This is a genomic window from Chloracidobacterium sp. (genome assembly GCA_016711345.1).
Lineage (GTDB): Bacteria > Acidobacteriota > Blastocatellia > Pyrinomonadales > Pyrinomonadaceae > OLB17.
The window spans coordinates 3696030-3753700 of record JADJTD010000001.1 but is presented as its reverse complement, the minus strand read 5'-3'; the positions used below and the strand labels follow the sequence as shown (position 1 = coordinate 3753700).

The window sequence follows — 57671 nt, the reverse complement described above, 5'->3', positions numbered from 1 at the left end:
AACTTACAGACTTTGTGACCTCAAAAGTCCAATTCTTCGAGACCTTTCGGCCTGACTGTTTCGCCGTTTTTCTCTTCCCATTCTTCCTTGTAAACCTGCTTCTCCGCAATCGCAAATCCGCGCCTTTCGATATGATGGGCTTTTCCGACTTAGCAGCACAGTTTGCTTGAATATAATACGGTTCGGGTGTAAAATCTTGGGCTAATAAACGTTCTCAGGCCGATCTTCTTTGCTGTTTTTTAGAATGACTGACAGGTTCTCTCACGGGGCGTGAATTGTGTAGTTCAAAAGAGGAAAATATGAAGCATCGCCTGTGGGCATTGGCGTTTGTGACGGTTAATTTGTTCGCGGTCGCTTCGGCAAACGCAGCAACGTTTAACGCCGTTGCGGATGGCGGTTGGTCAACCGTCGCGACTTGGAACTGCACGGATTCGTGCGGTGGCGAAGACGGGATCCCGGATGCCGACGATACCGTTACGATCCCAACTTCTCGTGTCGTTACGATATCGGGCGCCGAATCGATCCACATCCTCAACGTAGATGCTGGCGGCTCCTTAACACTCAATGGGGGCGGCACGCTAACAACTGACGGAACCGCGGGAAGCGCGATCTTCGGTGCGGGGAACATCGGCGGCGCCGGTATCGTGCGGACCCAGGGAACCACGAGTGTTACTTTCGTTGCGACATTCACTTCGCCGTGGCAAATCATAAGTGGCACGACGATCGGCCAGGGCTCGCTCGGTGGGTCAATGACCGTCGCGGCAGGGGCAACGCTTGACACAACGGATCAGGCGTTCACCATTACGGGCGATCTTATCAATAACGGAACTATCACAAAGGTCTCAAACAACTTCAGATCCGACGGATCGACTTTGACAAACAACGGAACGATCACCGGCGGCAATTTCGTCTTCGGCCGGAGTGGGAACCAGTTTCTATCCGGCACGGGCGCGATCGCGGCGATCGGATCGATCACAAACAGTACAACTGTCTCGCTTACTTCTAATCATCAACTGCTGGCTCTCGCCGTTAATTCCGGCGGAACTCTGCTCACCGAGGCATTCATCCTGTCGTTGAACGGAGCCGGGACGCCCTTGAGCGGAGCGGGCTCGATGGTAAATGTGAGCGTCAATTACAACGGAACCACTGCCCAGACTGTTCAGACAACCGACGTCACATACAATCATCTAGGTATCGATAACGCAGCTGGAGTAACTCTGTCCGCTGACGAATCTGTTAATTCGCGGCTCACCCTGACGAACGGCACGTTCAATAACGCCGGCTTCCTGACAATGAACAACGACGCGACCATCGTACGAGCGAACGGTTCGCTGGCGACCGCACCGACATTTGCAGGAGTTATCAACATTATTTATTTCGGTAGCAATCCCATCACGACCGGACTTGAGATCCCGCCGTCGAATACCATAATCAATCTAACGAACAACAATACGAGCACTGTCACATTAAGCGACAGCCTAACGATCAACGGTAATGCGACGCTCATCGCTGGTTCGACATTGGCGGGAGCGGGCGGCACTGCGCTGAATTTCAACGGTTCGCTATTTACAAACAGTGGAACTGAATCCGTTCCGACGACCACATTCAGCGGCGGCTCACAAACGATCTCCGGAAACGGCGCATGGACCGGAGGTGTGTTCCAGCTAACCGGCGCGTCGAATACTTCTCTTGCAAGCAACGTAACGTTCAGCAACAGCTCGCTCACCGTAAGCGGCGGAACTTCACTTGTAACGGGCGGCAATCTGCTGACGTTCAACGGCACAACATTTACGAACAGCGGGACTGTCAGTGGTGCAATTCGGACCACCGGCACGAACGTCTCGCTTAACGCAGGTGCTTCCGGCTTCAATGCGTCACTCAATGTAAATTCAGGAACGACAACCGCGCAAGGTTCGACAAGTGGATCGGTGACGGTTGACGTAAGCGCGACGGGTTTACAGATTAGCCCGGGTCAATTTACCATCGGGGGCAACCTAACGGCGAATGCACCGATCGGCGGTTCCGGAACATTAAGATTTAATGGATCAACGTTTACAAATAACGCTGCCGTTTCGACCGCGTCGGTTCAATTTGGCGGTACAACACAGTCATTGTCGGGAAGTGGTGGTCTTTCGGGGAATAGCGCGACAGTTCTTAGCGGTTCGATCACCACCTTGGGCGCGAACAAACAAATGTCTACGGTTTCGATAAATGCGGGAGGGACATTCAATATCTCGAACCGCACCCTCTTGCTTTCAGGCGCCGGAACCCCGCTGACCGTAAACGGCACCTTTAGTGTGACCGGGAGCACTGTCGAATATAACGGCACCGCGGCGCAGGTGCTGGCGGCATTTACGCCATATTATAATCTCAGCTTAAATAACACGACAGGTGTAACCGAGTTTGCCGGGCTCACCGTCAGCCAACTGCTTCGGGTCAGGGCCGGAACGTTCACCAGCAGCAACTCATTTAAAAACGTACAGATCGACAGCGGCGCGACGCTCGCCGGGGTGAACGCAACGACAATTAACATCAGCGGCAACTGGATAACCAACGGCACATTCACAGCCAACGGCAACACGGTCAATTTCAATGGAGTGTCGGCGCAAATTATCGGCGGCTCGGCATTGCCGGCAAGGTTTAATAATTTGACCATCAACAACGCGACGGGCGTTAGTCTCAGCGGCAACTTAGCCGTCAACGGAGCGCTCACTTTAACCGCCGGAACGCTCGCTATCGGATCAAACCAATTGACCTTGAACGGCGCGGTGTCAGCAACCGGCGGAACTTTGTCGAGCGCGGTAAACAGCATTGTTTGGTATAGTGGATCAAGCAGTCAGGCGGTTTTGGCCGCAAACTACGGAAATTTGTATTTCTTGAATTCCCCCAAAATTTTGCCTGTCGGAACGGTTGGCGTTGCCGGAGAATTTATTTTCGCAACCGCGACGGGACACACGATTACCGGAAGCACGATCAATTTTAACTCCGCGGGCGGGCAGAATATTCCTGCTTTCAATTACTACAACCTGACGAGCAGCGGCACCGGCGACAGAGGGCTCGCTGTCTTCGGAACGATCGGCGTCGCCGGAACGTTTACGCCCGGAACGAATACTTACCTCGGTGGGACGGACAGCACGGTTTCCTTTAACGGCGCGGGCGCGCAAACGATTCCCGCGTTTACATTTTATAATCTTTCCACTGCGACGAGCGGAACAAAAACGCTTGGCGGCGCGGTATCCGCAAACGGCGGCCTAACTATCGGAAGCGGAACGACGCTAGATGTTTCGGCGAGCAATTTCGCGCTCAACGTCCGAGGTAACTGGACAAACAACGGCACATTTACGCCGCAAAGCGGAACCGTAACCTTCAACGGCTCGGCAGCGCAAACTGCCGCGGGGACAACGGCGACAAACTTTAATAATCTGACGATCGCGAACGCTGGGTCGGGCGTGAGCCTCGCCGTCAACGCCGCCGTCAACGGTCTTTTAACACTTACCAATGACCTCAATACTGGAGCGAATACATTGACGATGCCCGCGTCGGGAACCTCCGCAGGATCGGGCGATGTCATAGGAAACGTAACACGAACGGGCTTTTCGGGCGGCGGAGCGGCGCTGAGTTTTGGAAATCCTTTCAACAGGATCGCGTTCGGTGCCGGCGGAACTCTGCCGACGAGTGTGAACGTCAATCTGGCCAAGCTTCAACCGGCCGGCTTGGCAAATGCGGTAAGGAGATCATACTCGATCACACAAAATGGCGGCACCGGTTTTTCATCCGCGGTTCGACTGCACTACCTCGACGGGGAACTCAATGGTAATACCGAATCGACGCTAAAGCTTTTCAGGTTCGGTGCGGTGTGGAGCGATCTGGGCGCGGCCGCTCGCGATTCAAGCGACAATTGGGTCGAGCAAACGGGCATAACACAGTTCTCACCGTGGGCGATCAGCTCTATCGCTCTACCTGGTATTTCCGGAACGATCACGTACGGCAACGCGATCGGCACACCGGCACCGCGGTTTGTTTCGAATGTTACGATCACTGGAGCCGGTTCGCCAACAGTTATATCAACAACCGCTGCTCCCGGAGCGAACGCCGGTCAGTATGCATTGTCAGGTTTTGGTGCAGGTTCGTACACGATCACTCCGACAAAGACGGGCGGTGCGAACGGTATCACTTCGTTCGACGCGGCGAGGATTGCTCAGCATGTTGCGGGGATCAATGTTTTGACGGGAACTCAGTTTACTGTGGCGGATGTTAGCGGGAACGGAACGTTGTCCTCGTTTGACGCGGGACAAGTCGCTAGATATGTCGCGGGTGTTTCCGGCTCTGGCTTGACGGCAAGTTGGATATTTAGCCCTCCAAACAGAATCTATTCGGATGTTACAACCAGCATCACTGGACAGGATTATTCGGCGCTGCTGATGGGCGAGGTTTCGGGGAACTGGACGAATACGGGTGCGAGACCTTTTGACGGTGGATACGAACCACCCCGTCAGCCGAAGCGACTGCCACCCCTCCTTAATCAAGGCGGGGAGCATTTAATCGTTGAATTGCCAACGGTTGTCGTTTCTGTCGATAAGGAAATCGTTGTGCCTGTGAATGTTGATGGCATTGCGGACAAAGGTGTGATCTCGAATGAATTTGATCTCAGATATGACCCGTCGGTAGTCCAGCCTCAGATCGATCCGGTCAGTGTAACGGGAACTGCGAGTCGCGGGCTTTCATTTGTTACAAATGCGCAGGAGCCTGGGCTTTTGAGAGTTGTTATGTATGGAGCATTTCCAATCGACGGGCCGCAGGCCGTGGACGGTGTGCTTTTGAACCTGAGATTCGTGGCGGTTGGTCAATCAGGTTCTGTTTCGCCGATCTCGTTCGAGCGGATAATGTTCAACGAAGGAGACGCTCTAGTATCGGTGGCTAATGGTCTGGTTCAGATTGTGGGTAATTAAAAAAGGAGAAGAATTAAAGGCGAAAAAGCACGGTTCAGCCAAAGCGAAATCTCTACCGCATGGTGTCTCTCTGGAACGTCAATAGTCTTCGCAATGTCACAGTCTGGACAACGGAATTGTATGAACATTTTACTCTCCTCGAAAACTCAAAAGTGTAACAATTACCCTCAATAGAATCATCAACTTACAGACATTTTGACCTCAAAAGTCCAATTCCTCAAGTCCTTTCGGCCTCACCGTTTCACTGTTTTGCTCTTCCCATTCTTCCTTGTAAACCTGCTTCTCTGCAATGGCGAATCCTCGCTTGTCGATCGGCATATCTGATATCGCTCGGTCGGTCAATTGCGGCGTCGATATATCGCGAGCTGTTGCACCAAAATATCCTACTTGCGAACAAGGCTTCTTAGCGACGACTCACGATTGGCCACAATTTGCTTGAATTAAATGTGGTTCAGGTATAACATCATTGGCTAATAAGCGTTCTCAGACCGATCTTCTTTGCTGTTCAAGATGACCGACAGGTTTTCTGACGAGCGTGAATTGTTCAGTTGGAGATACACAAAAACAGGAGAGCGATCTGTATGCGGATTTCTAATGCCTCGTCTCAACCGGCAGTTTCCCGACGCCTTCGTTTCCGGTCATTCCTCGTAAGCGTCGCAGTATTGCTTTTGGCTGTCTTCACGCTTTTTCAGACGGGCGAGCGAATTGTAAAGGCCGACACGAACAAACTGAGTGCTCCTCCGACACTGGTTTCATGCGATTGGTTAGGAACGCATTGGAATGCAATGGAAGGTCCTTTAACGTCAATTTGGATTAGACGTGGAACGTCAAATATCTTTGACGGTGTTGCGACATGGGGCCAGCCCGGTACGACGGTTAATACGGTTTACCGCCAAGGCAATACCATCACCGTATTTAGAAGGGAATCCTCCGATGGTAACGACTGCGATTATACTGGCACGTTATCGCCGGATGGGTTGACCGTCAGCGGTACATATCAATGCACTTTATATCAGGCCTATCCAAGTTGGAGCGCAACCATATCAGGGTGCGTGACACAATCGTGTGCTGCTCCGCCAGCGGGGATGGCAGCTTGGTGGCGGGCGGAGGGAAATGCGCACGATTCAGTTGGAACTAATAACGGAACTTTGCTAAATGGTGCAAACTTCGCATCAGGAATGGTGGGGCAGGGCTTCAACCTTAATGGTAATACGCAGTTCGTCGAAGCTCCCCATTCCAATACTCTCAGCCCGACCGAGGCTCTGTCTATTGAGGGTTGGATCAAAGTGAACGCCTTGCCTTCAGGAAACCCATGGACTGTTATTAACAAGGACAATCCCGACGCTGGCCCCTACGAGATAATTCTTTTTCCTGACGGTAGGGTTCTCTTTGGTATATACATCGGATACGCACCGGGAGGAGGCTGGCACCAACTCTATTCGCCGCCGGCTAGCATTATTCCCGGAACTTTTGTCCATGTGGCAGGCACTTTCGACGCTGTTGCTGGTCAGTTTTGTGTTTATGTGAATGGAACACCGACCTGTAACGCTATTCAGGGATCAATGCCGGTGCGTTTCAATACGCTAAAAATTGGCCGCAACTCCTTTTATGGCACCTACTTTAATGGACTGATAGATGAACTGAGTATATACAATCGGGCGCTTTCAGCGGTTGAGATTCAGTCGATTCACAACGCTGGCAGCGCAGGTAAGTGTGCAACCGGTTGTGGCGGTCCGGTGTCTCACGGCAACGCATATGACGACACAGCCTTAGTTGAAGCGTATCCCGGGCCCTTAGAAACCGCGACACCTAGAACACCTGTTATTTTAATCCACGGCATTCATGGAAATCGTCATGGCGAAATAGATGAGGTTGATCCTCCAAATCTCCTATATCCACATTATTTCAAGAACCTGATTCTGTCTCTAAACGACAGCGGCGACGCCTATAACAATCATTTCAAAACTTATAAATTCCACTACGTGAGTGATCGCCATACTACTCAGGAAATCGCACAAGCCTTGCGGGACAGGATAGATGAGATGTGTGAATTTGGTAACAAAGAGATCATAATCGTCGCTCACAGTATGGGGGGGATAGTCGCGCGCCATTATATGCTTGAGCCGGCGAGACGTGGCACTTATTCTAACCAACTTTCCGGAGAAAGGATTCTGAAATTAATTACTTTGGCTACCCCCCACCACGGTACGTACGGTGCTAACGGCTGGGCGCGGCAAGAAAAATTTCCGACGCCGGATCGGGAAAACGCTAATAATTGGTTCACGTTAGGGGACTCGAAATATTGGGGAGGAAGTGGGTGTGCAGCCTGCGCTCTGCAGCGAAATACTCAGTTACCGAATCGCGGATCTTTACTATGGGATAATTTTGATGATCACTTCACCGAAGACATTTTGAATGATCTTCCGTGGGAACGGCACTACGACTTGCCCACTTCAACCGTTTACGATGATCGAATAATCGCTTATTGGGGAGAGATTTCACAAAACAGCGAATATTGGCCGCCTGGTCTTGATGACCTAAACCGGAGCGATGCTTGGGATGATGCTCGATTGGCAGCTGCTGCATATTTAATTGATTCCGCAAAAAATGGCGATTTTTCTGTTTTCAATATTCCGCCGCCAATGAATGATGGATTCGTTCCGGTCGAAAGCGCCAAGTTTGCTAATGCCAATCTAATGGATAGTATTCACTGCCCAGGATACAACCATCGTAATTTAAGAGACGGCGATGGCAAAGATATAAACAATAACGATCGAATTGGATACTGCTACGACGGAAACACTGTCGAGGGAACACTTTTTCAATCGGTTAGAAATAGAATATTAAAGGTGTTTGCTTTAGGTCCCCCTTTGTTGTCTGGTTCGGCGAGCGCTGGATTTGGTTATCAAAGTTATGATAACGCGAGGCCGCTTGGCAGTTTGCCGATCGGTACAATAGATATTCCACTCTCAAATCTAGGGGATCAGCCCTTGCAGATCACTTCACTTAGCCTTGTGGGCAATGATCCCGATCAGTTCGTTATCATCAATCCACCTAGTCTTCCGCTTACTGTAGGAGCGTTATCCAGCGTTTATATGACTGTTGGATTTAATCCGACAAGTCCCGGCCAGAAGACAGCGCAATTGCGGGCGGAGAATAGTTCGTCGAATTCGGTAGTGATCGTCAATATAAGTGCTACGGGGGTGCCTGAGGAATGCGATCTGGACTTTTCGCCGGCGAGCCAGTTTATGCCGACGAACGGGGGGAGCGGCGAGGTGATGGTCGGGAATATTAGTTGTCCGTGGACGGTTTCGGTGGTGGATGAATGGATTCACCCGACGGCGTTGGCGGACCGCGTTTCGTTTACGGTTGACGCGAATGCGGCGGCGGATGTTCGTTACGGGACGATGATAGTTTCGGTTTACGGGCGGTCTTACTTGTATTCGATAAGCCAGGACGCGGCAAATGCTACTTGCTGGCTGCAGATGTCATCAGACCAATCCGTTGTGCAAAGGGAAGCAGGAAACGGCAGTTTTTATATCACTGCGCCGGGTTCGTGCGGGTGGAGTTTTCAGTCTGATTCGGCTTGGTTGGTTCCAAGTGTGACAACTTTGAATGGTTCCGGTACGGTTGGTTTTACCGCCGAGGCTAATTCTGGTGCTGACCGGAGTGGTATTATCACGATTCAGGGATCGGCCATGTCTGCTCAATTTACCGTTCATCAGAGAGGAGCTTCGATAACGGGAACTGTTACATACGGCAACGCGGCGGCTCCACCAAAATACATCTCAAATGTTACCGTCACAGCAACCGGTGAGTCGAACATTACTACGGTTACCGGAGCACCAGGCGAAAGTGCCGGCCAATATCAGCTAGCAGGATTTGGAGCAGGCTCCTATACAGTCGCTTTGTCAAAGACCACTGGCCAGAATGGTATCTCGTCGCTCGATGCAGCACGGATCGCACAGCATGTTTCGGGAGCGGTATTTTTGACCACAGATAATCAGAAAGCTTCGGCTGATGTTAGCAATAATGGTGTCATTTCGTCATTCGATGCGGCTCAGATAGCTACATTTGTTGCTTCCGGATCGTCAGCCGGAACTGCGGGGCAATGGAAATTCTTTTTGCCGCCGGGACCGACATTCCCGGTTGGAGCTTCTCCAACGAGCCGAACATACCCTTCAATTGCGAGTAATATCATAGGCGACGACTATATCGGATTGCTCATCGGTGATGTCACTGGTAATTGGACACCGAGTGCTGCGAGACCGGCGGCCGTTAGGCAGTTGACGGTGGGCAGTGGCCCAGAAAAAGGTATTGCTGTTGAATTGCCAAATGTAGTTTCGGCTAGTGATAAAGAGATCGTCGTGCCTGTGAATGTTGATGGCATTGCTGATAAAGGCGTGATTTCGTATGAATTTGATCTTCGCTACGATCCTTCAGTGCTACAACCATCTGCTGACGTGGTTGATGTTTCGGGAACATTGAGTCCAGGGCTTTCGGTTGTGACGAATGCTGCGGAGCCGGGACTGCTAAGAGTCGTTGTATACGGTGCAATGCCAATAGATGAGAATGGTGTGTTATTGAATTTGAGATTTACCGCGATAGGAGCACCGGGTTCGGGTTCCCCGATTACGTTTGAGCGGATCATGTTCAACGAGGGCGACACGCAAGTGTCAGTGGCTGATGGTCTGGTCGAGATTGTGGGGAATTAAAAAGGAGAAGAATTAGAGGCGAAACGACACGGTTCAGCCAAAGGCCGATATCTACCGCATGGTGTCTTTTTGGAACGTCGATAGTCTTCGCTATATCACATCCTTGACAGCGGAATTGTATGAACATTTTACTCTCCTCAAAAACTCAAAAGTGTAATTATTACACTCAATAAAATCAACAACTTACAGACTTTTGGACCTCAAAAGTCCAGTTCTTCGAGACCTTTCGGCCTCACCGTTTCGCTGTTTTTCTCTTCCCATTCTTCCAAACGGTCAGTGCATGGAATTCCAGATTGTGACGAAACTTCCCGAGCGGGGCGCTAAGATTTGCTTGAATAAAATACGGTTCGGGTGTAACATCATTGGCTAATAAGCGTTCTCAGGCCGATCTTCTTCGCTGTTCAAGATGACCGACAGGTTCTCTCACGAGCGTGTATTGTGTATTTCCGACAGACACAAAAGGAGACCGGTCTATGCCTAAAACATCGTCGTCACGCATTTTCGTTATCACTTCAGTCCTTATCGTTCTAACAGCCATTGCTGTCAATGCCAACTGGTGGAGTGCATCGGGCTTTGGCCTATTCACGGCGAACAATGCGGCGCATGAGACTGCCGCGACTGAGGAGATCGCGGACGATCAAGTTCCGGACGGGCTGTCGTCGTCGGACTGGGAGGGCATACGAGCGGCTTATGAGGCGGGCCGCAGCAGAAGCATTGGATCCGTTGGCCAGGAAGCCTATCTCAAGCCGGAGGCCGTCGGCATCACGCAGGCAAGTGACCAGTTTGGCAACAAGGTTGCCATCTCGGGCGACACGGTGGTTGTCGGGGCGCCCAGTGAGGACAGCAGTACGACGGGCGTGAACAGCACACCCGACGAGGGCTCCAGCAATTCCGGTGCGGCCTTCGTTTTCACTCGCACCGCAGGTGTCTGGACGCAGCAGGCGTACCTCAAGCCCACCGCCATTGGCACGACACAGACTAATGACGGTTTCGGCTATTCGGTAGCCGTCTCGGGCGACACATTGGTCGTCGGAGCACGTTTCGAGGACAGCAGTACGACGGGCGTGAACAGCACACCCGACGAGAGCTCCAGCAATTCCGGTGCGGCCTATATCTTTACGAGAAGCGCAGGCGTGTGGACGCAGCAGGCCTATCTCAAGCCCGCCGCCGTCGGCACTACCCAGGCGGGTGACGAGTTCGGCTGGTCGGTGGCGGTTTCGGGCGACACGGTGGTCGTCGGGGCTTGGCAGGAGGACAGCAGCACGACAGGCGTGAACAGCTCGCCGGACGAGAGTTCCCTCTCCTCCGGTGCGTCCTACATCTTCACCCGCAGTGCCGGCGTGTGGACGCAGGAGGCGTATCTCAAGCCCGCAGCTGTCGGCACCACCCAGGCGAATGACATTTTCGGCGATTCGGTGGCTGTCTCTGGCGACACGGTGATCGTCGGCGCTACTTTTGAGAACAGCAGCACGACGGGTGTCAACAGCACGCCAAACGAGAGCTCGGGCAATGCCGGTGCAGCATACGTCTTCACCCGCAGTGCTGGCGTGTGGACGCAGGAGGCCTATCTCAAACCCGCCGCCGTCGGCACCACGCAGTCGGGTGACGATTTCGGTACCTCGGTGGCCGTCTCAGGCGACACGGTGGTCGTCGGGGCTCCCTTTGAAGACAGCAGCACGATGGGCGTGAACAGCTCGCCCAACGAGAGTTCCTTGAGCTCCGGTTCGGCCTACGTCTTCACCCGCAACGCAGGCGTGTGGACTCAGGAGGCGGATCTCAAGCCCGCCGCCGTCGGCACTACGCAGGCGGGTGACAACTTTGGCACCTCGGTGGCCGCCTCGGACAACACGTTAGTCGTCGGAGCTTGGCTTGAAGACAGCAGCACAACAAGCGTGAACAGCGCTCCAAATGAGAGTTCCACTAATTCCGGTTCCGCTTACGTTTTTACCCGCAGCGTCGGCGTGTGGACGCAGGAGGCGTATCTCAAGCCCGCCGCCGTCGGCACGACGCAGGCGGGTGACGAGTTCGGCACCTCGGTGGCCGTCTCGGGCGACACTGTGGTCGCCGGGGCTTTTTTTGAGGACAGCAGCACGACGGGCGTGAACAGCTCGCCCAACGAGGGAGCCTCCGGTTCCGGTGCGGCCTACGTCATCGCCGGTGTTGGTTTGCCGACGCTTGGCGATTATGCGGACACCTCAGTGAGTCTAAGCGGCGACACGACGATCACACCTTCGGCGACACCGGCCAATGTGACAAGTATCACTGTTTCGGCCAACACCAACTTTAAGGGCACGTTTGCTGCCGACCCGACGACAGGTATTGTAACGGTGACCGACGCACATCCTGCCGGCACTTACACCGTGACGGTGAGGGCATTTGGTCCTGGAGGGACGACGACCAAGACCTTTACGCTGACGGTCATTAGTACCCCTTGCGGGGCAGGTTTTACTGACGGTTTCACTAACGCCGCCAATGCAAACGCGGGCTCTCAGCCTAGCTCAGTCGCGATCGGAGATTTCAATGGGGACGGCGAGCAGGATCTGGCTATTACCAACGCTGTCTCAAGCACGGTCTCGATTCGTCTTGGAAATGGGTTGGGGGGCTTTAGCGGCTCAACCAATGTCAGTGTAGGCTCAGACGCCCGTTCAATCGCAATCGGAGATTTCAATGGGGACGGCAAGCAGGATTTGGTCGTTGCCTACTTTGATGCAAGTTCGGTCTCGATCCGCCTGGGAGATGGGCTGGGAGGCTTTAGCGGCTCGACCAATGTCAACGTAGGCCCTGACGCCCGTTCAGTCGCAATCGGAGATTTCAATGGTGACGGCAGGCAGGATCTGGCTGCAGCCAACTATGACTCGAACACAGTTTCGATCCGCTTGGGAGATGGTTTGGGCGGCTTTAGCGGCTCAACTAATATCAACGTAGGCTCCAATCCCTTTTCAGTTGCGATCGGTGATTTCAATGCCGACGGCAACCAGGATCTGGCTGTTGTCAACCACCTTTCAGCCACAGTTTCGATTCGCCTGGGCAATGGCTCGGGTGGCTTTAGCGTCTTCACTGAGGTCACCGTGGGCACAAATCCTATTTTTGTCGCGATCGGGGATTTCAATGGGGACGGCAAACAGGATCTGGCCGTGACCAACTATGTCTCAAACACAGTCTCGATCCGTCTTGGCAATGGCTTGGGTGGCTTTAGCGGCTCAACTAATATCAGCGTGGGCACTGGTCCCGTTTCAGTTGCAATCGGAGATTTTGATCGAGACGGCGATCAGGATTTTGCTGCGGTCAACTCTAACTCAGACACAGTTTCGATTCGTTTGGGAAATGGATTGGGCGGTTTCAGCAGCTCAACTAGTGTAAGCGTGGGTTCTGGGCCCAATTCAGTCGCGATCGGAGATTTCAATAGTGACGGCAAGCAGGATCTGGCTGTGACCAACCCAGACTCAAACACCGTTTCGATCCGTTTGGGCTCTTGCGTGGCGACAACCCCAACTTCGACAAATACGGCTACGAATACTCCGACAAATACTGCGACAAATACTGCGACAAATACACCGACTAACACGGCAACTGCTAGCGCAACGAATACGCCAACACCTTCATGTGCGCAGGTTATCGAGAATTTCGACGGGGCTGTTCCGCCTAACTATGAGGTCGCCTATACAGGCGACGCGCCCTACACCAAAACCATTTCCGGAGGTTCCGTCGGCGGTGATATCAATGGCAACATTCATCAGAATGCATTCATCTTGTCGAACTTCGACGTCATACTCCACGATCAAAGCGGGACAGGTCGTTTCCTGTATCATCAGACGGTGGCTGATCTTGCCGCACCCTCTTATGCCGGTAAGGTTTGGGGGACGGTCTCGCCCGTGCCGGTGATCCCGAATACCAGTTATGTTTTTTCATTCTACTTGACGAATCGAACCCCCGGCAACCCTGCTCAAATTGAACCGCGCATCAATGGTGTCGCTATTGCACCGGCTGTGTCGGCTCTTGGATTTTTCGGCTCCGGGAACCCGGCTCACAAATGGCAGCAATTCTCCTTCCAATGGACTTCGGACGGAAGCGGGACACCGGTGGATCTGAGTTTGTGGAACCTGGAGGCTACTGGTGCCGGAAACGACTTCGGGATCGATACGATCACGCTGGTGTGCACACCAACTCCAACTCCAACGCTGACGAACACCGCAACGGCCACTGCCACTGCTACCCCAACAAATACGCCGACACCTACTCCAGCATGCAAGGGAATCCTCGATCCGACATTTGACATCGACGGGTTGGTCACGACCGATGTTTCGCTGACCGGCACCGATCATGCCCACGCAGTTGCCATACAGCCAAACGACGGGATGATAGTCGCCGCCGGATATTCCAAGGTCGGCTCGAACTATGACTTCGCTCTTGCCCGCTACGACACGGCTGGCTCGCTTGATCTCCAATTCGGCGGCAATAGCACTGGTACAGTCACGACCGATGTTTCGCCGCTCCAAAATGACTACGGCCGCTCAGTTGCCATTCGGCCTGACGGAAAGATCGTCGTTGCGGGAGATAGTAAGAGCGGTGGGTACGTTGCTTTCTCCGTTGCTCGATACCTCTCGACCGGCTCGCTCGATGGCTCATTTAACGGCACCGGCAAGGTTATAACCAATATCCTGACCAAAAATGATAAGGGCAAGGCAGTTGCCATACACTCGGACGGCGTTGGCGGCTATAAGACAGTCGTGGCCGGATGGAGCAAAGGTCAAGGACATTCTGGTTCGAGTTTCACAGTTGTCCGCTACCTAGACGACGGCACGCTCGATCCGTCATTTAACGGCACCGGCAAGGTCACGACCCCGATCGGGAATGGGCACGATTCTGCCCTCGCAGTTGCCGTATACCCGGACGGCCTTGGCATGGGCGGCTATAAGATAGTCGCGGCCGGGCATAGCAATAACGGCTCGAACTATGATTTCGCTCTTGTCCGCTACAACGACAGCGGCACGCTCGATGCCTCATTCGGAGGCGGAATAGTCACGACCGGATTCATCTCGGGTCAAGATGATTTCGCCAGCTCAGTTGCCGTACAACAGGTCGGCCCGAACAGCTGGAAGACACTCGTGGCCGGATATAGCAAGACGGGCTCGAAACCGAATTTCGCTCTTGCCCGCTACCTGGACAGCGGTGCGCTCGATAACACATTTGACACTGACGGCATGGTCACGACGCAGATCTCCGCTGGATACGATGTGGCCAAGTCCGTTGCGATACAGCCTGACGGAAAGATAGTCGCGGCGGGAAGTGCCAATACCGGCTCGGCCACGGATTTTGCTCTTGTCCGCTACTTGGACAACGGCTTGCTCGATACCACATTCGGCATCCTCGGCACAGGCATCGTCACGACGCCGATCTTGACCAAACAAGATGCCGCCTGGTCAATGGCGATCCAGGCTGACGGAAACATAGTTGCGGCCGGAAATAGCTCGGACAACGGCTCGATCTTTGAATTCTCTCTTGCCCGTTACACCGGCTCCTGTGCGGCACGCTCAGCGAGGGGGAGTAGTCCAACGGCGTCGCCTACACCGACGGAGGACCCGACCATATCGGGAACGGTTACTTACGGCAACGAATTATCACCGCCGAAGTTTGTCTCGAACGCAGCGGTAACCGGGGACGGATTGCCCTTTGTGTCCACGACGACCGATGCCTCCGGCCAATACTCGCTAACCGGATTCAGCGACGATGTTTACTCAGTGTCGCTGTCGAGGCCATTAACACATAACGGCATATCCTCAAACGACGCGGCGAGAGTTGCACAACACGTTTCGGGGATCAGCCTGCTTCCTACTCCGGTAAGGAACATAGCAGATGTCAGCGGCAACGGCGTTATCTCTTCAACAGATGCCGCAAAGATCGCCCAGTTCGTTGTCGGGCTTCCATCTACCCCGCCGAATCTGTCCGGGACATGGCAATTCTTTGTGGCTCCGGGGCCATCCACTTTCCCGGCCGGTGAGTATCCGGAAGAAACATCATATCCTTTGGTCACAGAGAGCATCACGGGCCAGGATTATGTCGGCATTCTGTTTGGCGAGGTAACCGGCAACTGGAATGCTGCTCTTCCGCGTCCGGCTCAAGGTGGCGAGGGGAGCGTGGCTGTCGAATTGCCGTCGGTTGTTGCTTCGACTGACAAAGAGATCGTTGTGCCGGTTAATGTTGAGGGTATTGCTAACAAAGGCGTGATCTCGTATGAGTTTGATCTAAGGTATGATCCTTCGGTGATGCAGCCGCTTGTTGAACCAGTCGATGTTTCGGGAACCGTAAGTCGCGGGCTTTCGGTTGTGACAAATGCGACCAAACCTGGACTTTTGCGAGTAGTTATTTACGGGGCGTATCCGATAGATGAGAATGGTGTGCTTTTGAATCTTAGGTTTTCTTCTGTTGGAGTTGTTGGTTCGGTTTCGCCGATCTCGTTCGAGCGGATCATGTTCAACGAGGGCGACACGCAAGTGTCAGTGGCTAATGGTCTGGTCGAGATTGTGGGGAATTAAAAAGGAGAAGAATTAGAGGCGAAACGACACGGTTCAGCCAAAGGCCGATATCTACCGCATGGTGTCTTTCTGGAACGTCGATAGTCTTCGCTATATCACATCCTTGACAGCGGAATTGTATGAACATTTTACTCTCCTCGAAAACTCAAAAGTGTAACAGTTACACTCATTAAAATCAACAACTTACAGACATTTTGGCCTCAAAAGTCCAATTCTTCAAGACCTTTTGCCCTGACAGTTTCGCTGTTTTTCTCTTCCCATTCTTCCTTGTAAATTTCCTTCTCTGCAATGGCAAATCCTCGCTTGTCGATGTCCATTTGAGAGACGGTTTCGCCGATCTCGTTTGAGCGAATAACGTTCAACGAGGGCGACACGCTAGTAACGGTGGCTGATGGTTCGGTCGAGATAGTAAGTAACTGAAAAGGAAAAGAATTAGAGGCGAACCACGCGATTCGACCTAAGTGAGATATCTACCGCATGATGCCTTTTAGGTACGTCGATAGTCCGTGCGATGTCGCATCCTGGACAACGAAATTGTATGAACATTTTACTCTCCTCGAAAACTCCAAAGTGTAATTATTACACTCAATAAAATCAACAACTTACAGACTTTTGGACCTCAAAAGTCCAGTTCTTCGAGACCTTTTGGCCTGACAGTTTCGCTGTTTTTCTCTTCCCATTCTTCCTTGTTCTTGTTCATTGCCCAAAGTAAAACACAGGCTAATGTTGCGTGATTCTTCGGCCAATTCCCTGTTTTTTGTCCTACTTTACCGTTTTTTTACGCATTGATTTATGAATTCTGCGATTTTCCAGACGGAGACATTATGAACAACCGAATCGGCGACGGTAATAGTGCAAAAAAGTATTTTTTTCTTAGAACGAGATGGCTCATGCTCACAGTATTTGCTGCGATCATTGCTCTCGGGATATCTTCCCTCGCACTTTATACGAAAGCGGCAGCACAGCCAGTTAAGGGTACGGAAACAGCCGCCCCATTAGCCGGTGACTATGTATTTCGCCAGCGGATAGCCAATCCGGGCGGGACATCGGACTACTTTTGTTTCGATGTTTCAGGCAACACCGCTATTCTTGGCAGCCAGAACATTGGCGGCAGTTTTGATGTGGTCGTATGGAACGGCGATGAGTGGTCGATCCAGCAAACGCTCGTTCCTTTCCCTGGTTCGGAAAGTGGGTATATTGTGGCCAAAATATCTGGCAACCGGATAGCGATATCCAAGGTTGGAGACTCGTTTGCGGGTCTGGTCATATACCTCCGAACCGGTTCAACATGGTCCATCGAAGACACTATCCCGGCAAACGAATCACCATTCCTTCTTGACATGAGCGACAGTGTGATATTGATCTCGAAACCCGGCGCACTGATCAATAATGAGCGTTATACAGGCGCAGTCGATGTTTACCGGCGAAATGGTTCTGAGTGGGGTTTAACACAAACGCTGACCGGATTATCGCCGACTACTGAGTACGGCTTTGGCTACCAAACAAGCATTTCAGGGAACACTGCCATGATCGTCGCGAGACCTTGGCCACCTAATCTTGACTATAGCGTCTATTTTTTTGTTGATAATGGCAGTTCCTTCGTCCTGCAAGAAAGAATGTTTCCCCTCAATAACGGATTCAATGAAGTCAGCTTTATTGATCTTGACGGGGACACGGCAGTGCTAAGTTGTTCTTCGCCCCAATGTAATGTCCAACCGCCCGGCGTTTATCAGCGCACGGGAAACGACTGGACCTTCTTTCAAAGTCTCGTGACCGGCGGGGGAGTATTAATGAAACTTGCCGGCGATAAGATCGGCATACCGCAGGTAAATGGGACAACGCATATTCACACTCGCGGCCCTACGAATTGGACACCCACGCAGGTTATACCGGCCCCTCCTAACTCCCCAGGAGCCGCCACCCAGATTTTTATGGATGGGAGATGGCTGCTTAATAATAACCCGGAGCCAACCGGGCCAAACGAACGCGGAGCAATATATTTCTACGATCTCGGTGCGTCGGGTGAGGTCAAGATGAGGCGGCCGAGTACGGCATCGCTGACTCAGGCGAGTATCGATCAGGGGTTAGTAAATATAGATGCTCCGCTTGAATTCAATACAAGCCGAGTGGAGTTGGAATTGGCACCGATAGTCGAGAAAGGGCTTGTGGCGGACGGAGTGACGCCGCTTTTGTTCGATCTTGAGATCCCGGAGGAGGACATAGCGGGAACGAGTGTTGCGGCTGAGGTCGAGATCGAGGTCATGGGCGGCGGAACGATCGACGGCGATGTCCTGGAAGACCGGATGCGTTATCTTGGTTTGAACGGTTGGGACACCGTGCCGCAATTCACCTTTACAAAAAGCGAGAACAAACATTTTGCTTATCTCGGGCCTATCGGCTCAGACGAATTGCAATTCGATAGCGGTGAAAATGAGATCGAGGTCAAACTAAGTCTTCGCTCACAAGGGACGAGCGAAGAACTCGGCTCAAAGACGTTCTACATACGCAAACCACCGATCGCTTTAGTTCATGGCTATAACACGGACGGAACCTGGGGCGATGCCTTTGCCGGTGTGCTTGCTACATCAAGGCCCAGATTTGAAGACGGCGAAGAGGACTTCATTCGAACCATTAGATACGGACAGGAACCGGCAAGCGCCGGAGACACTGAGAAACAGAACACGGTGCTCACGTTCGGACAGTTGGTGCCGATGCTCGAAGGCGAGATCGCCGAGATGCGCCAGTCCATAAGGTCGGAATGGGCAATGACCCGGCACGATGTAGTTGCTCACAGCCAGGGAGGCATTTTGTCGCGTCTATTATGCTCACAAAATTCGAGCCAGTTTCTTCCGCAGCCTTTTAGAAATCCAGACAACTTCAATCGCGGTCGCTTTCATCGCGTCGTCACGATCGGTTCGCCGCACAACGGAACGAGGCTCGTGCGCTACATGGAGGCATTGAAAGCTCGATTTGGCGGCTCGCCGAGCCGTTTCTCGCTCCGCTCGTATCACAGCTTTTGATATCTAACGGCACGGCACAGAACAAGTTCGATCCAGCCGGAGGACAGATCGCGACGATCAATGCTCCATCTCCGAGCTCTCCGTGGTACCCGGACCAGTCAGCGAAGTTCCATCTTGTCAAGACAACGGTCAATTTTGGCGAGTCACCGGATTCGAAGGCGTTCAGCCTTTCGGATTACGGTCTGGGTCTGAACAATATTAACGGTGCCGCAGTTTTGCCGAGAGGGTCGGACGGTGTCGTGGACTCGGATAGTATGATCGCCACATCGCCCGAAGCCGGTCAATTGCCTCCAGCGAATTCATATGCGATGCCAAACAATTTTCTGATCTCTCATGCTTTTGTTTCCATCAATGGCACTGACCTGTTTGGCGGCGATGTTGGCCAGGTACAGGCAGCAGATGTCGCGATCCATGTGATCAAAGCACTCGACCAGGAGAATACAGTCCCGGCGGGTGACCGTGTCTTTGGCTCATTCAGATTGGCGGCGCCGCTGCCTCAATCGGTGTTTGACGATATTGAAGAGGCAGCGGAGTACGTAACGCCGGGATTGGCAAACACCATAGAGCTGCTCGGAACGCGCTCCTCTGTAAGGAATAGCGGTTCGGTCATTACGAAGATCTTCCAATTCGCTCCTCCGGCGGGCAGTACGCTTGCGATCGCGCCTTTCTGGACAGTTGAGCGATACGGGCCAGGCGGGATAAGCACCAACGGAGTGGAGTTACTCCCCGTCGCCGGCAATCCATCGCAAATTCAGGTGAACATACAACCCGATGCTGTAGGTGATTTTCTATTGTTTGCGACTGGGACGATGACCAACGGAAATGTCATCATGGCTCAACCGATATTGGTACACACTATCGAACCAGATCCCGGCCTGTATCAGCTGTCGTCAATATCCGTTAAGCCCGTAGCCGGCAGCTATAATGCCGGCGGAGGGATCGAGCCCAGACTCTGGGCAACCTATGAAGATACCACTCCCGGCAATCCTCCGATGACTATTCAGAGGTTTCTGGCGAGGCCTGAAGCCGCCATAGTTTCCGGTAACAACGGTATCGTTAATGTTGATGACGCTGGTGCATGGAAGTTCGTTTCTGCGGGAAGCACAAGCGTAAACGTTACCTGGAGAGGAATCATTGGAGTTTCAGAATTCGTCGTATCCGGGGAAGGCGGCCCAGTCTCAACTCCGACTTCGACACATACCTCGACGCCGACATCTACGGCGACAGCGACGAGCACGCCGACAAATACGGCAACGGCAACGCCTACAAGTACGCCGACCGGTACTCCGCTTCCTACATTTACTGTCACTAACACTAATGACAGCGGCCCGGGCAGTTTGCGGCAGGCGATCATAAACGCGAACGTATTGGCAGGCCCCAATTCGATCGTATTCGATTCGTCGTTTAATTCTCCGCAGACCATCACATTGACTTCGGCGACGATTTCGATCGTGAACAACAGCGGTGCTTTGACTATTTACGGGCCGGGAGCGAATCTTTTGACCATCAGCGGTAACAATGCGATGGGCATTTTTACGATAAATAACAGCGGAGGAGTTGCCGTGATAACGATCGGCGGAATGACCCTGACCGGCGGAAATGGCACCCACACGGGATTTGCAAATCTTGTGGGCGGTGCAGTTCGAAATGCTGCATCTTTAATATTGAGAAATGTCGTTGTGACCGGAAACACGGCTGCGTTTGGAGGCGGCGTCTATACAGGAGGAACCAGCGGCAGCTTGACCATTGCGGACTCCACGATCTCAAACAACACCAGCACCAATCAAGGCGGCGGCGTTCATAGCGATCTCACGGTGACTATCAGTAATTCGACAATAACGGGCAACACGGCTGCCCGTGCAGGCGGCGGCCTTTTTACATCAATCGGAACAGCCGCCATCACCGGCTCGACCTTCTCGAATAATAGCGTTGTCGGCCCAAGTATTGTCGGCGGCGGAGGCCTCAGTCTTTTTCAGACTACGGCAAATATTACAAACTCGGTGATCAGCGGCAATTCTGCAACAGGCGTTGATGGGCTCGGCGGCGGCATTCGGAGCGCGGGTACAGGCAGCCTCACTCTCACTTCATCAACCGTCACCAATAATACTTCGTTCGGCGTTGCCGCAGGTATTTACATGATCGGAAGCGGCAGCTCACTAAACTTAACAAACAGCACCATCTCAAACAACACTGCCAACACGGACCTCAACTCGGTGGGTGACGGCGGCGGGGTTTATGCCGGAAGCGGCACGACTTCAACGATCTCTAATTCGACGATCAGCGGCAATCAGGCGCTCGGTTCCGCGTCAGGTGCGGGCAATGGCGGCGGAATTTTTATGGACGGCGCGATGACATTGACGAACAGCACCATCAGCGGCAACACAGCTGGCAGAGATGGCGGCGGGTTACTCGACAGGACCGGCGGAGCAGTAACCGTTAACTATTCAACTATCGTCAATAATGCAGCGGGAAACACCGGCGGCGGTGTAAATGCTTTAGACACCGTGAGCATTAGTGGGGTAATCATCGCCAACAATACTGCTGTCTCCGCTGGACCGAACGGCATAGGAACGTTCAATTCGCAAGGGCATAATTTGATCGAGGATCCAACTAACTTAACTATCACCGGAACATCGACGGGCAATATAACCGGACAAGACCCGAACATCGGCCCATTGCAGAATAATGGAGGAGTAACTTTTACACACGCTCTGCTGCCCGGCAGCCCTGCAATAGATCAGGGAGCAAGCGGCGCATTAACGGAAGACCAGCGTCAGCAGACACGTTTTGTTGATGATCCATCGATAGTAAACGCCTCTGGCGGCAACGGAGCCGACATCGGAGCGTATGAGGTTCAGCCCATTATTCAGTTCAGCTCGGATGCATATTCCACGTTTGAAAATGCCGTTTCTGCAACTATAACCGTCAACCGCATCAATGGTAGCGAAGGTGTTGATACTGTGCAATATGCCACGAGCAATGGCACTGCGACCGGCGGAGCAAGCTGCGGCGGCGGTGTCGATTATGTGAACCTCTCGGGAACGTTGACCTTTAACGCAGTTGAAACAAGCAAGACTTTTAATGTAACGCTTTGTAACGATAGCCTGTTCAAGGGCAGTGAAACAATAAATCTTGCATTGTCGTCACCTGTCGGGGCTCTGGGAACACCGGCTGTAGCAGTCTTGACAATATTTAGCGACGACTCTCCGACGCCGACCTCGACGAGTATATTCACACCGACAAATACGGCAACTAATACCGCTACAAATACAGCGACTCCGACTCCGACTGTTGCCGGAACGCCATCGATCAGCGGAACTGTAACGTATGGCAACGCCATTCCAGCGGCGACGCGGTTTGTTTCGAATGTATTGATAAACGGTGCGGGTGCTTCAAATGTTTCTACAACGACGGCCGCTCCCGGGGCAATTGCGGGGCAGTACACGTTGATGGGGTTTGGTGCGGGTTCCTATACTGTTACTCCGACAAAAACGGGCGGCGTGAACGGCTCAGTAAGTTCTTTCGATGCGGCAAGGATCTCACAGCACGTTGCCGGTCCGCCCAATCCGCAGTTGACCGGAAATCAGCTAATTGTCGCCGATGTGAGCGGCAATACTTCCGTTACGTCGTTCGATGCGGCAATGATCGCGAAATTCGCCGCCGGGCCTCCATACGCAGCTCCGGGGATCGGGTCCACAGCGATATGGAGATTTACGCCAGTAAACAGAAACTACGCATCGGTCGCAAGCAGCATCGCGGGAGAGGATTATTCCGCATTGCTGATGGGCGAAGTTACGGGCAACTGGAGCAATTCAGGAGCGAGGCCGGCGGTCAGTAGGCCGAAGGCGGAAGCAAAAAGCAGCGGACCGGAAAGAGGTATTACAGTTGGATTGCCGACGCTCACTGCTGTTGATAAAGATATCATGGTGCCGGTGAGTGTTCTGGGGATTGCGGATAAGAGCGTGATCTCATATGAATTCGACCTTCGATATGATCCTACGGTGATGCAGCCTCTGGCTGAGCCTGTTCATGTTTTGGGAACTGTCAGCCGAGGGCTTTCGGTTGTGACGAACTCCTCTGAACCAGGCCTATTGCAAGTTGTTGTTTACGGGGCCTATCCAATAGACGAGGACGGCGTGCTTTTCAATCTCAAATTTACGTCGGTCGGTTGGGCTGGTGCGGTTTCACCGCTTTCGTTTGAACGGATTATGTTCAACGAAGGCGACACGCTAGTATCGGTCGTTGATGGTCTGATCGAGATTGTAGATAACTGAAAAGGCGAAGAATTAGCGGAGAAATGACGGTCCAGCCAAAGCGAGATATCTACTGCATGGTGTCTTTCAGGTACGTCGATAGTCTTCGCAATGTCACATCCTGGAGAGCGGAATTGTATGAACATTTTACTCTCCTCAAAACCTCAAAAGTGTAACAGTTACACTCATTAAAATCAACAACTTACAGACATTTTGGCCTCAAAAGTCCAATTCTTCAAGACCTTTCGGCCTGACAGTTTCGCTGTTTTTTTCTTCCCATTCTTCCTTGTAAACCTGCTTCTCCGCAATCGCGAATCCACGCTTGTCAATCGGCATATCTGAGATCGCTCTATCGGTTACTTGACGTGTGGGTACCTTTTGAATCGGCATGGCCCTACAACTAGGATTTACAAAGTTTTACAGCTCGCTTTGATGAAGTCAATATTGTCCCTGTAATTCTAACCTTAGGGAAGTGTGCGGTGGTGGATTAGAGCAAGGTGAATTCACGACAGAATGTGCGCTAATCAAAAGTATTTATACACACAGTATCAATATCAAAGGAATTTAACGTCTCGAATCCGTTTGTGAAGACGTTGCGATATTTATCCAAAAGGTGAGTAAAAGGGTGAGTTTGAAGAAACAAAAGAGGGCGTGAATTCATCTCACGCCCATTTTTATTGGTACACCCGGCAAGATTCGAACTTGCGACCCTCTGATTCGAAGTCAGATACTCTATCCAGCTGAGCTACGGGTGCATGCAAAAGAAGATTCTAGGTTCTGACTCATGCAATTGCAAATTACATCACATTGGCGGCAACAATTAGAACTTTCGTATCTTTTGAATGATCGACTTGATCTCTTCGTCAGAAAGCTTGCCCTTAAATGCAGGCATTCCTTCGTCAGGCACGCCTTGTTTGATCTCTGCCAACAGCTTGTCGTCAGACTTAGCTTTGATCTTCGCGGAGGTTAGATCATCAGGACTGATCGTCTTGCCTTCTAACGTCATCTTGCCGCCCTTGCCTGAGTCTTTGTGACAGATCATGCAGTTCTGTGCATAAAGGTCGACCGGCTTGTCATCAACCGCCGTGTCTGTAACCGCCGCAGATCTACCTGCGCGCAAATTATTAGCCACACTAGTCGTGCTATTGGTGGAAACAGGTACATTTTCAACCGTGCGGCTGACATTTGTATTATTGACATTAGACGTTGTCGGAGGTTGTGCGCAAGAAAATACGAAAGCGGAAAATACCGAAATTAAGATGACCAATTTGAGCGAATTCATTCTGTATCTCCAAAAGAATTTGATTAGGAACCAGAAAAAGTTTAACTTAAGGGCGAAGGCGAATCAACAGACCAACGTTAATTGAGACGTAGATTACTTGTGTGATTTCTTACATTAATTTCATTATGAAAATCATCATTCTAAAGTCGTTAGCTATTGTTATGTTCCTTTGTTTTTCCGGATCCGCGCTGGTTCCGCCGACCAAGATATCTGTGGACGGATTGAAGTCCGAAGTGGCGATCCGGCGTGATGATCGCGGAATCCCCTATATCGAAGCAAAATCAGATGCCGATCTTTATTTTGCTCAAGGTTATGTGACCGCAAGCGCCCGTCTGTGGCAGATGGACGTGATGCGACGACTGGCGAGAGGGCAATTGGCGGAGGTCTTTGGTGAGGTTCGGCTTGAAGAAGATAAACGATGGCGGCGGTTTGGTTTTTCGGGCATTGTCGAAAAGAGTCTGGAATCGGTAAAGCCCGAGTCGCGTGCATTGCTCGACAGCTACGCTCGCGGCGTCAACGCTTACATCGCGACGCTTGACGAAAAGACCACGCCGCCCGAATTTACTATCTTGCAGTACAAACCGACGCCTTGGCTGGCTTCGGATACGCTTATTATCGGAGCGATCCTGGCCGATGCACTTAGTTCGACTTGGAGATTAGATCTGATCAAGGCTTCTCTCAGTGGAATTGACAAACAGAAGTACGCCGACCTAACCGATCCGGTCACGCCTTACGATGTGGTGTTGTTCGGCAAAGACTCCAAACAATCGGCAGCGGTATCGGGATTAGGAATCGAGCCGGCGGCAGATGCTCTTGCGATGGCGGAAAGAGACGCTGTGCTGCGTGAGAGTTCGCTTACAACGGTCGGGCTGTATGCCGAAGAACTCGCTGCCTCGAACAACTGGGTCATCTCAGGAAAGCGAACCGCCGACGGCAAGGCGATGCTGGCAAGCGATCCGCATTTGTCGCCGACGACGCCCGGCATATGGCACCTTGTCGATCTCAGGACGCCGACAATGCATGTTGCTGGTGTGACGGTTCCTGGGCTTCCGGGTGTTGCGATCGGACATAATGAATCGATCGCTTGGGGAATGACCAACGTCGGGCCTGACGTTCAGGACCTCTACGCTGAGACGTTCAATGCCGCCGGCGAATACAAAACGCCTACCGGCTGGGCTAAACCGGTCCTTCGAAAGGAAACAATAAAAGTTCGCACGAATCCGTTAAAGACCGACACCAGTGAGCAGACGATCGAAGTGATGGAAACACGCAACGGCGTTGTCATAACGGAAGAGACCGGCAAAAAATACGCTCTAAAATGGACTGCTCGCGACCCGATGAACATGGGCATCGACGCGTTCTTCCTTATCAACCGTGCCAAAGACTGGCCGACTTTCAAGAACGCTCTGAAGGCATACACCGGCCCAACACAGAACTTTGTTTACGCTGATATCAAGGGCAATATTGGCTGGTACGCTGCCGGCCGGATCCCGATCCGCAAGACCGGTGACGGCTCTTTACCCTATGACGGTTCGACGACGGATGGAGATTGGCTGGGCAACATTCCGTTTGAAGAATTGCCGCACCTTTACAATCCGCCCGACGGTTTTATAGTCACTGCGAACCAGCGAATAGCCGGCACGGATTACAAATATCCGCAGATGACTCGCGTTTACGGCTCGGCGCGTGCACGCCGGATATACGACCTTCTTTCTAAGAACAAAAAGGTCACGATGGACGATTCGCGCGACATTCAGCATGACGTTTACAACTGGCCGCTCGCTGCTTTTGCAAAGACTCTGGTCGCCGAAGGTACGATCTCTGCTGAATCTCTTTCAGTTTTGAAAGACTGGGACGGCAAGATGACTCCTGACAGCCGCGGCGCAGTTCTCGCAAATGAGATCAACACCTGTGTCGTCAATAAAATGGCTGAAGACAACAAACCGGTACCTGCGTTTTTAATTCGCCCGCGTGTTTTCGATCTGGCCATTCGTGAAAAGCTTCCGCGTTGGCTTCCGGCGGGATTTAAAAACTATGGAGAGTTTTACAAGGCTTGTGATGGAATTGTTCGCAGCGATCTCGCGGCCTCGAAAACATACGGTAGCGATCCGTCTGGCTGGGTTTGGGGCAAATCGTTCACTTCGCGATTTCCGCATCCGCTTGCTGCGGTTCCGCTCATTGGCGGGCAGTTTTCAACGCCCAATGTCGGCATTTCGGGCAGCAATAATACGCCGAACGTCGGTTCCGGCGTCTCAATGCGACTAATCACCAGCCCCGGCAACTGGGACGCAACCCGCCACGTGATCCCAATGGGCCAAAGCGGCAACCCAAGATCACCCCACTTCAAAGACCAATTCGAATTATGGCGAACAGGCAACCCGGCGATCTTTCCATTCACCAAATCAGCGGTTGAAAAAGCTGCGACCGAGATCGTCGTGATGACGCCAAAATAGCTGTCTGGATTTATTGACTCGTAAGAACGCAACATTATGAATATTCGCACCAATATTTTGACGATCTTCGTTTTGTTATTTCTCACGGCAGCGGGCTTGGGGCAGGCGACGCCTCAGCGGACGCCGACGGCGGCGGAGCTGGCGGCTCTTAAGGCTGAGAATGCGCGTATCGAGACGCAGAATGCGGGGATGGCTAGGGCTTTGGCTGATGGGAATGCGGCGTTTGCGGCGAAGAATTTTGCCGGTGCGATCGCGATATTCGATGTGGCGATAAAGGATTATCCCGGTCATCCGGCGCTTGCTGCGCTTGCGACAAACGCTTCTGTCGCTCGTCGTTTAGAGGCGGTCGAGCATTACAACGCGTCGGTCAAGGCCCCGGCGGGAACGGTTCGCGAAGCGGAGTTGCAGCTCTTTCGCGAAGGCGTTGCCGACGCCGACAAACGTGCCAGAGCGGCGGTCGAACTCGCCAGAGATGCCGATAAGAATCCGCGTTTGGCTGGCGACAAAACGCACGATCAAATGCAAAAAGCGTTGCTCGCACGAGTCGATGCCGCTTCGCTGATCGCTCGATTTGTGGCGCGATCGGTGTCCGAAGAGACGCATCAGATATTTTTGCAGTATCTGTCGTACCAAAAAAATCCAGTCGAGGTCCGCACGGCTTGGCTAAAGCTCGCGAGATTGTATTCCGATACCGGCGAGTTTCAAAAGGCCGTCGCGATCTACGACCACATGCTCCGCGAAGCCCCCGATAATACCGAGGCACTATATTACGCCGGCTTCTCGCTCGTCAGCCTTGCCGAAAGGCCCGGCCTCGTCATCGCCGCTGCTCACCTAAAGAAATTTCTCGCCCTCGCACCGGCAACTGACCCAAACCGAAAAGACGCGCAGGACCTACTCGACTACCTAAGCTCCGAAGGCATCGTGCCTAAATAGCATTAGCAGCCCGCCGAAACTTTACCATCGTCAGAAAATCAGGATCGTCCTTTAAGCAGATCAACTGCGACGGCTTTATCTTTAGACTCCACCGCTTCGAAATGTCCCTCACCGGCAACTGCACCGGCTGCCGCAGAACCTTCTTTCCCGTCTTTTTCTTTCTTAGATACAGGCATGTTTTAATAGTTCCTATGTGCACCTAAACTACTAACGAATGCAAAAATAATGGGTTTAACGAAGAAACAATATATCGAACTTCACAGTCACTTTTTCGAACTTAGAGGTGAGCAGGGACGGGATTTGTGCGAAATTCTCGATTACGACGAGTACGAAGATATCACAACAGGTCAATTCGCCGGCCCGTATATGCGCGTTGTGTCAGACGCCCAAGCCGGCGTCAACGAGCTACTAAACTGGATAAATCATTTCGCAAGGACAATCAGCGACATCGAGGCGTGGACTCAAGTGCTTAATGAGATTCGCGACAAAGATGAACGTTTCTCCACGCTGTTTGAAGTTGTTTCACCTGTGGCGTTCATGACGATGAGTTTTCCGGCGGCGATTCGGGGTAAGCTGGTGTTCACGTCAGCGAGAGCGATCAGAGACTTGTTCAATCTAAAGAAATCGAAGGGGAAGGTGATATTTGATCACGAGCTTTCTGAAAAACGATTAAGTCAGCTAGCTCTGGAGGTACCCGAGCCATCGATAAAGGACCCGTTGGGTCGATTCATAAGCAAACTAGAACAGATCGACGGCGACGAATTCCGACAGGTCACCATGAACTATCGGAACCGGGCAAATCATCAAATCGCTCCAAATATTGAGTATGGTGAAAGACTTGTATTCGCGCCGTTGTCCGGTAAGGGTTTCGAAGGTTTCTCATTTGGCGTTGAACACGCAATCCGGCTTTGCGATTTGATTGAGCCTCTGAAGCAGCAGCATAGCGAATGCTGCCTCGTATACAAGGCGTTCTGGGATGTCGTTATTGCGATAAATCGCTGGACACGAATGAATTAGTTCTGCTTCAAAGAAAGCCACAGATCTCTAAGCATGGACCAGTATTCCTCATGCTTTTCGACACTGTATATAAATGGGGCCGTATCGAGGTAAACTAGTGAGGAAGGCGGAAAGGTTAGTTGTCCCATGAATCCCGCTCCGATTGCAGGTGTTTATCGACCGAGTCTGTATCTTTGAAAACTGCTTCGCTGGGAAGGCTTTCGAGTAATTCCAAAGCCGAACGATGGCCATTCGTACCCGGCACATCTTCGCGGGCATGTTCCATGATTATCTCCGCAAGCCGAATCCTGTCGTCAGGAGGCAGTGGCAAAACGGTTTGCTGATATATCGTCTCAATACTTGGCATATCACGGGAATTCTATCACTATTTCTCTATTTTTGAAATGACTTTGTAAATTCTAATTATGTGTCGATTGAGGTCGGAAAGTTACGTCAAATCGAGAAAGTTGCGTCATATCGAGAAAGTTGGTCTTCCAATTTGTCTCGAAATGCGCTAGGTTGAGTCGGGAACTGCTGTATGGCGATTCGGGATCTTTGAAAATATGTCCGTCATACTTCAGTTTGACGGCTCGGCAAACAAACTGAAGTTTGTTGGACATCTCTGCAATCCTTTTGCGAAAAAAAACACTGGGACAGTGGGACACTTGGGACAGGCAAGCAAAAATGGACCAACTCTCTTAACTGCAATAGTTAGCCGCTGCGCAGTGCGGAAGGCGGTATGAATAAGTATGAAATATTCATACTTATTCATACAAATTGTTAAAGATCATGCAGTTTTTCGGATTGGGAGGCTCATTGTTTCGCCCTTACTGACGCGAGGGCTTTTGCATCTGGGAATCAAGGAAATCGCTGAGGATGATCGCGGCGGCTTCGCTGTCGACTAGTTTGCGTGTTTCATCAAGGGTTTTGCCTTGTTCCCAGAGGCGGGATTTTGCTTCGTAGGATGTGACGCGTTCGTCTTGGAGAAAGACGGGAATTTCGAGCGAGAGTGAGAAGTTTTTGGCCATTCGGCGGGCTTCGGCGGACATTTCACTTTCGGTGCCGTCCGATTCGAGTGGCAAACCTATCACGAGGGCTTTGGCATCAAATTCGGAGACGAGATCTTTGATATGCAAGAGCAGCTTTTTCCAGCTTTTGCGTTCAATAACGGCGAGCGGACGCGTGGTGATACGCATTTCGTCGCAGACGGCAACGCCGCAGCGTTTTGTGCCGGGATCGATGGCCAGAATTCGACCAGTTGCAGGAACCGGAAAAAGCTCTGCAAGTCCGTCGTCATTAGTTGTTTTATTTTGTTGCACTTGTTATTGGCGTTAAGGGATAATTGGTCTTTCGGGCAGAAACGCGACAGTTATGGAGCGTGCCCATTCAAAGTCGGCACGCTCGTTAACACTCGCGTTTCTGCCGATTAGAACAAATTGTTATTCGAACACGTAATAGACACGGTTTAGGATTATCATACGAGGTTATTATATGTCATTTCGCGGTAAGGTTTGGATCCTGGTCATTTCCGGCGTAATTGCCGTCTATGCGGTCATTGGCGGAATGCCGTTTGTCGGCTCCATTCTTACGACATCGGCACAGCAGCCTGCTAATGATTCGGCCGCTCAACTTCGAATTGTCGAATCCGTCCTGAATCATATCCAAAACGATTACGTCGATGAGCCTAATATGGAGAAGGTAAGGCTCGGAGCACTTCGCGGCCTGGCTGGCGGACTTGATCCGTACTCATCATTTTTGACTTCCGATCAGGTAAAGGCCTATGAAGCCAGCAAGACCTCAAACAAGGTCGGCATCGGCGCCGAATTTTCTCAGATCTCCGGCTTTGTGTATGTAATTTCGTCGATCAAAGGCTCACCTGCCGAAAAGGCCGGTATCAAGGGCGGCGATTTTATCGAATACATAGATAACAAAGCAACACGTGACATTTCGCTTTATGACGCACGCCAGTTGATCAACGGAGACGCGGGAACAACTGTTGCCTTGCGTGTTCTCCGTGCCGGTGAAAAACCACAGACGATCAAGATCGTTCGCGGCACATACAAAATTCCCGTCGCCGAATCGCGTATCGAAGCAGGCAAGATCGGCGTTATTAAGGTTTACAGCCTCGAGGAAGGCGAAGGTAACGACATTCGTTCACAGGTGTCGAGCCTGATGAAGCAAGGCGTCCAGAAGATCGTTCTCGACCTTCGCGGCGTTTCCGCCGGAACCCTTGCCGAAGGCGTTTCTGTCGCAAATCTTTTCATCAAGGACGGCGACATCGCCAAAGTGATCGGACGTGAGAACAAAGTGCAGACTGCTTACACTGCTGAGTTTGCGAAAGCTTTGTTTGATGGAAATCTTGCGGTCCTGGTCGATATTGGAACGGCCGGAGCTGCTGAAGTTGTTGCGGCAGCAATCCTCGAACGCAAACGCGGCGAGGTCATCGGTGAACGCAGTTTTGGTTCAGGCACTGAACAGAAGCTGTTTCCGCTTTCGAGCGGCGGCGGCTATCTTTTGACAGTTGCGAAGTGGGCAGGCCCAAGCGGAACACCATTGCTCGGCGAAGAACGTCCAACGACAGGCGTCAAGCCATCCATCGAGGTCAAACGTGCCGACACGCCCGAACCGCTCGACGTTGACAGCCTGACAGAACAACAGGACGGTCCAAATCCGCAGCCGAGTGCAACGCCTAAACCCGCTCAAACTAAAGTTGTAGAAGATATTCAACTCAAAAAGGCCCTCGAGGTGCTGCAGGACAAACCGGCGGCAGCGAAATCCGCAACCGCCAACTAATTTAGTTCACACGCTCAAAAAAGCCGGGCCTCTGTGTCCGGCTTTTTCTGTTGTTATGACGGCACAAGACTGTTAGAATCAGTTTTCAATGGCATCAATGATCTCAGGGACAGATACTGTCTTTTCGATACGGCCGCTTGATGAAAGCGACTTGGGCGAATGGCTGCGTCTGAGAATGATGCTTTGGGACGAATCAGATGAGGACGACCACAAGGACGAAATGGTCGATATCATCGAACACGCAGATTCGCAGTTGGTCGTTGTTGCCGACACCGGCGACGGACACTTAGCGGGATTTCTCGAGGCAAGCATCCGCGCACATGTCGAGGATTGCGATACGGAAAATGTCGGTTATCTCGAAGGCTGGTATGTCGAAGAAAGTTCACGGCAATTAGGCATCGGCGGCAGGCTTGTTGAATATGCCGAAAAATGGGCTCGGCAAAAAGGCTGTACGGAGATGGCCTCTGATGCAGAAGTCGATAACACCGTGAGCCTGGAGGCACATTTGCGATTGGGCTACGCCGAAACTTCGCGCCTCGTACACCTCAGAAAAGAGCTTTAAGTGAGATCTATTCGAAACAATAGTTTAAGAATGTTGGCTCTCGCATTTTGCGCGTTCTGCTTTTGCTTTACCGTTACCGCACAATCAAACGATCAGAATTTTCCAACCGCGATAACCACAAATGAGATCGACGGAGTGATAAAAGTTCGCGACATTGGCGACTCGCGTTTGACATCGTATTTTTATTCCTTCGACGGCGTGCAAGGCGATATTTTTATCAATGTAGTCACAAAGAACTTTACCGGTGATATTGATGTATTTTCGGTAGATGGATTGCGGCCGCTGACGAAGATGGTGATCTATTCAGACGGCGGCGTAAGTGAGACAGGAAGGCTCGTTTACCTGCGAAAGCCGGAAAGGTTATTACTTCGCGTCGAAGGCCGTTCACCAAATGATGATCCGGCGACCTTTAAGATCAAATTTGCCGGAAGCTTTGTCGCTTTGTCTGGCCAGAAATCGCAAGATGCTCCGACTATCAAAGGTGCCGAGGTCAATGCGGAATCAGGTGTTCGCGTTAATTCTGTTGGAACGATAATTGAGGTCATTCCGAAACCTCAGCCATCTGCAAAACCAACTCCTGACGCTAAGGAAGCCATAGCAGCCGTCGAGAAAAGAAAACCGGAACCAGTTAAAAAGCCTTCGCCGCCAGCAACGGTGAAAAAGGAAAGCAAAGAGAATGTCGCTGTAGCCAAGGTGGTTGAGAAAAAACCGGCACCGCCAAAAGCGCCGCCCGCAGAAATTGACAAAAAAAATCCGCCTCCGGCGAGTAAACCAGCAAAGAAAGCTAGTGGCTCTGAAGTGAAGACTGTTTTTGGAAAGAACACAAAGCCAAAGGCAACGCCTAAAGCAGAAAAGCCACCGGCACCAACACCATCTGATCCGATGGCAAGCATTCGACTTGTCGTCCAGCTAAAAGACGGTAAGGTTATCGAACGCCCGATGAGCGAGATCACCACATTTAGAGTCGATAATGGCGTTTTGACCGTTATCGCTAAAGACGGAAAGACGGTCAGATATTCGATGTTAGAAGTCGCAAAGGTAACGATCGAATAATTTCGTTACGCGTAGCTATGCAGTCCCGGAAGCAAATAGCTGACGCCGAGATAAGTAAATATCACCAGCAGAAACCCTATGATCGCAAAATAAGCCGAGCTACGACCTTTCCAACCGCGTGCGATTCGCGTATGCAGAAAAGCAGCATAGGTCAGCCAAGCAACTAGTGCTCCTGTCTCTTTTGAATCAAATCCCCACGGACGTCCCCATGATTCGTTTGCCCATATGGCGCCGGTAATAAGCAGCATTGCCAGACCGGCGAAGGCGAGACATGCTGTTTTGTACATCAGGCTGTCGAGTGACTCGAGACTCGGCAGACGCTCACGCAGTTTTTCTGTGCGGAAACTAAAGAAAATAACAAATAGAGTCGCGACCAACGCCGTAATTAGGGCTGAAAATTCAACAGGGTTCGCATTCAGGCTCGTAAACATCTGGCTGCCGTTATTTTGAACAAAGGCACGTCCCATTTGTTCATATTGCTGCGGCGTAATTTGAGATCTTTCCTGCGGACTCATGTCCTGCTTTTCTGCCATCGCTCTCGCTGCGACCATATATTGGGCGGGATCATCCTTTAACTGAGCCTGTAACCGCTCGTACGTATTGCTGTTGTTTTTAATGCCATAAGCCAGAAATGCGATCGACACAATCTGAGCTAAAAACCCTAACTTGAGTAAATAATGGCCGAGCGTTTTTGCCTGCTCATTGTTCTTGTAAAGATAGAGCATGAAAGCGATGATCGAACCCACTAAGAACAAGCCGGCAACCACCAACGTCGGTCCGGCAAATGGGATCTCCAGACGGAACGGTGATGCGAATGGCCTTCCTTCGCCGGTTGGAACAAAAAGCCCGGCTCGGTAAACGAATTCAGTAAAGACGGAAAACTTGCTGATGGTCGCAAAAACCGCCAGAGCAAATATGCTCGACCATATAGCCATCGCCTCGACCTTGACGCCGTCCTTGAGCAGATACATTACAGCCACGCCAAAACAAACGAGAGCGACGCCATAGCTCAAACTTGCGTCGCCGACATGGATCGGCCTCCAATACGAATCAAGGACCGGCGGCAAATTAATAAACTGGTCGCCAATAAAACGAGCGAGCGTCAATATCAACGCGGCGATCGGTAGCGTGAATGCCGCCAAGATGCGGAAATTCTTGCGATGTGCGAATAGAAGTGTTGTGAAACCTGCGCCGAAAGCAAAAGCGAGACTTAAATCATAAAGATTCGCAAACGGAATATAGCGAAAGACCCATGGCGTTTCCATGTTTCCGCTGGCACGCATTATCGCGATCTCGTGATCGTACGCAGCGACCCAGCGGATCAGCCAACTCGATAGATTAAAAAAGACGCCAAGAGCACCCGAGCCAAAACCGATCTTCTCAGCCATCGTTGACGGAGCGTAAAGGTTTGTCAATTGAAAAAGCGCCGCGAGAATGTAGCACGCGAGTGCGAGCATCATTAACGCACCATCTGAGATAAACCTCTCTCCGATCTGCATTCGAAGCCCGAGCATCAGAAATGCTCCTGCGATCACAAGGATCACCGGCACATACGAACGCCATCCGCTCTGTTTTTCTAATCTATCAAGCTCTTCCATTTCGTTATCCCCTTAGCCTTTACTTACACTGTCGGCAAGGCTCTTAAATTTATCCTCAAATGCGATCTCGTTACGGTTAACATCACCAGCTAAAACAATCTCGATCTTGCCGTCTTCTTCCTTTGCAATTTGAGCCCATACGCGTTTGTGAGAGAAAAAGAATACGAACATCAACGCTCCGATCAATCCGAAGCCTCCTACGTACCACGCAATGATCGATGCATTGTACGGATCGTATTTGATCGCAAGTACATGAGCCATCGGCGATTTTTCAAATTCCGCAAGTCTCCATTTATAACCTGCTTTTGGTGCCCCAACAGGAATATTATCCGCCAATTTTTGAGCGAACGCGAATACGCGTATCTTCTCGCCATCAGGTGGCGTGACATTAAGAACAGCAACCGGATTGTTATAGTCACCGCTTCGTGTGTCAGGTTGTCCATCCGGACCAAAGGTAAAGTCCGGTTCAAAATCGGTAAAATCAACTTTCGTTCCGTCCGGCAAAGTCGTCGAGCCGTTCCTTTCGATATTTGCTTTGATCGGAACGCCGCCGTTTTGCGGAGTTAGGTCGAGCGTTATTGTTCTTGCATGCCCGATAGGAATTGTTTGGGCCTGAAAAAAACGATACCCGCGATAGAACAGCGGCTTATTGAGGCTCGCTTCTTCAACACTCACTCCGTATTGTGGATCATCGATCTTAAGTTCAGTCCGCCAGTCCAGCGTATTGGATACATCGATCCCGCCTTTTTCATCGATGAGCCTCTGCTGAATATCAGTGCATTCCATCGAGAACGGCAGTTGAACATTAAACCGCTCTCTCTTGTCGAGATCGAATTTGATCAGCTGAATGGAATCGGTTTTAGATCCTGGTATCATACGGACGTCAGCATCAAAACTGGTTACCAGGAATACAAAGTGCCCCAAAAAAAGCGTGAGCAAAGCGACGTGAACTATATATGCCCCGAGCCGATTAGTCTTTCCCGATTCGCCGAAGACAACAATAGTTTTTTTTCTGTTGACCACTGAAAAATCTTTTCTGCCATCTGCTCCGATACCATACTCCATTATTTCGGTTTCGGTGACCGTGGATTCTAAGCCATTTGACTTAAAGATCTCTTTAATCTTTTCCGCGGCGTCGGACTCGCTCACTTCATCACGTTCGATGATCGTGTTTGATCGAAGGCCAAGAAGCCAGTCGCGGGTCGCAGTCAATTTGGGGTCAACAATGTAAGCCCATGCAGACGGGAAATGGTCTATTGAGGCAAGAACAATATTGAGAGAAAGAGTAAGTAATAGTAACTTGAAGTACCAGCTATAGTAGATATCAAATAGTCCAAGTGCGGCAAATACAGTTTTTTCAGCCGGTGTCAGCGACGCGTAATAGGCGTCAAAACCATCGACGTTCTGCTGCATTATCAGCATTCCTGCCATCGCTAGAACGACGAGCATGCACAACTGAATAACGCCGACGCGCACAGAACTCACAAAATCCAATATCCGATTCAGCACAGGCGCCTGCTTTCGCTGTGTAGCAGTGGGCGGATTAAGGGTTTCTTCAGCAGTCGACATCTATATCAGAAAGAATAACTTAGGCGTTGTCGTTTGTCATTCTCAATAAAATAAGTTCCGCTTGTCCACGAAGCCAAATTGGATTATAGGCATGGAATTTTGAAATCCTTTTATAAGACGGTATTCTTGATGGGAAAGTTTCTGCCATACTTCATTTTTTATAAATGGACACGATCACTGCTAACATTGACGAAAGAGATTTGGGAATGCGCGAGAAGATCCCGGCATATATTGAACTCACCAAACCTCGCATTGCAATAATGTTGGTGTTGACCTCGGCTGCGGGATTTTACCTTGGCACCAAAGGGAATTTTGACACTGTTCTATTTGCCAATTCGCTTATCGCGATATTGCTGCTTGCTTTCGGCGTCGCAACTCTCAATCAGGTTTGGGAGCATTCGACAGATTCGTTGATGGACCGCACATCAGCCAGACCGATCCCAACCGGTCGAGTCACAACTACCGAAGCTGTTATTTTCGGTCTCGTCCAATGCATCGTCGCCGAAGCCTATTTGTTTTTTGCCGTGAATGCTCTGACCGCTCTTCTTGGATTGATCGTCATCGTCGGCTACGTTCTGGTTTATACGCCTCTAAAGACACGGACTTCGGTCTCTACAGCTATTGGAGCGATTCCAGGTGCTCTACCGCCGCTAATGGGCTGGACGGCGGCCGCAAACGAGATTTCTATCGGAGCATGGGCGCTGTTCGCAACTCAGTTTCTTTGGCAGTTTCCACATTTTCTGGCGATTGCCTGGATGTATCGCGACCAATACGCGAAAGCAGGAATTCTGATGCTGCCTGTCGTAGAACCTTCTGGCAAGCTCACCGGACGTCAGATCGTTTTATTTTCTTTAATGCTCATTCCGGTAAGCATGGCGCCGTTTTTCTTTGATAAGGCCGGATTGGTCTTTCTTGTCGGAGCGAGCATTCTGGGCATTTGGTTCTTTGTGGCAAGTGTCAGGGCGGTCCTTTCCAAAACAAACGAAAGGGCAAAGGGCTTGCTCCTTGTTTCGGTGATTTATTTGCCGCTGCTTTTCTTGCTGATGGTCGCCGATAAACGCTAGGTATATGGAAGTCGGTACCGCCGAAATAATCAACGATATCGAGGAGCCAAAAAAGCGCCGTACAGGTTTGTCAGGCGGTCCGAGTTTTGGTTCTGGAGGTGGAAATAATGGAGGTGGCGGCGACAATTCAAGTGACGACGCTCCGAACGATACGCTTCCTTTCAACTCCCAAAAGCCCCGCATACTCACATTTTTCCTTCTGCTTGCGATCTTAATGACCTTTGGCGGGCTGATCGCCGCATATGTTGTAATCGCTACGAATAATGTCGCCGAATGGCGGCCATTTGATCTGCCGATACAGGTTTGGATCAGCACCGTAATTATCTTGCTAAGCAGCGCAACCTACCATCTTGGAAAGGTCGCCATTGATCGCAATAACCAGAAGGTTGCAAAAAATTGGCTGATTGCGACAACCGCACTAGGAGCCGCATTTATCTCCTCTCAAATAATGGCATGGCTCGTGCTAACCAATCGCGGCTTGTACATGGGCGGAAATCCTTACGCAGGTTTTTTCTACATCTTAACGGCGGTTCATGTTGTTCATGTGATCGGCGGAATAATTGCACTTGGGTCGATACTTCTAAATTCTTGGCTCCCGACAAGCAACGAGCAAGCGTTAATAAAACGGAAGGCTCTCGCTCAGGTAGTAGGCTGGTATTGGCATTTTATGGGTGGTCTTTGGTTGGTGTTGTTTGTTTTGCTTGGATTTTGGAAATAGCTATTATTCTTTTGCGGCCTTTGCGGGTTGTGTAAAACTTAATGGACCTGCTGCAAATCTTTCCGCACCTTAACGCGTCGCTGAACGCCCTCAGCGGCGTGTTTTTGGTGTCGGGTTTTTATTTCATAATGAAACGCCGCATAGCGCAGCATCGCTTCTGCATGCTCACCGCAAGTTCTATTTCGGCATTGTTTCTGGTTTCTTATCTGCTTCATCACGCTTTACGAACCTATTATTTTGGCCTCGGCCCGACGAAATTCACGGGCGAGGGCCTCATTCGACCGATCTATTTCACCATTCTGACCTCGCACACAATTTTAGCCGTCATCGTCGCACCATTTGTCGTTCTGACGCTGCATCGAGCCCTTAAAGGTCGCTACGATTCGCACAGAAAGATCGCAAGGCTCGTTTTCCCGGCATGGTTGTATGTTTCTGTTACCGGTGTGATCGTGTATCTCCTTTTGTATCAACTATATCCGGCCAGGTAAGGCACAGGTCTGCATGTAAGAATGGGCGATCCTTTGAACACTAGAATGAAAATTGATACTAACTGGCGCATTTTTTGCGAAATTTTGTTAATTTACTTAAAAAAATCTTGAAATCGAAAACGATTGTTGCTATTATTCAATTGTTGACAAGTTGATCACCGAAGCCGTTCTCATAAGAAAACGACGCGGGGGAACCAAATTTTAGCGATTTATTGCTAAACGGGGCGAAGCGTCTTGCCAAAAGGACGCGGGGATAATCTTTCGTTCCTAGCCCGGCAGCTAACCTCGTAGGTGTGGCAAAGAAGTAACAAAAAAAGATTTAGCCGAAAGGCAAAGATTTTGGATGTGCTTCCAGAGCTTACTAACTTTCAACATCGGAAGCAGACATCCGGTCTTCTCAAAGGGGAAAAAGCCGCTGAGCAATCAGCGGCTTTTTTTGTGTCCAGCCAGCTTTTTCCCAAGCCAGCGATCCGGTAAGGGCATTCATTTGCAAGCCGCATCTTAGTAAGGGCTATAGGCTCAACACCGAATGTTCCGCCCTATATAACACGCAACCTAAGAAAATCTAAAAGAGTTCGATCCTTCCGTCAGCTACTACAACTCTCGACTCACCCTCGTTGAACATTATCCGCTCAAAAGAAAGCGGCGAAACCGAACCCGGTGCTCCAACGGAAGAAAATCTCAAATTCAACAACACGCCGTCGGCGTCTATCGGATAAGCTCCATAAACAGCTACTCTAAGCAGGCCTGGCTCAGTCGCATTCGTCACCACCGAAAGCCCGCGACTAGTTGTTCGGGTCACATCGACCGGATCAACCAAAGGCTGTATCACTGAAGGGGCATATCTGAGTTCAAACTCATATGAGATCACGCCCTTGTTCGCAATGCCCTGAATATTAACCGGAACGACAATTTCTTTTTCTGCCGTCGTATAATTACCAACTTCCACTTCCAACTGCTTACTGTCTTCCGCCTCCCGTCCACTGCCTTCTGCTCCTGCAGTTTTCCTACTGTATGCGGGCCTAGCACCCGTATTATTCCAGTTTCCTGACACCTCGCCCATAAGTAGCCCGACGTAGTCCTCAGCCGTAATGTCAGTGGTTATCGACGCATAAAACTTGCTCACGGGAATAAACTTCCATGTTCCGGCTATTCCAACTGGCGAGCTTGAAACAGTAAAATTCGCGATCTCCGCCGCATCGAACGAAGAGACACCTCCGTTGTTGCTGACATCAGCGGAGAGAAACGCATTGCCGGTCAAAAGGCTGATACCGCTAACATGCTGGGCGACCCTTGCCGCGTCGAATGAGTTGATTGCATTATTCTGTCCTCCAGTCTTGGTAGGTGTGATGGTGTAAGAACCCGCTCCAAATCCGCTCAGCGAATACTGTCCGGCAGTCGCTCCTGGCCCAGCGGTTGTCGTGGCAACTATTGGCGAACCTACACCCGTTATCGTAACGTTTGAAATATATTTCGGCGGGACAGCCGCATTACCATAGGTTACCGTCCCGCTGATCACGGATGGTGTCGAATCAACGGTAAACGCGTAACTATCAGATCCAATATTACCTGCGGCGTCGATGCCGCGGACCTCCAAAATGTGGGGGCCATCTGCCAAAGGAACTGCAGCCGTAAACGGCGAAGTGCATGGGACGAACGAATCGCTATTAAAGCGGCAGAGTATCGCTGCGGCGCCTCCGGTCACTGAGAAAAATAAGGTCGGCGTTGCATCGTTCGTAACGCTTGGGTTGGCTGGTTCACCCGGTATCGAGACAAGAGGGGCTATAGTATCGCGAGTCGTTATTACGGCGTTCGAAGAAACGGTTCTCACTGCCAGATGGGAAAACTGAACTTGTGACCTATTTGTATATGGCCCATCACTGGTCACGGTCACGCTAAAACTAACTGAACCGCCCGCTCCCGACGCCAACGGCGGCAGGTTCCATGTCAGTATGCCGCCTGAGTTTGTAGTTGGAGCAGGTGCTCCCGAACCTGCAAGATATGTCGCCCCGGCTGGAAGCGTGTCAATGATCCTGAGGTTCTCGACAGGCCTCGGGCCGGGATTCGAGTAATTGATCGTGTAGGCGATCGTGTTGGTGTTTGTGAATGCAGGCGCCGATTTCGTGATGGCTACATCTGCTTGGCCGGCATCAGTCGCGATGCCCGATTCAAAGATCGAGTTCAGAAACAGCCGTACACCATTTGTCTGAGGGTTCGTACTTATGGGCAGATCCAGAGTGTAGTCATGTCCTCCCAAATAAGTTACTGTACCTTTATTTATATCGCCATCGACCTTGCCCGACAGCATCACTATACGTTGGATCAACGTAGATGCGCTGTTATTGATCAAGGTCGTTACTCCCGAATGAAAAGTCGATCCTCCGGCGAGTCCTATCGAGTCAACGCTCCCACTATCGGCTTCGAACGAACCTGAGATCTGAGCAAGAGGATCGGATGGAGATCGTATGGCCGAAGTTGTGGGTGCGGATCCATCGTCGGCTATCCCGGATGTTGAAAGAAAAAATCCATTTATATCGTTCTCGAACACTCTCGCTGCTTCGCATTGCATGAAAGCGTGAGCTAAGACGTTGCCGCTGAGCCACGAACGTGTCTCTTGCACGACCTCGGCCGTGTTTGCCGTAGTTATATAGTGCATCGATGCCATGAAGCCAAATCGTGCCAGACCTCCGGGAGTGTGAAAGAGCACACCGTCGGCATCATTGCTCGTAGATGGTCCCTGAATATCTGCCTCGGTAAGGATATCCGGCGAGGTCGAACTCCAGATTGTACCCGTAGCATCAGGAATGCCGGCGGCGTTCAGGTCACTAAATGCGATCTGTTCATTGCCGTCCTTAAGGATGGCTATCCGTGGTGCTCTGATCAGCAAACGGGCAACTTCCGGCATGAACGAGCCTGACGTGAGACGGTGCACTTCGGTGTTGTCGCCCGCAACCGCTTGCCAGGAAGATATTATCGGCAGGGCCGCTGCGGCATCTGACGCATCGATGACGAAAGGGCCGCCAGCATATGAACGCGGAACCGTTACGATCGCTCCGGTTCGCACATCCTGGAGTGAGCCTGAACTAATAACAAAGTCGTTGCCATTTGTGACTTTTAACGGGTCGATCACCCAGTGTACGGGAACATTGCTTTTCAGAAGCGTGTAAACGAGGCCGTAAGCGCGCAGCATTCCGTTGTTCTGCCCATTCGCACCTGTATCCATCGGGATAATAAGGCTGTTAGCAGAAAACAAAACCGGCGGCTTAGCCGCCACAGAAGATCTTTCTTCAGCACGAATGGCAAGAACGTCAGCGAATAGTTCGTTCTTTCCAATGACAAAAAAAACACTCAATGCGACAAGAAAAGTTGCGAATTTCAAAGAACCTCGGCAATCTGGCATAAAATATAACCTCTACTCAAAACGTAAACTGTTTTACTGCGTTTCTGAGCATTATATGCCTTTTTGCTTTTAAGTCAACGCGAATTACGATATCGAAATAACCCGGGAACCTCTGTCCTATTTAAAAAATATTACATCTTATCAGAACTTGGTGTTTCAATTTCCTCCAAATGCGGTGATCAAGAAAGAAACCGGCTAAGTGGATATTCAAAAAGAGAATTGGCATCGCAAAATGGACCTAGCTTCTAACGAACTAATACCATTTTGCTCATCGTGACGCGCTTTAGAGGCACTTTTTCATCCTTATCAATCAAGACTTCAGTTGGGTTGGCTGTTTTGAAGATAAAGGTCTGAACTCGCTTTGAGACATCGATCTTTTCGGCTGTTTCACCCGAAGTCGTTTTTATGCTTATGTCGAGTGGAAGGCGAAAAACGGTGGGCGTTATTGGGTCGATCTTTTGAGTTTGAGTGATCGTGACAGCCAGCGTTTTTGTTCGCGGATTGTATGTTTGTCCGATCTTTAATTGCGGGACCCCTGCAGCGTAAACCCACTGGTCAAAGAACCACTTGAGATTTTGGCCTGATACTTCTTCCATCACTTTTTGAAGATCGGTCGATTCGACATTGGCAAATTTGTGGCGGTTCAGATACACATTGATAGCACGCCAAAATATGTCGGTGCCAACTTGCTCACGCAGCATATGCAGAACGACTCCGCCTTTGTTATATGTCACGGCGGGGTTATCAAATAAGGCGTCAGCATCGCCCGCACGCAGATTATAAAGAGCATGACGCTTTCTGCTCACTACATCATCGACGAGAAATACGGCCGCGTCAGTTCGCACCTTTCCAAGGTAACTGTCGCGCCCGACAGCCTTTTCAAGATATGCAGCTTCCATATAGGTTGCAAAACCTTCGTTCAGCCACAGCTCGGCCCAATTGCGGCAGGTCACAAGATCGCCAAACCACGAATGGGCCAACTCGTGCGAGACGAGGTCCGTAACGATGTCTTTTCCAAAATCAAAATCCGCGATAAAAATGTCAGTATCCGACATTGTTGTCGCCGTGATGTTTTCCATACCGCCAAATTTAAATTGGGAAACAACAGTTTGGTCATACTTGTTAAAAGGAAACGGAACGCCGGTCAGTTCCTCGAAAACGGCCAACATCTTCTTTGTGTCGCCGAACGCTTTTAATGCCGTGCCTTCTTTGCCCGGATAGACATAGAAACCTAGAGGCGTTTCTTTGTGACGATCCTCGATCTTTGTGTATTTCCCGATGACAAATGATACAAGATAAATCGAGTGAGGAACAGGCATCTTATAGTGCCATGTAACGGTTCCATTTTCATTCTCGATTTTGTCGAGAAGCTCACCATTGCCAATGACAGTTTCACCTTTTTCGGCAGTGATGTACTCCTCGGTCGTTGCCTTGTCGCTAGGGAAGTCGAACGACGGAAACCAATGTCGAGCTTCTTCCGCCTCGCCTTGTGTCCATACCTGTGATGAATGTTTTTCATCAGCGGCGACAAAATAAACGCCCTTCTTTGGCGAGGCAGTATATTTGAGACGGATCGAAATCAGGTCGTCAGGGCCGTAAGCTTTATCAAGTGTTATGGAGATCTTGTCGGAAACGACTTTGTATTGTAGATCGATACCGGAACTTTCAAGCTTTACCGAATCGAAAGCAAGGCTCACGGCATCCAGCTCGACCACTCGAAATCCTGCTGCCAGCGGTTTTAAGGAAACGGTTGTGTCACCGAAGACCTTCTTGTTTACACGGTCGAAACTCGCGCGGATCGTGTAGTGCTGAGCATCGAAAGTTTGCGGCCTATTGAAGTTAGGCCTTGGGCTTTGTCCAATGGCCGAAAAAGCCGCGACCATAATGATCGCGGCGAAAACAAAAGGAAACGAATGCTTAGTAGGTTTCATATTTGAATATTATGGCTTCAGATACTTAGCGAACCAAGCCGTCACGTTGTTATACCAAAACTCGGAATTCTGCGGCTTCAAGATCCAATGTCCTTCGTCCGGAAAAACAATAAGTTTCGATTCGACACCTTTTAGCTGCAACGTCGTGTAAAGCTGCAAACTCTGATCGACTGGAACGCGATAGTCGAGTTCCCCGGCCGTTACAAGTGTAGGTGTCGCAAAATTTCCCGCGTAACGATTTGGTGACCATTTTTCATATTGCGATCTGTTCTGCCATGGGTAGCCCTTAAATTCCCAATTCACAAACCAGAGTTCTTCGGTCGAGGTGGCCATGCTTTCAAGATTGTAAACGCCGGCATGCGAGACCAAAGCCTTGAATTTGAAACGCGGATCATTATTATGTCCGAGTATCCAATCAACCATGTATCCGCCATAACTTGCACCTGCTGCGCCAATACGCGATTTGTCGATGAATGGTTTTTTCGTGACATCGGCAACACCATTCATAATATCTACGTATGCCTTTCCGCCCCAATCACCAGATATTTCATTGACAAACTTCTGACCATAACCGGTCGAGCCGCGCGGATTGGGCATGAAGACGACATAACCTTGATTTGCAAAAACCTGTGCATTCCAACGATAACTCCAGCTATCGTTAAATGCGCTCTGCGGCCCTCCGTGAATAAGAACGATCAACGGATACTTCTTGGTCGGATCAAATCTTGACGGTTTTACAAGAAAGCCGTGAATGTTCTGCCCCAAAGCACCTTTCCAATTCATTTCCTCCGCTTTTTGCAGAGCAAATGATGCAAGCCCGGAAACGTTGGCCGTCGTAAGTTGAGCTAGGCCGCTGCCGTCAGCATTAACCTTCATGATCTCCGCCGGAGCTGCAAGTGAACTTGAAGCGAAGACGATCGTTGCTCCATCCGGTGAAATATTCAGGTTTGTGGCGAACACACCATCGACAATTTTCTTTACATGCGTCGCGATGCGAAGCTTAAAATTAGGCTCTACGGGAACACTGAAGATCGGTGCTCGACCGCTTTCGCCGGCCGTGAAATAGATCGTCTTGCTGTCAGATGACACGACCATTTCATCGACCTGCTGATCAAAGCCCTGCGTCAATTCGACGATCTCGCCATTCTGCGGATTGTAACGCATCAACCGCCAGCGGTCGGCTTCAAACGTGGCCGTCGCCTGCGAACGGAAGAGCAAATACTTACCGTCCGGCGTATATACCGGCGAAGCGTCGTAGCCATTCATACCAGCCGTAATATGTTTAGCTTGACCACCTGCAAGCGGCAGAATATAAATATCGCTGTTTGTGGAAGTTGCTTCAACCTTGTCAGGGTTTTTTAGATAAACAATGCTCGATCCGTCAGGAGAAAATGCATAATCGACTCCCGATGCCGCCGCATACGGAGGCGAGTCAAAATCGCCCGGCGTCACATCGCGAGCCGGACCACCCTTTGCTGAGACAACAAAAACATGTATCCGTTTGCGATCACGCCATTCGACCCAATGTTTGAAAAGCAGTCGTTCGGTTACATGTGCTTTGACTTTACTCTTTTCCGCTTTGTCATCTTCAATTTTGTTACAGTCGTCTGACGCACATTCAGGATAAACGTCAGACGTAAAAGCTATCCATTTACCGTCAGGCGACCAAACCGGTCCGCCGGCACCTGTTGAGATAGTCGTGACCTGCTTTTTATCATCGCCGTCTGATTGCATCATCCATATCTGTCCACCGAACGCGTAAGCGAGCCATTTGCTGTCGGGCGACCATCGGGGAGATGAACTCGAAGTTGAACCATTTGTGATCTGACGCTGTCTGCTGCCGTCGGTATTCATCGTCCAAATCTGATTGACGACTTTATTAGCGTCTTTATTAAGGATGCCGATCGTATATGCGATGGTTTTTCCATCCGGCGACAACTGCGGATCGCTAACTCGCTTTACACCGAGAAGGTCATTTACGTTAAAAGTTAGCTGAGCCGAAACTACAAAAGCCGCCAACACAACAAAACCAAAAATCGAAAATATGCGTTTCATAAGATGTTCCTCACCAATGTCCAATGTCCAATGTCCGATGGCCAAAGTCAAGAAGGAAGTTGTAACTTTGGGCTTTGGACGTTAGACTTTGAATTGTATCGTTATGTTAAATCGTCCTCCGCCATATTTTCCGCAAAATCAGCTTTCGCCTCCGGACGAAAAGCGTTATGCAAAGTTCAAACTTGTCATCGCCGCGTTGATCGTCGGCCTGCTTTTACTTTTAACAGGTGTCGGCTTTGCAATTTACTATCTTGTGGGTTGGCTTTTTTAGAAACTGGCGACTTATCCACAAGCACGTAAGTAAGGACGGTACATTCAACATGAGTGTACCGTCCTTACTTACGTGCTTGTGCACCTATTAGTTTGCCGGATTACCAATCTTTGAACCAGTTGACCTAGCTTTTTCACTTTGCATAGCGAGCTGTTTCGCTCGCGGCAACAAATCGATAGCCTTTAATAGCTGATCATCGTATTCATTAATAACCTGGAAAGAGGTTTGCGATCCATAGGCAGCAGTGATCAATTCAGATCTCAACGTGCGTTCAATAAATTCACGTTCGGCATCAGCTTGCGTTGCCGGCAGTTTATATTTATCAGCCGCATATTGCTTAAAGGCCTGAAACAAGTCGGAAGTGACTGGAAAATCCGAAGCTTTGATATCGTAATCATAATCGACCGGTTTCTCGATCTTGTAATTTTCAAAACCTTTGACCCGTCCATTAACAAGGTCGAGAGCGAAAGCGAATATCGGGCTCACTATCTTCTGTTCCGCGCGGTTTCTCTCAAAGGTTATCGTCTTTGGCTTGATAACCACGTCTGGATCTATACCGCCGCCACCGTAAACCTCACGGCCGGTATCTGTTTTACTAGCAACTCCTTTTGGTGAAGAGTCAGCGGCATCATCACGAAAACTGCCGCCATCGGTATAGTAGTTATAAAGATCGCCGTTTGAATAATCCCTTTGAATCACTCGTCCGGACGGCGTTTGGTATTTGGCGATAGTAAGCAGCAACATTGAATCATAGCCAATATCCCCAAAAGGATTCTGTACGAGTCCTTTGCCAAACGTATTTTCACCAACGATCAAAGCACGGTCATGATCCTGTAATGCTCCCGCAAGTATCTCAGATGCTGACGCGGTGCCGCGATTGACGAGCATAACGATCGGCGATCTGTCAGGCGAAGGATTGTCTGAACGGTAAGTCTCTGTAACCCCTTCGATCCGTCCCTTTTGCGTAAATACAGTTTGCCCTGAAGAAAGAAACACTCTCGCAATGTTATAAGCCTGTTGAACCAATCCGCCGCCGTTATCACGGAGATCGAGGACGAGCTGCCGCATACCTTGAGCCCTCAATGAGATCATTCCGTCGACAAACTCACGATAGATCGTTCTGGTAAACTGACCGCGCATCGCCATGTATCCGACGCCCGGCCGGATCATATAGGCTTCGCTGACCGCAGGCTGTGAAACCGCCCCGCGAGTGATCGCCACGGTTTCTTTTTCGCCCGTAGCCGCACGCTCGACCGTGAGATTGATCGTGGTTCCTTTCGTCCCTCTCAGGTACGACCGAACTTCGATAAAGGGCTTACCTAACATTGACTCATTTTTTATGTCAACCGTTTTCCCATCCGCGAGAACACGCTGACCGCTAAAAGAGACGATCCTGTCACCGTACTTCAGTCCGGCCATATTTGCAGGAGCTCCGGGAAAAGTAGCTTTAATATAGGTGGCAATGATCTTGCCATCAGGCGCGCTCAGGTCGCCGATGGTCGCGCCGATACCATAATATTCAGCATTTTGCTCCGTTCGAAACTGCTCGTTATCCTTCGCATCATAATAATTTGAATGCGGGTCGAGCGTGTGAAGCATAGTATCTATAGTCGTCTTAAATAGGTCGTTATATTTCAAATCCTTTCCGTCAACATGTCCGCTTTCAATTACCGTAAGAGCTTCGGCAATTTCTTTTCGAATAGTTTCCGGTGTAACGGGGTACGATGACTTACTTGTAGCAGGTTTAACAGTTCGGCTGGGCTCGATCTTTGCTGAGGTCGAAGTCTTTTGGGCAAAGCCCGACATCGTTAAAAACATCACCGCTATCAGGATCAATGACAGTCTAAAGGTTTGATTCACAACTAAGATTCTCCTGGATATACTGCGAAACAGGCGTTTTGCCTGTTAAAAAAGATTATCACTCATTTGAAGAAAAAGCGACGAAATTAGTTGTACATCAATACGTCAAAAGAATGAAACCGTTTCACTTTAATAACGTAAAGTATTGCGTTAAACTTACAACAACTTGCCATTACCTTTGACGGAGGAATCTAAAATGTTCAAACAAGTGCTTTCGGCCGCTGCGGTCGTTCTTTTTCTTGTAGTATGCTCGCAGGCTCAGACCAAGCTTTTGCGCTTTCCTGATATCTACGGCGACCGCGTCGTTTTCACTTACGGCGGCGACCTGTGGACAACCTCCGGCAGTGGAGGAACTGCAACACGCCTCACCGCTCATGCGGGCGTGGAAACCTATGCCAAATTCTCGCCCGATGGTAAATGGATCGCGTTTACGGGCCAGTACGACGGCGACGAGCAGGTCTATGTAATGCCATCCGGCGGCGGCGAGCCGAAACAACTGACATTCTATCCATCAAAGGGGCCATTAGCTCCGCGTTGGGGTCATGACAATCAGGTGCTTGGTTGGACAAAGGACGGCAAAGTTTTTTTCCGCAGCCAAAGAGATTCGTGGGCGTTGCCGATCGCAAAGCTATATACAGTTTCTCCGCAGGGCGGTCCGGCAGAAACTTTGCCGATGCCCGAAGCCGGTTCGGGAGATTTTTCGCCTGATGGGTCCAAGATGGTCTATTCGCCGAGATTTCGAGATTTTCGTCCCGAAAAACGTTACAGCGGCGGACAGGCAAATAAACTCTATACTTACGATCTGGCAACCAACGATGTCAAGCTCATCTCCGACAGCCCTCGAGCCTGCCGCGACGCGATGTGGATCGGCAGCACGATCTATTACAACTCTGATAAGGATGGCAAATTTAATCTTTACGCCTACGACACGGCAAGCGGCAAAACAACGCAGGTCACAAAGAACCGCGATTGGGACATTCGATGGCCGAGTTCCGATAACCAAAACCAGATCATTTACGAACGTGACGGTGAACTCGAACGAATGGATGTCGGTTCAAAAAAGACAACAAAACTGACGATCAATGTTCCCGACGACGGTGTCAATAAACGAAAACGTCAGGCTTCGGTTGGAAATCAGATAGGCAATTATGGCTTGAGCCCAAAAGGCGAACGTGCATTGTTCTCCGCTCGCGGTGATATTTTCACGGCACCGATCGAAAAAGGCGGCGTTCGCAATCTCACAAAATCGTCGGACGCTCACGATCGTTTTCCGGCTTGGTCTCCGGACGGCAAAACCGTTGCCTACATTTCGGACAAAAGCGGCGAAGAAGAAATTTGGACAGTTGCACAGGATGGCTCAACGCCGCCGCAACAGATAACGACCGGCGGCAGCGCACAGCGATACGGCACTACATGGTCGCCCGACGGAAAGAAGATCGCCTTTAGCGACAAGGACGGAAAGGTCTATGTCGTTACTGTCGCGACAAAACAGCTTCAAATGGTAGCCGATGGGCCGAACGGACAAATTCGCGATTACGACTGGTCACCGAAAGGGAATTTTCTTGCCTATTCAATGCAAAGCCCTAATCGTCAATCAGCCATTTATATATGGAGTGCGACGGATAATAAAAGTACTCGCGTAACACCGGAAATGTTTGGTTCAAGAAGCCCCGCTTTCGATCCAAGCGGCTCATATCTCTATTTTTTAAGTGACCGCGAATTTGCGCCGCAGATCGCCGGTGCTGAATTTAACTACGCAACCAACCGATCAACACAGATATATTCGTTGACACTACAAACAGCTGGAAAAAATCCTTTCCCTTACGAAAACGACGAAGTAGCGATCACTGAAGAGAAAAAAGAAGGTCCGCCAACTCCACCTGCCGGACCGCCTGCGCCAAAACCGGAAACACCCGAAATAATAAATTTTGAAGGCATCGAAAAGCGCGTCGTCAAAGTGCCGCTGCCGGCCGATAATTATAGTGGGCTTTCGATAAACAAAGGGAACTTGATCTACGCAGTGTCGCCGGCATTCTATTATGGCCGCCAAGCAGAAACGTCAGGATCGCTTCGCATCTATTCACTCAAGGATCGAAAAGAAACAACGCTAATGCAGCCTGGCGGAGGATATGCAATCTCGGCTGATGGAATGAAAATACTTGCAGGCGGGCCGGGCGGCTTCTCTATCCTGGATGCCAATTCAAATGGCGACAAAACTCGAAAGCCAGTATCAACTTCCGGCCTGATAACTGAGATCGATCCAGTTGCCGAATGGAATCAGATCTTTAATGAAGTTTGGCGGCGTTATCGTGATTGGTTCTACGCCAAGAATATGCACGGCTTCGACTGGGCAAAGATCCGCGAAGATTACAAAAAGTGGCTGCCGTATGTGGCTCATCGTTCGGACCTAAATTACGTCATCTCTGAGATGGCATCTGAGTTGACTGTCCAACACGCATACATTGACGGAGGTGACTTTAATCTGCCGCCGCGTGTTCGCGTAGCGTTGCCGGGAGCCAGATTTGATGTTGATAAAGCAGCCGGCCGTTATAAGATCAGTAAGATCTTTGGCGGGCAAAACGAAGAGGACATCTACCGTTCACCGCTTACCGAAGTTGGCAGCGAAGCAAAGGTCGGCGATTACGTTCTCGCAATAAACGGCGAAGATGTATCGACGGACAAAGATATATATTCATATTTGCGCGGAAAGGCTGACACGACTGTAACGCTAACCGTTAATAGTTCCCCAACCTCGACAGGGTCTCGTACTGTCACATTTCGCCCTATCGGCAACGAATCTGATCTGAACTATTTAGATTGGGTCGAAGGCAATCGCCGTCGCGTCGATCAAATGTCGAACGGACGGCTTGGTTATTTACATATTCCTGACATGGGCGCGCCTGGAATCCGCGAATTTATCAAATGGTACTATCCGCAGCTTAATAAGGAGGGTCTCGTAATCGATGTACGAGTAAATGGCGGCGGAAACGTCTCTCGAATGCTGATCGAACGCCTCAGCCGCAAGGTACTCGGTGTTAATTTCTCAACCGGTAACGAAGATGCATCTACCTATCCCGATGGAGCATTCATGGGGCCGATGATTGCCATTCTCAACGAAAACTCCTCATCGGATGGCGATATCTTTCCTTATATGTTTCGTCAGGCAGGCCTCGGCCAGCTTGTCGGCAAGCGAAGTTGGGGCGGCGTTGTCGGCATCGGCAATCAGGGCAACCTGATCGATGGCGGTTCCGTCAGCGTACCGTCTTCCGCATTGGCAAACACCAACGGCGAATATATCATTGAAGGCTACGGCGTCGATCCCGACATCGAGGTCGATAACGATCCAAAATCAGTCATCGCCGGCGGCGATCCGCAACTGGAACGCTCGATCGCCGAGTTGATGAAAAAAATAAACGCAACCCCGGTCAAGCTGCCAAAACGACCGGCCGATCCGAATAAGAACAAATAGTTTGTTATTTTTTCAACGCAAAGATGCAAAGATGCAAAATCGCAAAGATAAGCAGAGCCATTTTGTTTTCCTTTGCATCTTTGCTTCTTAGCGTCTTTGCGTTAAATTTCTTCTAGTGCCCAATCTACTTGAAGTCACAAATCTAAGAACACAGTTTCCGACGCGGGCTGGGCTTGTTAAATCCGTCGATGGTGTGAGTTTTCATATCGCCGAAGGGGAACTGCTCGGCCTCGTCGGCGAGTCAGGCTGCGGCAAATCGATCACGGCGTTGTCGATAATGCGGCTGATTTCTTCACCGGGTAAAATCACGGGCGGTTCGATCAAATTTAAAGGTGAAGAGATGACGACTGCGTCCGATGAACGTCTTCGCCAGATACGCGGTAATGACATCGCGATGATCTTTCAGGACCCGATGACGTCGCTCAATCCGGTCTTTACTGTTGGCGAACAGATTGCGGAAGCGTTGCGGCTGCATCGAAAACTGGACAAGAAACAGGCATGGGCAGCAGCGATAGAGGCAATGAAAGAGGTCTCTATACCGTCGCCTGAACGCCGCGTTTCCGACTATCCTCATCAGCTTTCCGGCGGTATGCGGCAGCGTGTAATGATCGCAATGGCACTTGCCTGCAACCCCGAATTGCTCATTGCCGACGAACCCACAACTGCTTTAGATGTAACGATTCAGGCGCAAATACTTGAACTGTTAGATGAGCTTCGAAGAACACGAAAATTGGCCGTTTTGCTCATCACTCACGACCTCGGAGTAGTTGCCGAAGTCGCCGATCGCGTCTGCGTGATGTACACCGGCAAGATCGTCGAGGAATCAGGCGTTGACGAGCTATTTGCCGATCCAAAACATCCATACACAAGAGGTCTTCTACGTTCGGTGCCTAAACTAACCGACGCAGGCTCCGCAAAGGCTGTCCGGCTTCAAACTATCGAAGGCACAGTACCAAGCCCGACAAATCTTCCGTTCGGCTGCCATTTCGCTCCTCGTTGCGAGCATCGAATGGAGATCTGCATCGAAGGAGAAATACCGTTGACCGAATTGCCGAACAATGTAAAGGTTCGTTGCGTTTTGCATGATGAAAAACTGAAATTCACTATTGCGAGGGAGAGAACCTTATCGGCTGAGGTTTAGTATTCAATGAGCAACATCGCTGCTAAGACTCAAGTATCAACTCTTCTCGAGGTTCGTCACCTCGTCAAGCACTTTCCTGTTGAAAACAGCGCTGATGTAGTTCAGGCGGTTGATGATGTTTCGTTTGAGATCATCGCAGGTGAGACGCTCGGCCTCGTCGGTGAATCGGGCTGCGGCAAATCAACTGTCGGAAGGTGTCTGCTTCGTCTGCATGAACCGACAAGTGGTGAAGTGTTGTTTGAAGGCGAAAATATTGTTGGCTTACCTAACAATAGAATGCAGTCGCTTCGCCGCGAGATGCAGATCATCTTTCAGGATCCATACGCGAGCCTAAATCCGCGACTGAGCATCCGACAGATCGTCGCCGAGCCGCTCAAGATCCATAACATCGGCGACAAAGCAGAACAGAACAATCGTGTAGCAGACCTGTTGCAAAAAGTTGGCCTTGACCCGAAATACGCCGACCGCTACCCGCACGAATTCTCCGGCGGACAACGCCAGCGAATCGGGATTGCGCGTGCCTTGGCTCTAAATCCAAAACTCATAATTTGCGACGAACCTGTGTCGGCTCTGGATGTATCGGTGCAGGCTCAGGTCGTGAATTTGCTGCAGGAACTGCAGGATGAATTTGGCCTGACGTATTTGTTTATTTCGCACGGCTTGGCGGTCGTCGAACATATTTCCGACCGCGTTGCTGTGATGTATCTAGGCAAGATCGTCGAGATCTGCGATGCTGACGAATTGTACGAAATGCCGCTGCATCCTTATACAAAGGCGTTGCTGTCCGCTATCCCGATTCCAGACCCAACAAAGAAGCGCGAAAGAATAGTATTAAAAGGCGACATTCCGACGCCGATAAATCCGCCGTCCGGTTGCCGTTTTCGCACTCGTTGCCCGATAGCTATTGGCGAATGTGCTAATGTGGAACCGGAATTACGCGAAATCACAAACGGGCATTTCGCCGCATGTATCCGAGTGGACGGATACTAGCATGTGAGTATCTTGAAACAATCGGTTGATATCAGCGTAAGTTTTGTAGTAATTCTTAAACCAATTTCTGAGAGGAAAATATGAATCGAATCGCCGGAATTATAGCTGCCGCAGTTGGTTTCGTTATTTGCATTTTAAGCATTACAAAGATCGTGCCCGGCATGACCTCGACAGGTGTAACGCTTATCCTCTTTGGCGGTCTAGTGATAGGCCTCAGCTTTGTTGATAAGCCCGAAGATGAAGGCGTCGAGAAAATGTCAACTGGAAGCACGCTCGCCAATATTTTTTTCGCGCCGGCCGATGTGTTCAAAAATCTCCGCCGACATCCGCGATGGCTGATCGCAGCGCTTATAATGTCGATCCTTTCCGTAACCTACACAAATCTATTTCTCCAACGGCTCGGGCCGGATCGCGTCGCGAATTTTGCCATCGATAAGACACTTGAGATGTCGATGATCAGAGATAATGAACAAGCAAAAAAAGGCATCGAAGAAGGCCGTGCACAGGCACTTGCCGACAACAAGGATCCCGTGATCAAGGCCGGACAAGCTGTTTCAGGCTTTGCCGCTTCAATATTTGGTTATGCATTTCTAGCATTGATCTTTTTGCTCTTTTCGATGGCAATGGGTGGCCAGATCAATTTTTGGCAGGCATTTGCGGCAGGTATTTATGCGACGTTCCCCGTTTCTGTTATACGTTTTGTTCTGAACACAGTACTTCTTTTTATAAAAGACCCCGACGATATTCACCCGATATTAGGGCAGCAAACGTTGATCCAGGACAATCCTAATTTTCTTGTACTGCCCGCCGAACATCCGATTATCTTTACGCTGCTGGGCTCGTTCAGTTTACTTCTTTTTTATTGGATATGGATGATCGCAACGGGCTTGAAAAATACCGGAGAAAAAGTAACTGGAACTATCGCCTGGAGCGCGGCACTAAGTATATATGTTCTGTTGATAATTTTCGGAGTGGCGATGGCCGCTTTGTTCCCAAGCTTTATCAGTTAATAAAGATTTACTCGTATCGAAGACTTTCGATCGGATCCAGACGGGCTGCTTTCCATGCCGGGAACAGCCCGAAAATTATGCCTATGCCGACGCTGGCTCCAAAACCTGCGATCGGTGCCCACAGAGGAACATAGGACGGCATTATCAATCTAACTATAAACGTGAGAAGCCAACCGATCAGTAAGCCAACGACGCCTCCAAATCCGGTCAATGTCGCAGCCTCAATGAGGAACTGAAGTAATATATCGCTCTGTTTCGCTCCGATCGCTTTTCGAATGCCGATCTCTCGCGTTCTCTCGGTCACGGAAACGAGCATAATATTCATCACGCCAATCCCGCCGATCATTAATCCCACCGACGAGATCACGACCATTGCCAAAAATACGCCGCCTGTGATCGCTGAAAATTGATCGATCAGGCTCGCCGCCGTTTCCATTGAAAAATTATTTGGGTCGCCGAATTTTACCTGTCGGCGGATACGTAAAAGGTCTTGAACAGCGTCCTTTGCTTTTTCAAGATAGCCTTCGCGCGCAACCGCTAAAATAAAAAGGTCATCCGCGTTCGGCTTTAATTTTAGTGCCGCTCCCATCGGCATATAAATTACATTTGTTTGATCGTTATTCCCGCCGCCACCGCCGAAAAGCTGTTCGCGTTTTTGCAGCAAACCAATAATACGAAATTCCTGTCCCCCAACCTCGATCGTCTGTCCAAGCGGTGATTCGTAGGGGAAATACGCCTCGCGGACAAAATCACCGATGACGCAAACGTTGGCTTTTGCGTCGTTCTCGCCGTCCGAAAACCAACGTCCGTCGATCAGCACTTCGCCAGGGGCTTTGTCCATTGCCGGCAGAGTTCCTTGCAGTTGCACCGACGTCGATGTCTTACCGTTCTTGCCCGTAACGTTAATTTTTTGCCCAAAGAAGTTATTTGAAATATCGAGAAAGGGCACCGCCACTTCGATACTCGGCAGTTGTCCGATTGCATCTGCATCCTCCATCGTCAGAGGTTTACGCATCCGCTCTTCGCGCGTGGGTTGGCTGGTGCGGATGCCTATGTCCATCTTGTAAAGAAAGATCGACCGCGTTCCAAACGATTCAACTTCCTTTTCGACCGCAACGTTAATGCCGCTGATTATCGACGAGATCAACATGACCGTAATAACGCCGACAACGACGCCAAGTATCGTCAAAAACGAGCGCAGCTTATTGCCGCGTATCGTATCGAACGCCATCTTGAAATTCTCGTAAAATGGGCTGTTTAAAATAGTCATTCTGGATCAATCGGCTCTGAGTGCCTCTATCGGGTCAAGCCTCGCCGCCTTCCAGGCTGGAAATAAACCCGCCAAAACGCCTACAGCGCCGGAAACCGCTATCGCAAAAAATGCCGACCACAAAGGTATTCGCGTCTGGAATACAAAAGCTGTAATAACGATCCCAAGCACTTCCGCGATCAGAAGGCCGATGATACCGCCTATCGCCGACAGCGTCGCGGATTCCATGAGGAATTGCTTCAAGATGTCAGCCTGCCGTGCTCCGAGGCTTTTTCTGATGCCGATCTCCTTGGTTCGTTCGGTGACGGAGACGAGCATGATGTTCATGATGACAATGGCGCCGACAAGCAAGGCGATCGTCGGCACAGCAATGATCACCAAAAACGTCGGCCCCAAAATTCTGTCGCGAATGCCGGTGATAGCGTCAGGTGTGAGGATGCCGAATGTATCTTTCTCACCAAATTCCAGTTTTCGCTTGATCCGCATCAAGGTCCTGACTTCCTCGACCGCATCGTTGAACACCTTCTCGTTCTTCGCCGTCACGACGAAGTACGGCGCCCGCTGCCGCACCAACCCGCCAAAAGCCGCACCGAATGTCTTGATCGGCAGCGTTACAAAATTATCCTGCGGCTGCCCAAAGACGGTGCCTTTCGCCGTTTGAATGCCGACGATACGGTAGGGAATTCCTTGAATGGTTATCTCGCCGCCGACAGCTCCGCCTTGCGGAAACAGCTTCGTCGCGACATCCATGCCGATATACGCAACCCGCACTGCATTGTCGTTTTCGGGCGGCGAAAAGAATCTGCCTTCGGCGATATCAAGTTTGTCGATCTCGGCTACTACCGGTTCGGCACCAGCGATCTGGACGTCCTGCAGGCTTTCGTCGCCGTGCTTTATCTCACGCGAAGTATTGCCAGCCTTGGCGCCGATCTTATCAATAAGCTGAGCGTGCTCGCGGATGAAATCCTGTTCATCAAATGTTAGTTCCTTGTTACGCCGCTGTGCCGCCGCGACGGTGTCGGTGTCTTTGAAATCGTCAAAGCTAAAACGCCTCACAGTAAATGAATTCGAACCGATGCCCGCGATCTTTTCATCGACGTAAGCATTAAACCCCTGCAGCAGCGACAGCACGACCATAAACGCCGTCACACCTATGATCATTCCGAGCAGCGTCAAAAACGAACGCAGCTTATGCGCCCAGATCGCGGCAAATGCAAGTTTAAGTGTTTCGCTAAAATTCATCTCAAGGCGCAGCCGTAATACGTTAATACGTTTCCGGCTTCAAAGAGTTTACC

The 57671-nt window shown here is 50.5% G+C and carries 31 protein-coding genes and 1 tRNA gene; 19 read left to right on the top strand and 13 right to left on the bottom strand.

Annotated features, from left to right (window positions below):
* Nucleotides 1-299 precede the first annotated feature (299 nt).
* From IPL32_15860 to IPL32_15840, 5 genes are all read left to right on the top strand, one after another.
* Entirely contained in the window at nt 300-4949 is a 4650-nt protein-coding gene (locus IPL32_15860; GenBank protein MBK8467293.1) for a hypothetical protein, read from the top strand.
* Nucleotides 4950-5530: 581 nt separating this feature from the next.
* Entirely contained in the window at nt 5531-9664 is a 4134-nt protein-coding gene (locus IPL32_15855; protein ID MBK8467292.1) for a hypothetical protein, read from the top strand.
* A gap of 473 nt (nt 9665-10137) precedes the next feature.
* Nucleotides 10138-16197: a VCBS repeat-containing protein gene (locus IPL32_15850; GenBank protein MBK8467291.1), complete on the top strand. Its 6060-nt coding sequence runs from the start codon at nt 10138-10140 to the stop codon at nt 16195-16197.
* Between the two features lie 824 nt (nt 16198-17021).
* The gene (locus IPL32_15845; protein MBK8467290.1) at nt 17022-19217 is read left to right on the top strand and encodes a hypothetical protein; all 2196 of its coding nucleotides are present in this window, start codon (nt 17022-17024) and stop codon (nt 19215-19217) included.
* Nucleotides 19214-23491 carry a hypothetical protein gene (locus tag IPL32_15840; GenBank protein MBK8467289.1) on the top strand — a complete coding sequence of 1426 codons (4278 nt, stop codon included), beginning with the start codon at nt 19214-19216 and terminating at the stop codon, nt 23489-23491. The genes IPL32_15845 and IPL32_15840 overlap by 4 nt, the downstream gene beginning before the upstream one ends.
* A gap of 657 nt (nt 23492-24148) precedes the next feature.
* Here the strand turns inward: IPL32_15840 and IPL32_15835 are convergent.
* Together IPL32_15835 and IPL32_15830 are read right to left on the bottom strand one after the other, a co-directional pair.
* Nucleotides 24149-24225: transfer RNA gene (locus tag IPL32_15835), tRNA-Arg, on the bottom strand.
* Between the two features lie 65 nt (nt 24226-24290).
* Entirely contained in the window at nt 24291-24752 is a 462-nt protein-coding gene (locus IPL32_15830; protein MBK8467288.1) for a cytochrome c, read from the bottom strand.
* A 125-nt stretch (nt 24753-24877) separates the two neighbouring features.
* On the opposite strand from IPL32_15830, the gene IPL32_15825 reads away from it, so the two are divergent.
* Both IPL32_15825 and IPL32_15820 read left to right on the top strand, forming a co-directional pair.
* Nucleotides 24878-27205: a penicillin acylase family protein gene (locus IPL32_15825; GenBank protein ID MBK8467287.1), complete on the top strand. Its 2328-nt coding sequence runs from the start codon at nt 24878-24880 to the stop codon at nt 27203-27205.
* Between the two features lie 36 nt (nt 27206-27241).
* Nucleotides 27242-28138, top strand: a complete 897-nt coding sequence (locus IPL32_15820) for a tetratricopeptide repeat protein (GenBank protein MBK8467286.1) — start codon at nt 27242-27244, stop codon at nt 28136-28138.
* 38 nt (nt 28139-28176) lie between these two features.
* Here IPL32_15820 and IPL32_15815 read toward each other — a convergent pair whose 3' ends face one another.
* The gene (locus tag IPL32_15815) at nt 28177-28314 is read right to left on the bottom strand and encodes a hypothetical protein (protein ID MBK8467285.1); all 138 of its coding nucleotides are present in this window, start codon (nt 28312-28314) and stop codon (nt 28177-28179) included.
* 49 nt (nt 28315-28363) lie between these two features.
* On the opposite strand from IPL32_15815, the gene IPL32_15810 reads away from it, so the two are divergent.
* Complete coding sequence (locus tag IPL32_15810) at nt 28364-29155, top strand: hypothetical protein (protein ID MBK8467284.1); 792 nt, start codon at nt 28364-28366, stop codon at nt 29153-29155.
* A gap of 115 nt (nt 29156-29270) precedes the next feature.
* On the opposite strand, the gene IPL32_15805 is transcribed toward IPL32_15810, so the two are convergent.
* Entirely contained in the window at nt 29271-29501 is a 231-nt protein-coding gene (locus IPL32_15805) for a hypothetical protein (protein ID MBK8467283.1), read from the bottom strand.
* A gap of 460 nt (nt 29502-29961) precedes the next feature.
* Nucleotides 29962-30453 (bottom strand): Holliday junction resolvase RuvX, encoded by a 492-nt coding sequence (gene ruvX, locus IPL32_15800; protein MBK8467282.1) that lies wholly within the window; start codon nt 30451-30453, stop codon nt 29962-29964.
* A gap of 172 nt (nt 30454-30625) precedes the next feature.
* On the opposite strand from ruvX, the gene IPL32_15795 reads away from it, so the two are divergent.
* From IPL32_15795 to IPL32_15785, 3 genes are all read left to right on the top strand, one after another.
* Nucleotides 30626-31927 (top strand): PDZ domain-containing protein, encoded by a 1302-nt coding sequence (locus tag IPL32_15795; protein MBK8467281.1) that lies wholly within the window; start codon nt 30626-30628, stop codon nt 31925-31927.
* A 175-nt stretch (nt 31928-32102) separates the two neighbouring features.
* Nucleotides 32103-32489: a GNAT family N-acetyltransferase gene (locus tag IPL32_15790; protein ID MBK8467280.1), complete on the top strand. Its 387-nt coding sequence runs from the start codon at nt 32103-32105 to the stop codon at nt 32487-32489.
* Nucleotides 32490-32519: 30 nt separating this feature from the next.
* A complete protein-coding gene (locus tag IPL32_15785; protein MBK8467279.1) occupies nt 32520-33542 on the top strand; it encodes a hypothetical protein in 1023 nt (340 codons plus the stop codon).
* A gap of 5 nt (nt 33543-33547) precedes the next feature.
* Here the strand turns inward: IPL32_15785 and ccsA are convergent, their stop codons facing one another.
* Together ccsA and IPL32_15775 are read right to left on the bottom strand one after the other, a co-directional pair.
* Nucleotides 33548-35140 (bottom strand): cytochrome c biogenesis protein CcsA, encoded by a 1593-nt coding sequence (gene ccsA / locus IPL32_15780; GenBank protein ID MBK8467278.1) that lies wholly within the window; start codon nt 35138-35140, stop codon nt 33548-33550.
* Between the two features lie 12 nt (nt 35141-35152).
* Nucleotides 35153-36709, bottom strand: coding sequence for a cytochrome c biogenesis protein ResB (locus tag IPL32_15775; protein ID MBK8467277.1), 1557 nt, complete (start codon nt 36707-36709; stop codon nt 35153-35155).
* A 206-nt stretch (nt 36710-36915) separates the two neighbouring features.
* Between IPL32_15775 and cyoE the strand changes: the two genes are divergently transcribed.
* The 3 genes from cyoE to IPL32_15760 are packed head-to-tail and all read left to right on the top strand — an operon-like array spanning nt 36916 to nt 38979.
* The gene (gene cyoE / locus IPL32_15770; GenBank protein ID MBK8467276.1) at nt 36916-37773 is read left to right on the top strand and encodes a protoheme IX farnesyltransferase; all 858 of its coding nucleotides are present in this window, start codon (nt 36916-36918) and stop codon (nt 37771-37773) included.
* 4 nt (nt 37774-37777) lie between these two features.
* Nucleotides 37778-38491, top strand: coding sequence for a heme-copper oxidase subunit III (locus IPL32_15765; protein MBK8467275.1), 714 nt, complete (start codon nt 37778-37780; stop codon nt 38489-38491).
* A 41-nt stretch (nt 38492-38532) separates the two neighbouring features.
* Complete coding sequence (locus IPL32_15760; protein ID MBK8467274.1) at nt 38533-38979, top strand: DUF420 domain-containing protein; 447 nt, start codon at nt 38533-38535, stop codon at nt 38977-38979.
* A gap of 565 nt (nt 38980-39544) precedes the next feature.
* Here IPL32_15760 and IPL32_15755 read toward each other — a convergent pair.
* From IPL32_15755 to IPL32_15745, 3 genes are all read right to left on the bottom strand, one after another.
* A complete protein-coding gene (locus IPL32_15755; protein MBK8467273.1) occupies nt 39545-42379 on the bottom strand; it encodes a DUF11 domain-containing protein in 2835 nt (944 codons plus the stop codon).
* Between the two features lie 245 nt (nt 42380-42624).
* Nucleotides 42625-44310 carry a M1 family metallopeptidase gene (locus IPL32_15750; GenBank protein MBK8467272.1) on the bottom strand — a complete coding sequence of 562 codons (1686 nt, stop codon included), beginning with the start codon at nt 44308-44310 and terminating at the stop codon, nt 42625-42627.
* Between the two features lie 9 nt (nt 44311-44319).
* Nucleotides 44320-46365, bottom strand: coding sequence for a S9 family peptidase (locus IPL32_15745; GenBank protein MBK8467271.1), 2046 nt, complete (start codon nt 46363-46365; stop codon nt 44320-44322).
* A 103-nt stretch (nt 46366-46468) separates the two neighbouring features.
* Here IPL32_15745 and IPL32_15740 point away from each other — a divergent pair, with 103 nt between their 5' ends.
* The gene (locus IPL32_15740) at nt 46469-46636 is read left to right on the top strand and encodes a hypothetical protein (protein ID MBK8467270.1); all 168 of its coding nucleotides are present in this window, start codon (nt 46469-46471) and stop codon (nt 46634-46636) included.
* 87 nt (nt 46637-46723) lie between these two features.
* On the opposite strand, the gene IPL32_15735 is transcribed toward IPL32_15740, so the two are convergent.
* Nucleotides 46724-48496: a PDZ domain-containing protein gene (locus IPL32_15735; GenBank protein ID MBK8467269.1), complete on the bottom strand. Its 1773-nt coding sequence runs from the start codon at nt 48494-48496 to the stop codon at nt 46724-46726.
* A gap of 196 nt (nt 48497-48692) precedes the next feature.
* Between IPL32_15735 and IPL32_15730 the strand changes: the two genes are divergently transcribed.
* The 4 genes from IPL32_15730 (at nt 48693) to IPL32_15715 (ending at nt 55106) form a co-directional block, all read left to right on the top strand.
* Nucleotides 48693-51965 (top strand): PD40 domain-containing protein, encoded by a 3273-nt coding sequence (locus IPL32_15730; protein MBK8467268.1) that lies wholly within the window; start codon nt 48693-48695, stop codon nt 51963-51965.
* Between the two features lie 115 nt (nt 51966-52080).
* Nucleotides 52081-53106, top strand: coding sequence for an ABC transporter ATP-binding protein (locus IPL32_15725; protein MBK8467267.1), 1026 nt, complete (start codon nt 52081-52083; stop codon nt 53104-53106).
* Nucleotides 53107-53112: 6 nt separating this feature from the next.
* The gene (locus IPL32_15720; GenBank protein MBK8467266.1) at nt 53113-54096 is read left to right on the top strand and encodes a dipeptide ABC transporter ATP-binding protein; all 984 of its coding nucleotides are present in this window, start codon (nt 53113-53115) and stop codon (nt 54094-54096) included.
* A gap of 80 nt (nt 54097-54176) precedes the next feature.
* A complete protein-coding gene (locus tag IPL32_15715; protein ID MBK8467265.1) occupies nt 54177-55106 on the top strand; it encodes a YIP1 family protein in 930 nt (309 codons plus the stop codon).
* A 7-nt stretch (nt 55107-55113) separates the two neighbouring features.
* Here IPL32_15715 and IPL32_15710 read toward each other — a convergent pair whose 3' ends face one another.
* Nucleotides 55114-56376: an ABC transporter permease gene (locus IPL32_15710; protein MBK8467264.1), complete on the bottom strand. Its 1263-nt coding sequence runs from the start codon at nt 56374-56376 to the stop codon at nt 55114-55116.
* Nucleotides 56377-56382: 6 nt separating this feature from the next.
* Nucleotides 56383-57618, bottom strand: coding sequence for an ABC transporter permease (locus IPL32_15705; GenBank protein MBK8467263.1), 1236 nt, complete (start codon nt 57616-57618; stop codon nt 56383-56385).
* Between the last annotated feature and the right edge of the window lie 53 nt (nt 57619-57671).

What these genes read in the sequence shown, in the direction of transcription:
- IPL32_15860 (MBK8467293.1), top strand. Translation starts at nt 300, where the DNA reads ATGAAGCATCGCCTGTGGGCATTGGCGTTTGTGACGGTTAATTTGTTC.
- IPL32_15855 (MBK8467292.1), top strand. Translation starts at nt 5,531, where the DNA reads ATGCGGATTTCTAATGCCTCGTCTCAACCGGCAGTTTCCCGACGCCTT.
- IPL32_15850 (MBK8467291.1), top strand. Translation starts at nt 10,138, where the DNA reads ATGCCTAAAACATCGTCGTCACGCATTTTCGTTATCACTTCAGTCCTT.
- IPL32_15845 (MBK8467290.1), top strand. Translation starts at nt 17,022, where the DNA reads ATGAACAACCGAATCGGCGACGGTAATAGTGCAAAAAAGTATTTTTTT.
- IPL32_15830 (MBK8467288.1), bottom strand. Translation starts at nt 24,752, where the DNA reads ATGAATTCGCTCAAATTGGTCATCTTAATTTCGGTATTTTCCGCTTTC.
- IPL32_15825 (MBK8467287.1), top strand. Translation starts at nt 24,878, where the DNA reads ATGAAAATCATCATTCTAAAGTCGTTAGCTATTGTTATGTTCCTTTGT.
- IPL32_15820 (MBK8467286.1), top strand. Translation starts at nt 27,242, where the DNA reads ATGAATATTCGCACCAATATTTTGACGATCTTCGTTTTGTTATTTCTC.
- IPL32_15815 (MBK8467285.1), bottom strand. Translation starts at nt 28,314, where the DNA reads ATGCCTGTATCTAAGAAAGAAAAAGACGGGAAAGAAGGTTCTGCGGCA.
- IPL32_15810 (MBK8467284.1), top strand. Translation starts at nt 28,364, where the DNA reads ATGGGTTTAACGAAGAAACAATATATCGAACTTCACAGTCACTTTTTC.
- IPL32_15805 (MBK8467283.1), bottom strand. Translation starts at nt 29,501, where the DNA reads ATGCCAAGTATTGAGACGATATATCAGCAAACCGTTTTGCCACTGCCT.
- IPL32_15795 (MBK8467281.1), top strand. Translation starts at nt 30,626, where the DNA reads ATGTCATTTCGCGGTAAGGTTTGGATCCTGGTCATTTCCGGCGTAATT.
- IPL32_15790 (MBK8467280.1), top strand. Translation starts at nt 32,103, where the DNA reads ATGATGCTTTGGGACGAATCAGATGAGGACGACCACAAGGACGAAATG.
- IPL32_15785 (MBK8467279.1), top strand. Translation starts at nt 32,520, where the DNA reads ATGTTGGCTCTCGCATTTTGCGCGTTCTGCTTTTGCTTTACCGTTACC.
- ccsA (MBK8467278.1), bottom strand. Translation starts at nt 35,140, where the DNA reads ATGGAAGAGCTTGATAGATTAGAAAAACAGAGCGGATGGCGTTCGTAT.
- IPL32_15775 (MBK8467277.1), bottom strand. Translation starts at nt 36,709, where the DNA reads ATGTCGACTGCTGAAGAAACCCTTAATCCGCCCACTGCTACACAGCGA.
- cyoE (MBK8467276.1), top strand. Translation starts at nt 36,916, where the DNA reads ATGCGCGAGAAGATCCCGGCATATATTGAACTCACCAAACCTCGCATT.
- IPL32_15765 (MBK8467275.1), top strand. Translation starts at nt 37,778, where the DNA reads ATGGAAGTCGGTACCGCCGAAATAATCAACGATATCGAGGAGCCAAAA.
- IPL32_15760 (MBK8467274.1), top strand. Translation starts at nt 38,533, where the DNA reads ATGGACCTGCTGCAAATCTTTCCGCACCTTAACGCGTCGCTGAACGCC.
- IPL32_15755 (MBK8467273.1), bottom strand. Translation starts at nt 42,379, where the DNA reads ATGCCAGATTGCCGAGGTTCTTTGAAATTCGCAACTTTTCTTGTCGCA.
- IPL32_15750 (MBK8467272.1), bottom strand. Translation starts at nt 44,310, where the DNA reads ATGAAACCTACTAAGCATTCGTTTCCTTTTGTTTTCGCCGCGATCATT.
- IPL32_15745 (MBK8467271.1), bottom strand. Translation starts at nt 46,365, where the DNA reads ATGAAACGCATATTTTCGATTTTTGGTTTTGTTGTGTTGGCGGCTTTT.
- IPL32_15740 (MBK8467270.1), top strand. Translation starts at nt 46,469, where the DNA reads ATGTTAAATCGTCCTCCGCCATATTTTCCGCAAAATCAGCTTTCGCCT.
- IPL32_15730 (MBK8467268.1), top strand. Translation starts at nt 48,693, where the DNA reads ATGTTCAAACAAGTGCTTTCGGCCGCTGCGGTCGTTCTTTTTCTTGTA.
- IPL32_15720 (MBK8467266.1), top strand. Translation starts at nt 53,113, where the DNA reads ATGAGCAACATCGCTGCTAAGACTCAAGTATCAACTCTTCTCGAGGTT.
- IPL32_15715 (MBK8467265.1), top strand. Translation starts at nt 54,177, where the DNA reads ATGAATCGAATCGCCGGAATTATAGCTGCCGCAGTTGGTTTCGTTATT.
- IPL32_15710 (MBK8467264.1), bottom strand. Translation starts at nt 56,376, where the DNA reads ATGACTATTTTAAACAGCCCATTTTACGAGAATTTCAAGATGGCGTTC.
- IPL32_15705 (MBK8467263.1), bottom strand. Translation starts at nt 57,618, where the DNA reads ATGAATTTTAGCGAAACACTTAAACTTGCATTTGCCGCGATCTGGGCG.